Consider the following 57,671-nt stretch of genomic DNA (forward strand, 5'->3'; position numbering starts at 1 on the left):
AAAGTATCTAAACTTGGTTCATCACGCTATTGAGTTCTCAAACAACCTACGCACACCGATCGTCTAAGTCAGAATCTTTGTCCTGCTCGCTCTCGGCGACTTGATTTAATGTACACCCGACCCAAAAAACACACAAATCCCCTGGTAGAAGCGCAAAAACGCAACTACCAAGGGATCGCTTTAGCCGTTATAGGCCGTGTGGCGTGGCGTCACTATGAAGAAGCCCCAACACGCGCACCGGCGAAACGCTTCTTGCCCTTGCGAAGCACCAGCCACGAACCGTGCAGCAGGTCGTCGGCGGACGGCGACCATTCGATGTCCTCGATACGCTGGTTGTTCACATACGCGCCACCCTCCCCAACGGTGCGACGGGCAGCACCCTTCGACTTCTCCAGACCAGATTCGACGAGCAGATCCAGGATCGTCGCTTCCGCCCCTACCTCGGCGACCTCAGTCTCCTGCAATGCAGAGGACAAGGTAGCTTCATCCAGATCCTGCAGCTCAGCCTTGCCAAAGAGTGCCTGTGCAGCCAGCTCTACAGCCTCGGTTGCATCTGCGCCATGCACCAGCGTGGTCATCTCGCGAGCAAGCACGCGCTGAGCCTCACGCTTGTAAGGTTCCTCAGCGACCTTGCGCTCGAGTTCCGCGATCTCTTCCTGGGAAAGAAAGGTAAACCAACGCAGGTAGTCAATCACCACGGAATCACCAGCATTAATGAAGTACTGGTACCAGGAGTATGGGCTGGTCAACTGCGGATCGAGCCATAGCTTTCCGCCGCCAGTGGACTTACCGAACTTATTGCCCTCTGCATCCGTGACCAGCGGTACCGTCAGCCCGTGTACCTTCGCACCATTAATTCGACGGTTCAGATCCACACCGGAAACAATGTTGCCCCACTGGTCGCCGCCGCCGATCTGAAGCACGCAGTCGTACTCGTTGTGCAGGTGTACATAGTCGTTCGCCTGCAGCAGCATGTAGGAAAACTCGGTGTAGGAAATGCCGTCGGATTCGAGGCGTCGCTTCACCGTCTCGCGATCCAACATGGTGTTCAAAGAGAAGTTCTTGCCGACATCGCGCAGATACTCAATCACGTTCATCTGGCTAATCCAGTCCGCGTTATTCACCATGACTGCGGGGCTGGCTACATTATCTTCATTATCTTCGCCGGTGAAGTCCACAAAGGCCTCCAGCTGCTTCTTGATAGCCACCATGTTCTCTCCGATCTGATTCTCGGAGAGCATGGAGCGTTCGCCCACGTCGCGCGGGTCGCCGATCATGCCGGTAGCGCCGCCGGCCAGGGTGATCGGGCGGTGGCCGAACTGCTGGAAGCGCTTCAGCATAATCAGCGGCACCAAGTGGCCCGCGTGCAGGGAGCTACCGGTCGGGTCGAAACCGCAGTACAGCGTGATGGGGTTCTGCGTGGCCTCCTTCAGCGCCTCCAGGTCCGTCGACTGGTTAATCAGGCCGCGCCACTGCAGTTCGTCAATGATGTTGGCGTTCTCGCTCATGTGTATTTGTTCCTTTTATATAGGCGTTTATTTGACTGGCCAGTCTTGAGCTTCTTCGACCAGCAGCACCGGGATGTCGTCCTGCACCGGATAGGCCTTGTTCAGGCGGGGGTTCACCAAATAGTCACCGTGATCCTCCAGCGGCTGCTTATCGATGGGGCACGCGAGAATCTCTAGGAGCTTCTGGTCAATCATGTTGCCCAGTCTAGCTGGTGGCTTGGGCTACTCTCTTAGTGACGCCCCCTACGTAGCCCAATACTTACTGGCCCTGTCCAGGGCAGTGGCCAGGCCGCCCTCTTTGGTCTTAAAGACTTCACCGCCGGTCTCTTCAGCAAGACGCTGCATGTCCTCTGCGTTTTCATTGCCGTAATGGACGATGTATACGGGGAAAATTACCCCCTCCTTGCGCTCCCTGTCCCTCAGTTCGTGCGACCATTCCGCATAGTCCACACCTTTGGCAGGTGCTCCACTAGTCAGCAAGACTATTGACTGTCCTTGAATCAAGTTTCCTCTTCGCGGAATTCGCAGGTATTCCCTGTACAGCTGGTAATAGATATTGGCCTCTTGCCGGGGCGCCATACGGTCTACGTAATCCTTTAGAGCGCGTGCATGCTTTGGATCATCTGAGGAATAGTCCTTTTGGGTGAACGCTTTGCTCGAGGATGTACTGGATGTTGTGATATTTACCGCTCTGCCATCGACCCCCGCTTGTTCACCAAGCAAATCGAGTACGTCCTTCTTTACTTCCCTAAGGTTTTCCCCTTGCATGGAAGCGGAAACGTCGACTAGCAGGTTGATGTCTCTGGGGCGAAGCAGCTCCTCCCGATAAAAGCGCAATGTGTTATCGAACTCCTGCTTGGAGCTAGGGAGCTTATGAGTGGTTGTATCAGCACGGCGTTGCCCAGGTGAGTCGCCCAATTCAACTCGTATTTTATCCCGGAGTTCGTTGCCATGTTGAGTGATCCAATCAGCGAAGGCTTTCGTCTTAGCATGAGCAGAAGCCTCAGCTTCTTCGTCATCTGGATTCTTGATCACCGAAATCGGAAAGTCGTTAAACCCGATCCTGTCAGCGGGGATAACAAAGGTAATTTCTCCGTTATCCCTTAAAAGTTTCTCATCAGAAGAAAACGCGAAAACTGCTTGAGCAACATCATCTGTAGCAGAGAATCTGTCATACAATTCATCAGAAGTATCGCTTAAAAGCACCTGAGCGCCGAAAAAATTCTTCAATTGAGGATGAACTTTACCTGCAACCTCTTCTGCTAAGTCATCTGATTGCAAGCCCCCGATCTTGTATAGTATGCCGATCAGAGACTGCATCCCCAGGTTGGATTTGCCCGGATCTGCCATACCAAAAGTTAGGTCTCCCCTTGTGACCGCTTCCCGGACATCGTTCCACGTAACTTGCTTCTTCCGCCATCCCAAACGATCCAGGTCTTTGCTCCTTAATGCGAGCCCCAACGTATCCGAAGCCAACCCGTAGCTCTCTCCGAGCGCCTCATTGTTTTGCAGGTTCACATAGGAGTTAGTCGCCAACCAGACTGCATCGTACTCATCCCCTAGCTCCCCATTAGCAATCTTCCGGGAAAGCTCAACTGTGTCTCCCCCGCGGTCAATCTCGACTTGCATTCCGTAGTCACGCTTCGCTTCCACCCACAGGAACGGACTGAATGGAATGTCATTCGCCATCACTATCCGCAGCGGGCGCTCATCTTCTCCTCCATCACGTTTTTTGGCTACAGTCCCCACAGCCACAAAAAACACAACAAGGATAAATACGAGGAGAATACTGGCGGTCTTTTTGGAGAAAGCATTAGTCATTTCTTCAACTCTATTTGTGCGCTAACCGATGCATTATCTTGAAACCTAATTGATTTATACTCATTCCTCGGGCTTCCGTAGCACGCCGAATTCTAGTTCTAGGAATGTGCGATTGTCCTTCAGCTCTTGGAGGTTATCTTGCATGATCGCTTGGTGGACTTTGTCCATTTCCGATTGCAAAACTGCCAGCGAAGCACGGAAATCCTCAACGGCCTGGTTATGCGTTGCAGTCGGCATGTCATCAAGAATTCGGCAGGTCTCTGGGAAATAGACGTCCAAAATGCGGCGAACCTTGTTCTCTTGCGGCGGATCCGCAGCCAAGTGATCCCACTCGTGCACAACGTCCTTGCACGTGCTGTAGAAATGATCGAGATCCGCGTAGAACTCTTGGCGCTGCTGGCCGGAGACGCGCACGGATTCTTTGAGATGCTTAGAGTGGGTGCGGATGCCCTGTAGGGACTCGGTAGGAACCTCATAGAACGCGGGAGCTGGTTTACTAAAAGGTTCGTGCCGTTTCTTTTCCAGAGAGTGCTTCCCATCCTGGATTGGCTTCCCCTCTAGCGACTTTTGTTCCTGTCCTTCCGGCATGAGCATCCCAGCAGCACCGGCGAGGGCTCCCGCCACGACGATCCACAGAGATCCTAGATCCACCGCAGCATGCAAGCCCACGATCGCGACGAAAACGACAAGCCCAGCAACGATTTTCGGAAAGTACTTGGAGTTCATGGTTTCTTTCCTACCCTGTCTTACTGATTGCGGCCTACTGGTAACTGCGGATCTCTTCGAACGCCTTAGACAGATCACCGCTACGAGCGTTGAAAACCTTGCCACCGGTGAAGTCCGCCAGGAAGTTCATCTCCTCCTCGCTGGCCTCCCCATAGAGGATGACGAACACCGGGATCTTGCGGTCAGTCTCGGCCATCTTGCGCTTCATCTTGGTGATGAACTCCTGGCGATTCGTGCCGGAGTTCGACTCACCATCGGTCATCAGCACAATCGAATTCAGGGAACCGCCGCCTTCACCCACACGGTCGTAGGCGCGCAACACGGCGTCATAAATCGCAGTTTCACCACGGGGCTGCAGACCATTGACGTAATCCCGCAGGCCTCGACTCTGCTCCGCGCTGTCCGGGTCGTAGTGCTCCTGGGTGTATCCATCGGCAACCTTGCTACTGAAAGGCATAAGGGTGATCGTTTCGCGACGGCCGAATCCCTTCGGATTACCGTCTTCACCTGCGGTGCCGTCGATAAGCCTGTTCAGGATGCCCTTCAGATCTGCCAGCCGGTTGCCTCGCATCGAGCCGGACGTGTCGAGCAGGAAATTGCTGTCAGCGGGGCGGCGAAGGTCATCCCGATACAGGCTGACAAGAGAACGTATGTGATCCTTCGATGTCGGATACTCGTAGTAGTTTTGGGAGCCCTTGTTTTCCGCGTCCTTGCCCGAAACGATCAGGTGGGTTCGCTCTCCTACCTCTTCGCTGTGCTCTTTAAACCAATCGGCTAGGGCTTCGACCTTCGCTATGGTGTCCGCCTCAGGCTCCGTTTCGCCGGGCTTCGTGAGCGCCGAGAGGGGGTAATCGGCAGCGCCCGCGGCATCCCCGGGGACGATTACCTCAATATCCACCCCATCGTTTTCCTTCATTGATTGCAGAACGGATTGATAGTTAAAGATGCCATCCGCCTTGCCAGGGTTCTTTACGAAGGTATCGCGCAGCCAACCGGAGGATCCGGAAGTGATCGTCTGCCCGGAGAAGAAGTCCTTCATGCGTGGCTTGTCGAGAAATGCCGTCGAAAGATCGAACTTCTGCCCCTGCGGAGAGTTGCTTAGTGCCGCGGCGACCGAAAGAAGAGTAAGGAAACCGGAGTTGGATTCCTGCGGATCTGTCATGCCGAACGTCAGATCACCGCGCTTTACGGCCTCAGCGATATCCGACCACTTGACGTCTTTGTACCGCCACCCCAAGCGATTGACCGCGTCCTGTTTGAGCCCCAGAGCTACCGGCGAACGGGCAATGCTGTGATCTTCGGACTGCGGGGATGAGCCCTCCGCTCTGGCAAACGCGTTGGTTGCAAACCAGGTGGCGTCATACTTATCCCCATAATCACCATCCACCAGGTTACGAGTGTTGACGAGAGTGCCACTGTCGTACTCCATTTCAATCTCGAACCCCAAGTCCGAGGAAGCCTGTTCGATAAACGGTTCCATATCCGACAGCTCTGTAGCAGCGACAATCTTCAAAGGCTTGCTGGTGTCATAAGACTTCCCGCCAGATCCAGTAAGACCGCCGGGGAAATTCCCCGAGCCGACCGCATAAGCACCTACTGCTATCAGCAGCAACACAACCACAAGGAAAAACTTTGAACTGCTCTTTTTGCCGTCATTGGCGTTCAAGCTGCTGGGGAATGTGCTCGTCATAGGCCTGATCTTATTTCACACGCAGCTACTTTTCAGGCCAAACCGATCAAGCAGACAGGGCAAAACTACAAGCTTGTGAGAGGTGCGTTACAGTGGAGAGCACAACCGAACACGGGCGCTCGAGGTATCGAGCTGAGATCGCGCTGAAGCCCCGCGCGAGTACCGCTAGAACCTGTCTGGTTAGAACCAGCGAAGGAAGAGTCAGGAGAGTCTTAATGACGGATACGTCTACCCAGAACATCACCCCCACCGACGAGTACGGCGCGGAGATTCACCCGAAGCACAGCTTCTCCCCCATCGAGAAAACGGTGGAATCCTTCGGCAAGACCTTCACGCTGCAGGTGCCGGAGACTGAGATCCAATTGGACGACTCGCCGACCGGCCCAAATGAGCCGGTGAGGATCTACCGCACCCGCGGCCCGTGGGCGGAACCCACCGAGGGGCTGCAGGGACTGCGCAGCGAATGGATCGAAGCCCGCGACGATGTGGAGGCCTACGACGGTCGTCGTCGCAACCTACTGGATGACGGCAACCGTGCCGTCAAGCGCGGACAGGCCAGTGAAGAGTGGAAGGGTTCTACCCGCGCCACGCTGCGTGCAAAGGAGGGTAAGCGTGTTACCCAAATGCACTATGCCCGCCAGGGAATCATCACCCCGGAAATGGAGTTCGTAGCGCTCCGTGAGCACTGTGATGTAGAGAAGGTTCGCGAACAGGTGGCCTCCGGTAAGGCCATTATTCCGAACAACATCAACCACCCGGAGTCCGAGCCGATGATTATCGGCAACGCCTTCACCACCAAGATCAACGCCAACATCGGTAACTCCGCCGTCACCTCCTCTATTCGCGAGGAAGTGGATAAGCTGCGCTGGGCGACCCGCTGGGGCGCGGATACCGTAATGGATCTTTCCACCGGTAACGACATCCACACCACCCGCGAATGGATTCTGCGGAACTCCCCTGTACCGATCGGTACCGTGCCGATCTACCAGGCACTTGAGAAGGTCGACGGCGTAGCCGAGGACCTAACCTGGGAGATCTTCCGCGATACCGTCATTGAGCAGTGCGAACAAGGCGTGGACTACATGACGATCCACGCAGGCGTGCGCCTGCCGTTCGTGCCGCTGACCACGAAGCGCGTCACCGGCATCGTCTCCCGCGGTGGTTCCATCATGGCCGGCTGGTGCCTGGCGCACCACAAGGAGTCGTTCCTGTATGAGAACTTCGACGAGCTGTGTGAGATCTTCGCCAAGTACGACGTCGCATTCTCTTTGGGCGATGGCCTGCGCCCGGGCTCCATTGCGGACGCCAACGACGCCGCCCAGTTCGCCGAGCTGAAGACCATCGGTGAGCTCACCCACCGCGCTTGGGAGTACGACGTGCAGGTCATGGTCGAAGGCCCCGGTCACGTGCCGCTGAACATGGTGCAGGTCAACAACGAAAAGGAGCAGGAATGGTGCGGTGGTGCACCGTTCTACACTCTGGGACCACTGGTGACGGACATTGCTCCGGGCTATGACCACATCACCTCTGCCATCGGTGCGGCGAACATCGCCATGGGTGGCACTGCAATGCTGTGCTACGTGACCCCGAAGGAACACCTGGGTCTGCCGAACAAGGACGACGTAAAGACCGGCGTCATCACCTACAAGGTCTCCGCACACGCCGCCGATGTCGCCAAGGGACACCCGGGCGCCCACGAGTGGGACGATGCTATGAGTAAGGCTCGCTTCGAGTTCCGCTGGCACGACCAGTTCGCTCTTTCCCTGGACCCGGATACCGCTCAGGCTTACCACGATGAGACTCTGCCTGCGGAGCCAGCGAAGACGGCACACTTCTGCTCCATGTGTGGCCCTAAGTTCTGCTCCATGCGCATCAGCCAGGACATCCGCGATGCCTTCGGCGACGAGATCGACGAAGCGCTGGCCACCGACCAAAAGCAGTCCCTGGTCAAGGATCTGGGCCTGCCGGGCTTCGGTCGACAGAGCGTCGACGCAGCACAGAGTGCTGAGGGCGAAGAGGAAATGGCTGAGGAGTTCCGCCGCGCGGGCTCCCAGCTGTACCTGAACCGCGACGAAGCCAAGGAAGTTGCCGAGGATCTGCAGAAGGAGGCGGCAGCGCAAGGTGAGCGCTAAGCACTCGCGGGCAGATCAGCTAGATCTACGTTGCTATCTGGTGACGGGCACACCCCACGAGAAGGTGGTGGATGTCGCCGCAGCAGCAGCCTCCGGTGGCGCCGGTGTTGTGCAGGTGCGTAGCAAGCCCATTAGCGTGCGGGACCTCACCGCACTCGCGATTGAGGTCGCGGCCGCTGTCGTGGCTGTCAACCCAGCTACCAAGGTCTTGATCGACGATCGTGTGGATGTTGCTGCTGCTCTGATGGGGCATCACCATATCCACGGTGTTCATATCGGCCAGGACGATCTCGACCCGCGCCTGGCGCGCGCTGTGCTGGGAGACGACGCAATCATCGGGCTCACCACCGGCACCCTGCCACTCGTACAGCAGGCGAACGAATACGCCGACGTGATCGACTACATTGGTGCCGGACCTTTCCGGCCCACCCCCACCAAAAATTCCGGCCGGGAGCCGCTCGGGCTGGCGGGCTACCCTGCGCTGGTGGAAGCGTCGCGCGTCCCGGTAGTTGCCATTGGCGACGTGCGCGCTGAGGACGCACGCGACCTCGCCTCTACCGGAGTTGCTGGCGTGGCGATTGTGCGGGGCTTTATGAACTCCCCCGCCCCACGCAGCACCGCCCGCCAAGTGCTCACTGGTTTTTCTTCATGACGCCTCCGTTTGCAACCCGCCCTAAGAGAGAAGTGAAAACCCGTGACTAATCCCAGTCCCGTCAGTTCCCAGCGCTATGCCCATATCGTGGTAGGAGCTGGAATTGTCGGCCTATCCACCGCGTTCAAACTCGTGGAGTTCGGGGCAGATCCGGCGACTGTGGCAGTGATCGACCCGGCCCCTATCAGTGGGGCTTCTTTCGTCGCCGGAGGCATGCTGGCTCCAGTGGCCGAAGTGCAGTACAAACAGGAGCCGTTATACCCGCTGATGGTGGCGTCCAAAAACTTGTACGACGACCTGCTGCAACGGCTGAGCGAGAAAACTACATGCAGCACCGGACACAGAACAGAATCAACGTTCGTGGTGGGAGCAGATCGGGCGGACGCGCGACACCTCACCGACTTGACCGATCACCAGCACGGGCATGGAATGGAAGTGCAGCGGCTGCCGCTCCGCCAAGCGCGGAAGATAGAGAGAGGCCTCAGTCCACAGCTTTCCGGCGTGGTCGAAATCCCCGGCGACCATCAAGTGAACCCACGGATGTACTGCGCGGCACTGCTGGATGCTCTGCAAAACATGGGCGTAACCATTTTCGATGAGTGCGTGAACCGCGTGGACGGCCAAGCCGGAACCGTGACAACCGACCGGACAACATATACCGCAGGCATGGTGTACCTGTGCAACGGGTTAGGTGCCGGGCAGGTACATGGTTGGTACGAGGGCGAGCACTCTCCGCTGAAGCTGCGCCCGGTGCGTGGCGACATGCTGCGACTGCGGGTAGCCGAAGGAATGGACTCCCCAGTGGGGCGCGTTATCAGGGGGTTCGTGGAGGATCGACCGGTGTACATCATCCCCCGCACCGACGGAACCATTGCTGTGGGCGCAACCAGCCGGGAAGACGCGCGCCGAGGCCCGGCGGTAGACGGGGTTTACACGCTGCTGCGCGACGCAATCCGGATTGTGCCTGGACTGCAAGAGTGCGAGTTTATCGAGGCGATCACCGGCGAACGACCGGGCACCCCGGATGACCTGCCCTACCTGGGGAAGGTTGACGACAAGCTGGTGGTCTCCACCGGATACTTCCGCCACGGCATTCTGCTGTCCGCACTGGGGGCTACAGTGGGGGCAGCATTGGGAATGGGCCTGCCGGTTCCTACGTTGGAACCGGAGATTAACCTGACCGACTGCGCGCCACTGCGACATGCCTAGAGGCAAAAGCCGCAGGCGCTGTGAAAAAGATCTAAGGAGAATCCATGAACTACACGGTCAATGACGAACCGCGGTCGGCAGATACTGCACCGACCGTAGCCGAAGTCGTGGCTGCGGAAACCGGCCGCGAGGTTTCTGATGTCGAGGGTGCAAAGGGAGTTGCGGTAGCGGTCAATCGTTCCGTCGTACCGGCCAGTGACTGGGGGCGCGCACTTGTGGAAGGTGACGCCGTGGACATTCTGATCGCCGTACAGGGCGGCTAGAGAGAAGACAATGCTGAAGATCGCGGATAAGGAATTCGACTCACACCTCATCATGGGAACCGGTGGATCCAGCAGCCAAGCGCTGTTGGAAGAAGCGCTGGTGGCCAGCGGGACTCAGCTGACGACGGTGGCGATGCGCCGGCACAGTGCGCAGACTACGGGAGGCGGCGAGAGCGTATTCGAGCTGCTAAATCGCCTGAATATCGACGTTCTGCCGAATACCGCCGGGTGCCAGACTGCACGCGATGCGATGTTGACGGCCCAGTTGGCACGCGAAGCATTGGGAACCAGTTGGGTGAAGGTGGAGGTAATCGCAGACGACCACACACTGCTGCCGGACGTGGTGGAGCTGGTGGATGCCTGCGAAATGCTGGTGGCCGAGGGCTTTGTGGTGCTGGCCTACACCAGCGACGACCCGGTGGTTGCCAGGCGACTGGAGGACGTAGGCGTGGATGCCGTCATGCCGCTGGGCTCCCCGATCGGCACTGGACTAGGCATTTTGAACCCCCACAACATTGAACTGATCTGCTCCCGCGCACAGGTTCCGGTGCTGCTGGACGCAGGCGTGGGTACGGCCTCCGACGCAGCACTTGCGATGGAGCTGGGCTGCTCAGGGGTGCTACTGGCTAGCGCAGTCAATCGCTGCCAGGATCCGGTTGCGATGGCGCAGGCCATGAAAGCTGCTGTGGAAGCCGGACGGTTGGCACGCGAAGCGGGGCGTATCCCGCAGCGTACGCACGCGCAGGGCGCACTTGCTTCCTCCAGCTTCGATGGTCTGGCCAGCTGGGATGGCTGGGCTGACGAGGTTCTGTAATGCTCAGCGATTACACAACACTGCCCGCAGCGGAGTTAAAGCGCGTGGCACGGCAGACGATCCTTCCAGGCCACGGACTTCGGGAACAGGAGCGCCTGCACGAGGCGCATGTGCTGGTGATTGGAGCGGGTGGGCTCGGTTGCCCGCTGATGCAATCACTGGCAGCGGCGGGAGTCGGTCATATCTCCGTCATTGACGATGACACGGTGGATATCACCAATATTCACCGCCAGATCCTGTTCGGCGCCAGCGACGTCGGCCGGGCGAAGGTGGATGTCGCGGGTGAGCGGCTGCGGGAGCTGCAGCCCGGACTGCGTTTTAATGGTCTCCATGGGCGTTTTGGCGCTGACAATGCCGCTGAACTGCTAGAGGGCGTGGACGTGTTGATCGACGGCTCCGATACCTTTGCGACGAAGTTCCTCGCCGCAGATGCCGCCGAGGCCACCGGCACTCCCCTGGTATGGGGTTCCGTGCTGCGTTATCGCGGTGACGTGGCCGTCTGGTGGTCGGGTTCTACCGCTGAACCGGATGGTCGAGGTGTCGGCATGCGCGACCTCTACCCCAGCCAGCCGGATCCCGACAGTGTGCCGGACTGCGCGACCGCCGGAGTGCTAGGTGTGACGACCTCCGTTGTCGCCGGTCTCATGGCCACCGAAACCATCAAGTTTCTGCGCGATCCGTCCGCGCGTGTACAGCAGGTTGGGAAGCTGCATATTTATGACGCCCTTAGCGCCAGTATTCAGCATTTCAACGTCACCGCTGATCCTCAGCGGCAGCTGGTTACCAAGATCGTGGCTGCAGAAGCGTCAGACTGCGCGGTGGAGCCGTCGAACAGTGAGGTAAAAACGGCAGAGGCAACTTCACTGCTACACGATCTTGAAAATGGCGCGGCGGTCGCGATTGATGTGCGTGAACCGGGAGAGAAAGCCATCAAGGATCTGCCGAGTTTCGCCATCCACCCTGGCTATCACCTGCCCACCTCGGTGTGGAGCGAACAGTCGGAGCTGGCGGAACAGCTCCTTGACAGTATCGGGGCTGAAGAACCTAACGCCGACGTCGTGATCTACTGCGCATCGGGGAAGCGTTCTGCGAGCTTTGTCGAACGCTTTGAACAGCACGCCGCCGGGCAGGGTGTGCGCTTGCACAACCTGCCCGGCGGGGCGAATGAGCACGGGGTAGAGATCTAAACCAGTCGGGTCTTCTCGGCCCACTTGCGGTTTTCGTTCGCTGCCTCGCGCACGCGCTCCTTTTGCTCTGCCACGCGCACACCCGCGGTGCCGCCACGGGTGGAGCGGGAAGCTACTGCACCGTCGATAGTCAGCACTTCCCGCACCTCAGGGGTCAGTGCCTCGTGCACGCCCGCCAACTCTTCGTCAGTGAGATCCACCAGATCCACACCGCGAGATTCAGCGATGCGCACACAGGAACCAGAGGCCTCGTGAGCAACGCGGAACGGAACACCCTGACGCACCATCCACTCCGCCAGATCCGTAGCCAGGGTGAAGCCAGCGGGAGCGAGTGCACGCAGGCGCTCCGGGTGGAAAGTGAGGGTACCCACCAGACCAGCCATCGCCGGCAGCAGCAGGTTCAACTGAGCCACGGAATCCGCAATTGGCTCCTTATCCTCCTGCAGGTCGCGGTTATAAGCCAGTGGCATGGCCTTCAGCGTGGCCAGCAGCCCGGTGGCATTACCGATCAAGCGGCCGGTCTTGCCACGCATCAGCTCAGCGACATCCGGGTTCTTCTTCTGCGGCATGATGGACGAGCCAGTCGACCACTCATCGGCAAGCGTGACATAACCGAACTCCGGGGTGGACCAGGCGATGATTTCCTCGGCAAGACGGGAAAGATCCACTGCCACCTGGGCAAACACAAAGGCCGCCTCAGATGCGAAGTCGCGGGAACTGGTGGCGTCAATAGAGTTATCCGCAGCAGAGTCAAACCCGAGCTCCTGCGCGATGGCCTCCGGGTCGAGCGCCAGAGAAGAACCCGCCAGCGCGCCGGAACCATAAGGGGACACGGCGAGGCGCTTGTCGAGATCCTGGAAACGCTGAACATCGCGCAGCAGCGGCTGTGCATGCGCCAATAGCTGGTGAGACAGGAGTACCGGCTGGGCGGCCTGGAAGTGAGTCTTGCCCGGCATAATGACCTCCGGGTGGCGGTCTGCCTGGGCGACCAGCGCATCGACAACATCCAGGACACCAGCGGTAATGTCGCGGATCGCGTCGCGTAGCCACATGCGGAACAAGGTGGCCACCTGGTCATTGCGGGAGCGTCCCGCACGCAGTCGACCGCCGACCTCGGGGCCGACGCGATCGATCAGGCCGCGTTCCATGGCGCCGTGGACATCCTCGTCGCTGGGATCCGGTCCGAACGAACCGTCCGCGACATCGGCGCCCAACTTCTGTAGACCGGCGATGAGGGTATCGAAATCCTCGTCGTTCAGCAGGTTGGCCTTGTGCAGCACCCGTGCGTGAGCCTGCGAGGCCAGCACGTCATAAGGAGCCAAAACCCAATCGAAGTGAGTGGACTTCGACAGGGCGGCCATCGCCTCGGTCGGGCCGCCGGAGAAGCGGCCACCCCACAGGGCGCCTTCGTTCGTGCCGTGTGCCTCGGTGGTCATGGTTGGAAATGCTGCCTTTCTTTTCCTATTAGCCGTTGTTGAGCGGTTAGTTTGCCAGATCGCGCTTCGAGGCGATCTTGGAGGACAGGCCGTGCAGCTCCACGAAGCCGCGAGCCATGGACTGATCGAAGGAGTCGCCCTCGTCATAGGTGGCCAGGTTGAAGTCGTACAGGGACTTGCTGGAGCGGCGACCGTTGACGGTGATGGATCCTGCGTGCAGTACCAGGCGGATGTCGCCGGTGACGTGGCTCTGGGTGGACTCAATGAAAGCGTCCAGGGAGCGCTTCAGCGGGCTGAACCACAGGCCGTCGTACACCTGGTTCGACCACTCAGCATCGATGCCGCGCTTGTAACGGGCCAGCTCGCGCTCAATCGTGACGGCCTCCAGTGCCTCGTGAGCGCAGATCAGGGTCATGGCACCCGGTGCCTCGTAAATCTCGCGGGACTTGATGCCCACCAGGCGGTCCTCGACCATATCCAGACGGCCTACGCCCTGTGCACCAGCACGGCGGTTCAGTTCCTCAATGGCCTCCAGAACGGTGACCTTCTTGCCGTCAATGGCAACGGGCTTGCCGGCCTCGAAGGAGATGATGACCTCGTCCGGAGCCTGACCCAGACCTGGATCTTCGGTGTAGGCGTACACGTCCTTGGTCGGTGCGTTCCACAGGTCCTCCAGGAAGCCGGTCTCCACAGCGCGGCCCCAAACGTTCTGGTCGATGGAGAACGGGGACTTCTTGGACTGCTCGATCGGGATGCCGTTTTCCTCAGCGAAGGCGATGGCCTTTTCACGGGTCCAAGCGTAGTCACGAACCGGGGCGATGATGTCCAGGTCCGGCGCGGTGTTGGCGAAGCCGACCTCGAAACGAACCTGGTCATTGCCCTTGCCGGTGCAGCCGTGGGCAACAGCGGTGCCGCCGTGCTCGGCAGCAGCCTCGGACAGGTGCTTCACGATCAGCGGGCGGGAGATAGCGGAGACCAGCGGGTACTCCTTCATGTACATGCCGTTGGCCTTGATCGTCGGCAAGCAGTAGTCGTTGGCGAATTCATCGCGGGCATCCACGACGATGGACTCCACAGCGCCGGCGCCCAGTGCACGCTGGCGGACGGTCTCCATGTCCTCGCCGCCCTGGCCCAGGTCGATGGAGACACAGACGACCTCAGCGTTGCGCTCCTTGGCAATCCAGCTGATAGCAACGGTGGTATCGAGTCCGCCGGAGTATGCGAGTACTACGCGATCCTTCATTCTTCTCTACGCTTCCCTTCGAAAGATTCTCTTGTGTTCTTTTGTTATCCGTTATTTGATTTTAGCTTTGTGCCAGGTGGAAGAAATACTCCCCCAGCTCCTTGCCGTTGAGGGGCTCTCGCGCCAGGACAAACACAGTGTCGTCACCGGCAATGGTGGCCACCACCCGGTTAACATCCGAGCGGTCCAGAATGCTGGCCAGGTACTGTGCCGCACCTGGCGGAGTACGCAGCACCGCGATGTTTCCCGAGTGGTCATGGTCAACCAGCAATTCTGCCAGCACTCGTCGCAGCTTGTCCGGCCCGTCCACCCGTACATCGTCGGATAGGGAGTAGTAGACCTCTCCTCCTACGCGCACTTTCTTGGCACCCAAATCCACCAGGTCGCGAGACAGCGTTGCCTGCGTGACGTCGATGCCGCGGTTGACGAGGATGCCGAGCAGCTGGCGCTGGCTGGCTACTTTCTCGGCGCCGATGATGCGCCCGATCATGTCCTGCCGTGCTGTGCGGGTTAACGAAGAAGCCATACCATCAGCGCCTTTTGTGCATGCAGGCGGTTTTCCGCCTCGTCAAAGACCACAGACTGTGGTCCGTCGATCACCTCGGTGGTCACTTCGTTGCCGCGGTAGGCCGGCAGGCAGTGCAGGAAGATCGCATCGTCCTTGGCGGTGCCCATTAGTTTTTCGTCTACCTGGTACGGGCGCAGCGCACTGCGATCCTCGGAGGCATCCTGTCCCATTGACAGCCACGTATCGGTGATCACCACATCTGCGCCGGTGGCATCGACCTTATCCGTTACGGTAACGGTCGCACCGGTCAGCTCCGCCCGCTTCTGCGCTCGCTCAACGAACTCTGCATCAGGCTGGAAACCCTTCGGTGCGGCGATGGTGATGTTCACTCCCGCGGTGGCAAAGCCCAGCATGTAGCTGTTTGCCATGTTGTTCGCACCGTCGCCAAAGTAGACGGCATTCAGCCCTTGGAGCTTGCCCTTGTGTTCCTTGATGGTCACGAGATCTGCCAGGATTTGGCAGGGGTGGAAGTCATCGGACAGCGAGTTGATAATCGGCGCGCTTGCGGTCTGCGCCATCTGGTGCAGATTGTCATGGGCACCGGTGCGCCACACGATGGCGGTGGCGTAACGGGACAGTACCGCGCCGGTGTCCTGGTAGGTCTCGCCCTTGCCCATCTGGGAGCTGCCGCTGTCTACGACGATGGCATTGCCGCCCAGCTCGGTGATGCCGGCGTCAAAAGAAAAGCGCGTGCGCGTAGAGGTCTTGTCGAACAAGACTGCGACAGAGCGACGTTCCAGTAGGTTGCGATAGCCATTGCCGTAGCGATTGTCCTTCAGTTCCTCGGCCAATGCCAGCACTTCGGCCTGCTCTTCCGGGGTGAGGTCATCGTCGGCCAGCATGTGGCGCAGCGGCCCATTGTTAAGGGAGTTCGTCATGTGGTGTTCCTTAGTTCTGTTTACTCGAGCTCTGTTTGCTCGAGCTCTGTTCGCTCTGTTCGCGGTTGTCGTCCAGCATCTGCCTTATCTTGGTGACGCCACCCTGCACCTCCTGAGCCGAGATGTTCAGCGGGGGAACAATGCGGATCACGTCGGGCTGGGGTTTGTTCACAATCAGCCCGTAATCAAGCGGGTCGAGTGTCAGCGGTTCATCCAGCACGATGCCCAGCATGAGCCCGCGCCCGCGGATCGTCTGCACGCTGGGGTGGTCGACCAGACCGTCGCGGAAAGCCTGCGACTGGGTGGCGACGTTGGACAATAGATCCTCGGCCTCAATCGTGTCGATCACTGCATTCGCGGCGGCACAGACCACGGGGTTGCCGCCGAAGGTGGTTCCGTGCATGCCCTTGGCCAGGAGTTGTGCCTTCGGTAGGGCCAGCGTTGCACCGATCGGCAGGCCACCGCCCAGTCCCTTTGCCATGGTGATGACGTCCGGGAACACATCGGGTTCGTGCTGAAAGCCGAACCACTGGCCGGTGCGCCCCATGCCCGCCTGCACCTCGTCGACGACCATCAGAATGCCGTGCTCGTCGCATAATTCGCGCACGGCGGCCAGGAATCCATCCGGCGCGGGGATCACGCCGGTCTCTCCTTGAATTGGCTCAAGGAAAATTGCGGCCGTGTCATCCTCCGCCAGCTCCCGGAGAGCCGCGATATCGCCGTAGGGGTAGTGCTCCACTCCGCCGGGCAACGGCTTAAAGGGTTCTTGCTTATCAGGCTGGCCGGTCAGGGCGAGCGCACCCATGGTGCGACCGTGGAAGCCACGCTCGGCAGCCAGGATTTTAGTTCTTCCCGTAGCACGGGCGATCTTGAAGGCCGCTTCGTTGGCCTCTGCTCCGGAATTGGAAAAGAAGACGCGCGCCTCCGCGGCCTGCTCCCCCACCAGTCCCTTTAGCCGCTCAGCGAGTTTGATCACCTGCGGGTGGGCGAAAAGGTTCGACGTGTGGCTGAGCGTGGCGATCTGATTCGACACGGCGTCGACAATGGCAGGGTGAGCGTGCCCCAGAGCATTGACGGCGATGCCGGAGAGCAGGTCGAGGTATTCGTTACCCTCTGCGTCGGTGACGACGGTTCCGCGACCGGACACGAGCTCGCGCGGCGGAGTGCCATACGTTTCGAACAGGGCGGCGTTCCAGTGGCTCTGCCAGTCGGTGGAGTTCATGTGCTGGCTCATGACTAGTCCTCCCGGTAGTTGATAGCGGCGGGAATCTCGGTTCCGTCTACATCCTCCCAATCTGCGGGGCAGATCATGGTGCCGATGCCGCCGGTGGTCATTAGCTCCAAGAGTACGGAGTGCGGGATTCGACCGTCGATGACGTGTGCGGCCTGCACCCCGGTACGCAGGGCGTCAAGGCAGGCTTCCATCTTCGGCACCATGCCGGAATCCAGGTTAGGCAGCAGGTCGGAAAGCTGCTCCGGGGTGAGGCTGGAAACGAGCGAATCTTTGTTCGGCCAGTCTGTGTATAGGCCTTTAACGTTCGTGAGCACGATCAGTCTCTCGGCTCCCAGGGCTCCAGCCAATGCACCGGCAGCCGTGTCTGCGTTGATGTTGTAGATGCGCCCTTGGTCATCGGGAGCGATCGTTGAGACGACGGGGATGCGACCTGCGTCAATGAGATCTAGCAAGCTTTCTGCATTGACGTGTTCGATCTGCCCCACACGCCCAAGATCCACATCTTCCCCGTCGATGGTGATGGTTCGTTTGGAGGCGGTGAATAGTCCCGCGTCCTCACCCGAGGTGCCTACGGCGTATGGGCCGTGCTCGTTAATCAGGCCAACGAGCTCGCGTCCGACCTTGCCGAAGAGCACCATGCGAACGTATTCCATGACCTCCGGGGTTGTTACACGGAAGCCGCCCTTGAACTCGCCTTCCAGGCCGACGGTCTTCAGCATTTCGTTGATCTGCGGGCCACCGCCGTGCACCACGACCGGGCGGGCACCAATAGCGCGTAGGAAGACCATGTCGGCGGCGAATGCTCGCTTGAGATCCTCGTCGATCATCGCGTTGCCGCCGTACTTCACCACCACGATTTTGTCGCGGTAATGCAGCAACCAGGGCAGCGCTTCGGCCAGCACGTGGCTGCGCATTTCGGGGGTCAGCCCGGTGGTATCGATGGGCGGGTGATTGGAAGTCATTGGTGCTTAGTCCCTAATCATTCGATTCTTGGTGCAGAGTGCTTTTGTAAGTCTTGGTGCATGCCAGATGAAGAGATAGGTGGAGTACTAGGTGGAGTACTCAGAGTTGATCTCTACATAGGAGTACGAAAGGTCGGTGGTCCATACCGTCGCGCGCCCTTCGCCTACGCCAAGATCCACCTCGACAGCGATGTCCGCACCGGATAGGTCGACCGCCCGCGCACCGGGTGCACCGGTGGAGTTGATGCACACTGGGTGACCGTTGAAGGACACGCTGATAGCCTCTGGGTTCATCTTCACCGGTGCCATTCCCACTGCGGCTAGCACGCGGCCCCAGTTCGGATCCGAGCCGAACATTGCACACTTAAAGAGGTTGTCGCGGCCAATGACGCGAGCTGCGGTCTGCGCGTCCGCGTCTGTTTCTGCGCCGCCGACGGTGATGGAGACTCTCTTTGTGACGCCCTCAGCATCCGCCTGCAGCTGCATCGCGATATTCAAGCACACCTGGTGGATCGCTGCGTTAAATTCCTCTGCTTCGGGGGTCACTCCGGACGCACCGGAGGCCATAAGCAGCACGGTGTCATTGGTGGAGGTTGCGCCGTCGATGTCAATGCAGTCGAAGGTCGTCGGGGTCGCACCCGCCAGTGCCTGTTGGGCCATCTCGGCACTGGGCAGGTGGGCGTCGGTAGTAATGAACACCAGCATCGTCGCCAGTGACGGAGCCATCATCCCCACGCCCTTGCCCATCGCACCGATGGACCAGCCGTCGCCGTGGTAGACGGCTTCCTTGGCCACGAGATCGGTGGTCATGATGGCACGGGCGGCGGCGTTTCCTGACGCAATGGACTGATCCAAATTTCCTGCGAGCTCATCAATGCCCGAGATGATCTTGTCCATCGGTAGCACATCGCCAATAAGTCCCGTGGAACACACGGCAACGTCGCTGGGGTGGCAGCCCAACTCCTCAGCGGCCTTATCCGCCGTGGCACGGGCATCCTTGTCGCCCTGGGCACCGTTGCAGGCATTGGCATTTCCGGAGTTGACGACCACTGCACGGAAGCTGCCATCGTTATGTGCCTTGGTGTAGCGCACGGGAGCTGCCGTGACCTGGTTACGGGTAAACATTGCTGCAGCAATAGTGTCCGGACCGTCATTGCGGATCAGAGCCATATCCGACTTACCGGAAGGCTTAATGCCTGCAGTCACCGCGGCAGCGCTGAAGCCCCGAGGAACAGTCACACCGAGCTCTGCAGAGGTACTCTGCGCCGTGCTGGTGTCTGGGTTTGCTTCTTGTGGGTTATTCATTGTCGGATCACAGTCCCGTCTGCGGAAGACCCGCGGTTTCTTCCCAACCGACCATCAGGTTGAGGCATTGGATAGCAGCACCGGCGGTGCCCTTGGTGAGGTTGTCAATGGCGCTGGTGGCGATGATCATGCCGTCGGCGACTTCCACTTGCAGGTGAACCATGTTGGAGCCCACGACGTTTTTTACCTCCGGCTGCTGGCCAGCGGGCAGCAAGTGCAGGAAGGGTTCATCGGCGCAGAAGTCCTCATAGGCACGGCGGATATCGCTCGCCTGGCCTCGTGCTGGAGCGGTGACTGTGGTGAGAATTCCGCGGGTCAGCGGCGCGAGTACTGGTGTGAAGGTGACATGCACGTCGTCCGAAGAGTGACCAGCAGGAAGGAGTTCCTCCACGCTCTGCTTGATCTCCGGGGCGTGACGGTGGGTTCCCACACCGTAGGCACGGAGGTTCCCCATAGTCTCGGAACCAAGGAGGTTCACTGCCGCCTTCTTGCCCGCACCCGTGGTTCCCGTGACGGAGACAACACTGACCTGCGGAGCCATAAGGCCACTGACAATAGCTGGCATGAGAGCCATCGTCGCGCCGGTCGGGAAACAACCCGGGGCGGCTACGTAATTCGTTGCCGCAATATCCTCTCGGTGCCCCGGCATCTCCGGAATGCCGTAGGTACGGGAGCCGGCGTGCGGCGTGCCGTAGAAGCGTGCCCAATGATTTGCGTTCTTTAACCGGTAGTCAGCTCCGCAGTCCACGATCTTCATAGATTCCGGCAGGTCGAGGGAGGCAGAAACGCCATGCGGAAGAGCCAGGATTGCAGCATCATGCTCGCGGAGAACATCCTCAGTGGTGGCCTCGAGCACGCGATCCGCCAGTACGGGAAGCCCTGGGTTGAGATCACCGAAGCGCGCGCCGGCATTAGAACCGCCGGTCAGCGCACCAATTTCGAAGTCCATGCCGTAGCCTGGGTGATTAAGGAGGAGGCGAAGCGCTTCGCCACCCGCGTACCCACTGGCGCCTGCTACTGCAATTTTCAACATAGGACGATTCTGCCCTACGTGACCCACAAATGCAAATTATTCAATATTGTGGGAATTATGCAACTATGCGCGGAGCGTGGCTCCCACACGCTCCGCCGCAGCCTGCAGAGCTGCTTCACGGGACTTGCTGGCCTCTTCCTCCGTCAAGGTGCGATCTGCAGCGCGGAAACGCAGGCTGAAAGTCAACGAACGCTTGCCTTCCCCCAAGGACTCGGAGCGATAAACGTCGAAAAGACGAATCTCTTCCAACAGCTCGCCCGCACCAGCCCGAAGAGCATCTTCGACCGCCTGTGCCGGAGTGGACTCATCTACGACAACCGCAATGTCCTGCAGAACGGCCGGGAATGCAGACAGCACCGGACGCGGGAAAGTCTCCTCCAAAGGCAGCGCATCCAGGTTGATCTCCATGGCCACGGTGCGCGGCGGAAGCTCGGCTCGCTCGCACACCTGCGGGTGCAGCTCACCAGCGTGCCCGACGACCGTCTCCCCTACCAGGATCTCAGCACAGCGACCCGGGTGCCACGGCAAGTACTCGGCGTTACGCAGAGTAATCTCCACACCGGCAGCGCGGGCGACTACACGGGCAGATTCAATGGCATCCGCAGCAGTGAAAGCTTCCGGCGCACCCCACGTGCCCTGCAGCTGGCGATTACCCGTCGCGACGACGGCAACATGAAGTGGTTGTGCGGGCAGCGAATCCAGCAGCTCGGACAGCTCGGCGTCACTCGGGCGCTGCTTAACAGAAGGCATTGGCGAAAACTGCTCGGCCGACTTCGGAACAGAAACCTGCTCCACGCCGTACAAAGCTGCATCTCGCTGACCACGAGTGACGTTGCGACGCAGCGATTCGATCATCGACGGCAATAGTGTGGTGCCGATCTGCGCATAATCGCTCTCTAACGGGTTTTGCACCTTGACCGTCACGCGACGCGGATCATCAGCGGGCAGATCCCATACGTCGAATACATCATTGGCAATGAACGGGCTCGGCAGAATCTCTGCATAACCGGCCCATGCCAAAGCCTTACCCACATTGCGACGCATCCGCTGGCGCGGAGTATAACCGCGACCTGCGGGAGCGGTCGGAACGACAGAAGGAATATCCTCCAGCCCTTCCAGACGCAGCACCTCCTCCACTAGGTCGGCGGGCATCGTCAGGTCAGGACGCCAACTCGGCGGGGTGACCTCGATCTCGCGAGCCCCATTGTCGTCCCGCGAACCGGTCTCACGCACCTCACAGCCCACCTCACGCAGGCGGGAAATAGTGGTGCCGTCGGGATAGATCATGCCCGCAGTCTTACCTGGGCGCGACGTGTGCATAGTGATCGTCGGCATCTCGGGCACTGCACCGAACAGGGTGCGCCCCTCCTCCACCTCGCCGCCGGCAATGTTCACCAGCAGTGCAACAGCGAAGTCCAGCGCGTCCTCGATAACCGCCGCATCCGTGCCACGCTCAAACCGACGCGACGCTTCGGAGGACAGCTTGTGGCGACGGCACGTGCGTGCCACCGTGATCTGATTCCAGTGAGCGGCTTCAAACAGCACGTTGGTGGTCTCATCGGAAATCTCGGAGGTCGATCCGCCCATCACGCCAGCCAGGGACTGAATGCCGGACTCATCGGCGATCACAACGTCTTCCGGATCCAGGGTGCGCTCCACATCGTCTAACGTGGTGAGCTTCTCCCCCTTCTTTGCCAGGCGAACGTGCAATTCGCCGTTGACCTTATCCGCATCGAAAGCGTGCATCGGCTGACCAAGTAGGAACATCACGTAGTTCGTCACGTCCGTCGCCGGGTTCACAGGACGCTGACCACAAAGCATCAGCTCTCGCTGCAGCCACAGCGGAGATTCCGCCTTCGGATCAATTCCCCGCACCTTACGCATGCCAAACTTCGAGCACTTCGTGTCCGCGTCAACCTTCAGCGCCTGAACCTCGCCGCCCGTGCCGGGCAGGCCGGCGAAAAGGTCGTTGCGCATCGCTGCTGCCGCCGGGTCCTGTGCCGGGTCGCGGTATTGCAGGTTGAAGCTCGACGCCAACTCGCGCGCAAGCCCCCTGGCCGAAAGTGCGTATCCGCGGTCTGGGGTGATATTCACATCAAAGATGGTGTCCTGCAAACCCAACAGCCCACGGGCATCGTCGCCTACCTGAAGGTTGGCGCTGGCCAAATCGGCGTCAGAAATAGTCATGATGCCTGCGTTTTGCTGGCTGGCCAGACCAACCTCCATCGCAGAACAGATCATGCCCTCAGAGATTTTGCCGTAAGTCTTACGCGCCGAGATCTCGAAAGGCCCGGGCAGTACTGTGCCGGGCAGGGCGATAACAACGTTGTCGCCCTCGGCGAAGTTCCGAGCGCCACAGATGATGTGCTGTAACTCGCCGGTGCCGTTGGCTTGGCCGACGTTCACATCGCAGTAGCGGATCGGCTTCTTAAACTCGGTGAGCTCCTCAATCTTTTCTACTCGACCGATCACCAGTGGGCCGGTGGTCTCAGGGATCGCCTCGTAGCCCTCGGTCTCAAAGCCGACGCGGACGAAGCCAGCGTCGAATTCCTCGGCGCTCACGCTCCACTGCGGGTTGGAAGTCTGCAGGATTCGGGTCAGCCACGACTGGGAAATAAGCATGATGTTCGAAAGATCCTTATTGGGGCTTTAAATGGGGTGCTCTGAAGAGTGAATATGGGTTAACCGCGGACGCCGAATGGCAGGGTGAAGCGGACGTCGCCCTCCACCATGTCACGCATGTCGGGCAGGCCGTTGCGGAACTGCAGGGTGCGCTCGATGCCCATGCCGAAGGCGAAGCCGGAGTACACTTCCGGGTCTACACCCGCAGCGATCAAGACGTTGGGGTTGACCATGCCGCAGCCACCCCACTCGATCCAGCCGGCGCCACCCTTCTTATCTGCAAACCACACATCGACCTCGGCGGAAGGCTCGGTGAATGGGAAGTAGTTTGGGCGGATGCGGGTCTTGGCTTCCTCTCCGAACAGAGTCTTAGCCAGGTGATCCAGCGTGCCCTTCAGGTGTGCCATCGTCAGACCCTTATCAACAGCCAGGCCTTCAACCTGGTGGAAGACTGGGGTGTGGGTGGCATCCAGCTCATCGGTACGGAATACGCGTCCCGGGCAAGCAATATAGATAGGAAGATCGCGGGACAGCATCGTACGCATCTGCACCGGAGAGGTATGAGTGCGCAAAACCTGGCCAGATCCCTCTGGGGCAATGTGGAAAGTATCCTGCAGCGTTCGCGCGGGGTGATCCGGAATGAAGTTCAGGGAGTCGAAGTTGAAGTACTCCGCCTCAACCTCCGGGCCATCCGCGATTTCCCAACCCATGCCGACGAAGATATCGGCGATTTGTTCGGACAGGATGGTGATTGGGTGCTGGGCGCCGCGCTGGCCACGTGTCGTCGGTTCGGTTACATCGATACGCTCGGCGCGCAGGACTTCCTCATTGCGCTTACGCTCGAGCTCTGCCTTAACTTGCCCGAAGCACTTTTCGACGCGACCACGTGCCATGTTGACCATGCGGCCAGCGTCCTTGCGCTGTTCCTTCGGCAGACTGCCCAGGCTTCGGCGGGCTGCGGGAATGGGGGCATCGTCGCCCAGGTGCTCGCGGCGAGCAGCCGCCAGCTCTTCCAGATTTGCAGCGTCGGTGAAAGCCTTCTCAGCTGCGTCGGCGGCAGCGTTAAGGCTCTGCTCCGAGAGCTCTACCTGGGGAGTGTCCGCGGAATCCGTCACTTGTGTGCGCTCCTCTGTCTACGTGCACGGCTTAACCTGGTCAATAATACCCGGCGAGGGCGACCTCGCACCTAGCCGGGGTTATTCGTCTTCCACCCAACCGCTGTACCGGACGCTGTGTCTAGTTAGGTCTAGATAGCTCTAGCTTGCTCTAGCTAGCTCGAGTTAGCTCGAGTTAACTTTGTGCTTGGGCTCGCGCCGACTCATACATGCAAATGGAAGCGGCGGTGGCCAGGTTCAAAGATTCCGCGCGTCCCCGGATGGGGATGGAAACCCGCAGGTCTGCTTCCGCCAGCAATTCCTCCCCGAGTCCGTGCGCTTCATTGCCGAACAGCCACGCAGTTGGTTTGGTGAGGATCTCCCCCGCTTCGTCCAGACTCACTTCCCCGTCGGCGGCAGTAGCAACGATCTGTAGCCCCTGTGCGCGCAACTGGCCAAGGACATCTTTCACATTCGTTGAACGCGCCACGGGGACATGAAACAGCGATCCCGCGGAGGCACGCGCAGCTTTGCACGACTGCGGATCAGCAGTCTCCCCGGCGAACACCACGGCATCCGCACCCATGGCATCGGCCACTCGGATGAGAGTTCCGGCATTGCCGGGGTCGTTCGTTTCCACGGGAACGCTCACCAACCTTGGCTGCGGCGTCAATGCCTTAGCGACAGACCACAAAACCGGCTTACACACGGCGAACAAACCCGTGGTCGTGGCGGTATCAGCCAAATGCTTGGCGGCCTTGTCGTTGATGTAGTGAACGTAGACATTGAGGTATCCGGCGGTACGAATGATCGGCTCGAAACGCTCGGCCGCCGCCATAGTCACAAACACATCCGTGGCGCTGCCGGTAGCAATGGCCGCCTCTACGCTATTTTCCCCTTCCACGAGGAAAACCCCCGCCTTCTTGCGCGCAGCCGCACGGTGAAGCTTGGCTGCGTTGACCACACGGGGGGTTCGTTCAGTAAAAATTTCCTGTGCATCCTGCGGGTTCATATCCCACAGCTTAGGGCACCTACTCCTCAAAGAGACGTTGGGTTGCCTCTTCCGTCGTGGTCACACCATTTTCTACATGGGTCTTGGTGACGGTTCCGCCTCGGCCCTCCTGACCCAACTCGATGAGATAGTGACCATCGACGCGGAGCTGACCGTCCTCAACGACCGCAGTCATGGGCTCCCCCTGGTTGCCCGGCACTCCGCCCATTTTCATGTCCAGGGATCCCAGCGGGAAGGTGGCCTTCGTGCGCCCCTCGTCAACCTCAGCCTTCTCGAGGTCTGCGGTGACCGACATACCACCCTTTCCAGCTGTAAAGCGCCATATTGCATCCAGCGTAAAGTTCAGCCCCGCCACGAATGCGCCACGGTCGTCCGTGTTCATTTCATCGACTCCCGCAAAGTAGTGACGCATGTTGTAGATCTTGTCGGCCGTTTCAAAGACCTGATCCTTTTCTTCATCACTCAATTCCGCGTAGTGCTCCACTGAATCGACTCGCTTCAGCAGGTTCTTCTCTTCGTCGGGCAGCTCGTCTATGGCCTGCACAAGGGAGGAATCCGTAGTGTTTTTCAGACAGTCATCGATAGCCTTCGCCGCTTGTTCGGCGAAGTCTTCCTTGGACATGTCCGCATAAGAAAGATCTTCGCCCGCGCCATTTTCGTTGGTAGCAGCTTCCCCTTCGTGCGCTTTCTCCGAGGCTTTCTCGACTGCCTGCTCGGCATCCTCGTTTGTGCTCATATTGCAGGCGGTAACGGATCCGGCGAGCGAAAGGGCCAGCAGTACTGCTGCAGATCGTCGTGTGTACGCATTCATTGTGGGGTTATCTCCTCAGGAAACACTGGCGAAACGAAGGGATAGCTTTTACCTCAATCTATCGGGAATCCGTCGGTCAAGAAGGCCCAAATGTGCAAAAGACCCCCACCCTGGAAAAACCAGGATGAGGGGTGAACTAAGCCTTCCGGCTAGCTTTTAGGATGCAGCCGGTGCGTTAACGTCCTCCGGCAGGGCAGCCTTAGCAGCCTCACACAGAGCGGTGAAAGCGTCGAAATCGTTGACGGCCAGCTCGGCCAGGTTCTTGCGGTCAACCTCGATCTCAGCCAGGCGCAGGCCCTGGATCAGACGGTTGTAGGTCATGCCGTTCTGGCGTGCGCCAGCGTTGATGCGCTGGATCCACAGCTTACGGAACTCGTTCTTGCGAGCCTTGCGGTCGCGGAACTCGTAAGTCTTGGAGTGGAGCATCTGCTCCTTTGCCTTGCGGTACAGACGAGAGCGCTGACCACGGTAGCCCTTAGCGGACTTCAGTACTTCGCGACGCTTCTTCTTGGCGTTCACTGAGCGCTTGACACGTGCCACGGTGATACTTCCTTTTCTTTAAATTGTGCACGCCTCACAAAAGCACTATCGGAAGTGCGGTTATTACTCGATGAGGCGGTGAGGTGAATAGGGGTGGAAAGGTGGGCTTTCGCTATGCCTTGCCCAGCAGACGCTTCATGCGCTTGACGTCAGCCGGAGCGACGTCCTCGGTACCCTTCAGGCGACGAGTGCGCTTGGAGGGCTTGCCCTCCAGCAGGTGGCGGCGGTTAGCCTGCTCGCGACGCAGCTTGCCAGAGCCGGTGATCTTGATGCGCTTTGCGGCGCCCTTGTGAGTCTTCTGCTTCATTGGTGAAAAACCTCTAACAACTAGTTCTGTTACTACTTCTTGCCCTTGCGGATCGGGCCCAGCACCATGGTCATGTTGCGACCATCCTGCTTCGCACGAGTCTCAACTACGCCGTACTCTTCGACGTCGTTGGCCAGGCGCTCCAGCAGGCGGAACCCGAGTTCCGGTCGAGACTGCTCACGCCCACGGAACATGATCGTGACCTTGACCTTCGAGCCCTTCTCCAGGAAACGAATAACGTTGCCCTTCTTGGTCTCGTAGTCGTGGTCGTCGATCTTCGGACGGAACTTCTGTTCCTTCACCACGGTCTGCTGCTGGTTCTTACGAGCTTCACGAGCCTTCTGGGCCTGCTCGTACTTGAACTTGCCGAAGTCCATGATCTTCGCCACGGGTGGCTTGGCGTTCGGTGCAACCTCTACAAGGTCGAGGTCAGCTTCATAGGCCAGCTTTCGCGCATCGTCTGTCTTGACGATACCGACCTGTTCGCCGCCTGGACCGACGAGTCGGACCTCAGGGACTCGAATACGGTCGTTGATGCGAGCTTCTGCGCTAATGTGAACTCCTCAGTAGCAGTTTGGTTAATGTCTTACCGACCCCTGCAGTACTGAAGATCCCCTGTGTTCCCCCACTATCACAACCACAGAAGCACCAGCGGGAACATATCCACGCTTCCATGCATTGCACTTCCGGATTTTCAGAACCCATCCGTGCCTGTGGCCACGACCCGAGCCCAACCTCTAAGGCGGTCTCTAGGTGGGAGAAGGAACCTCCACTTGCAGCCCGTTTCCAATTCCTTGGAGCAATGCGTTTCAAACAAACTGCCTGAAACAAAATGTCCCAAATGAACGGAACGAGACGGTAGTACCTGGAAGTATAACAAGTAACCAATAGAACACAAAACGCCCTGTCCGTTCCGATCTCTAGGAGCGGGAGCTGGCCAAAGAAAAGCGACCTTTAAGACATGAATGATTTTAAAAACAATCAGGATAGCAGGCACTCTAACGGGTCTAGTTCCGACAATAACCCATCCGATCTGGTGCAGCGCATCGAGGATGTTGCGCAAACGCATGCGAAGGTCCAGGCACAGCTGTTCGCTCTTCTGCGCGAGGTTGCTGTTAATCAGCAGAAGCTAGCGACGCCACAAGCCGCTGCCGCCCCACAACCCAAACATGCCACGCAAGTTCCCTCTCCGCAGGCACGGCTCTCCTCCCCGGTACAGCCTCAACGCACACAGCCACCACAGAACACGCAACCGCCACAACGGATCCAACCACCGCAGCGAACACAGCCACGCCAGCAGGTGCAGCCACCACGACCTATGCCGACGCAGCCGCCCCGCCCGACACGTCCGGTGGCGGCAACCCCATCAATGCAATCTCCCCGGCCACAGCAGGGACCTCCTCAGCAGAGCAAGCCGGAGCGTCAGCAACCTCAACGAGGGCAAGCTCAACCGCAGGGGCAACAACCGCAGAGACAACAACCGCACCCTCAACCACGTCCCGCTCCCCAACCGGTTGCTGTCAATAGGCTAAAGCAGTGGTGGGAAAAGGAGGATCTGGTTACTCGCCTGCTAGCGATTATCGGCGGTTCGATCACCGTCGTGGGTCTTACCTTCCTGGCTCTGCTGGCCTATGCTTCTGGCGTTCTAAGCCCAGAAGCCGCCGTCGTCCTCGCTGCTGTCCTCTGTGGAGGCCTGGCACTTGCTTCTACCATGATCCACCGGCGACAGCCGGACGGAGTCGGCGCATCGGCACTGCTTGTCGTTGCCACGCTGGGTGGCTTAGCTGATCTGTGGGTTTCGGTGTTCCAATTGAATTGGTTCGGTGAAGCGCTCGGCAGTGTCCTGACAGTGGTCATATGCGCAGCTGCCTTGGGGCTTGCGTATACGTGGAAGAAGGAGGTTCTGGCGGTCATCATCACCGCCTTTGCCCCACTTTTCATCGTTCCAATAGCCGCTGGCTTCCTTTCGATGTTCCCCGCCGACCAAATGACACAGCGGGAGATCCACAATGGCTACTTCGCGGGTAGCCTCTTGGCTGCCGCTATCTGCGGCTTTGCTGCTCGCTGGGGACGGCCATGGTTCAAGCTACAAATCACCGCGACGATCACATACATGGCCGCGCTGTTCATGAGTGCCCCATTCGTCCTCACAACGTTCCTGCTTGGCGTGGTTGGATTCACCCTGATTGCGATCATCAGCTTCGTACCACCGTGGGCTACGCGCCAGCTTCACATCAGTAGTGTCCTTGCCGTCGTAGTGGTTCCTGTCCTTATCCTTAGCAGCCACGATTCCTGGGGAAGCATTGCTTTTATCTCGGTGGTAACTCTTTTTGCCTACGTCATCGCGCACTTCAACGGAGCCATTTACAAAGTCGACTCCCATTACACGGCAAACGCTCCACTGCCTCCGACCGTGGCTACGTCCTTCCTGTTTTCGATCGCCGCGGGAACGCTGCCGATCGTCTTTCTCATCAGATTCTTCCGTTGGCAAAAACTCTCCGCGCTCAGCCGAGAAGACCTCGGTGGCGTCCAGATTATGAGCTACTCGACCGTAGCAATCGCCGTAGCCTTGCTGCTGTACTCCGCTGCAATTGTATGGGGACTGCCGCGGATACATAAGGCCGTGGCCTGGATCTCATTGGTCTGCTCGTTCTTGGTGGTGTTCACCTATGCCCCGCAAAGCTGGGTTGAGGCAGACAACATGCGCATCCCGGACTCCGCGATCGTGCTCGTCACCAGCCTGGCGCTTTCCGTGGCCTTGGCTTACCGGCATAAGTACCTCTTGGATTCGGGTCTACAGGGCATTGCCGGTCGGGAAGCCCCCGGTGCGACGGTCAATCCCGAATTGATTCTTATGTGTATCGGCGGAGTCACACTCATTTTGGCTTCGTCGGCGATTCCCGCGGTTGCAATGGCCATCTCGGCGACAAAGCTGTCGTTCATGATCGCCCATGTTTTCATCTCCGTCAGCTGGATGTTGGGTGCGGTATATCTGCTGTACCGCAACAACTCGAAGCTGGGATTAATCCTGGCAATCATCGCCACCGGGAAGCTCGTGTTCTATGACCTCTCCGTTCTGGGTGGATTGGTGCAGGCGCTGGCATTCCTGATCTGCGGCATGGTGCTGCTCATTGCGGCGGTTACGCGCGAAAAGCCGAACAAGAGCAATGGCATTACAAACATCCAAACGAATGCTCAGGTGCCCGCTACGCATATGGAGCCCGCGGCACCGACGGGTTCCCCTGTTCCGCCCCATGCTCAGCAGCCCCAACAGCCACAGCGTCCGGCACAGCCACAGCGTCCGGCACAGCCTCAGCAGCCAAGCCCTGGATCAGAGCATCGGCCGTAGATAACGGCCTGTATGGGAGGCCTCCACCGTTGCAACCTGCTCCGGGGTTCCCTCGGCAACCACCGTGCCGCCACCGGAGCCACCTTCCGGCCCCATGTCCACAATCCAGTCGGCTGCCTTAATTACATCAAGGTTGTGTTCAATGATGAGCACGCTGTTGCCCTTGTCCACCAGCCCCTGGATTACCAGCATGAGCTTTCGGATGTCCTCGAAATGCAGGCCGGTCGTCGGCTCGTCCAAGATGTACACAGTGCGCCCATTGGAACGCTTCTGCAGCTCCGCGGCCAGCTTCACGCGCTGTGCCTCACCGCCAGACAAGGTGGTTGCTGCCTGCCCCAGGCGCACATACCCCAGTCCAACATCCACCAGCGTGTTCAGGTAGCGCGAAATGGAAGTCACAGGTTCAAAGAACTCCGCAGCCTCAGAGATCGGCATGTCCAGAACTTCTGCAATGGACTTTCCCTTGTAGTGCACTTCTAGGGTTTCACGGTTGTAGCGCGCACCATTGCACACCTCGCAGGGGACATACACGTCGGGCAAGAAGTTCATCTCAATCTTCAACGTGCCATCGCCATGGCAGGCCTCACAGCGTCCACCCTTCACGTTGAAGGAGAATCGTCCCGGGCCATAACCGCGGACCTTTGCCTCAGTCGTCTCGGCGAACAATTTGCGTATCTTGTCGAAAACGCCCGTGTAGGTGGCCGGGTTGGATCGCGGAGTGCGGCCAATCGGACTCTGGTCCACCTGCACTAGCTTGTCCAAGTGCTCCGTGCCCGTGATCTTCTTATGGTGCCCGGGCACCTGGCGTGCCTTGTTCAGGGTATTGCTCAGCGACTTAGCCAAAATTCCATTAATCAGCGACGACTTACCCGACCCAGACACTCCCGTCACGACTGTCAGCACACCCAATGGCAGGGTGACATCCACGTTCTGCAGGTTGTTCTCCTGCGCCCCGTGTACCTGCAACACACGACCCTTATCTATCTCACGTCGCTTTTCCGGCACCGCGAGGATTCGCTCGCCGGAGAGGTACTGGCCGGTTAGAGACTTCTTTTCTTTAAGGATTCCCTCCGGCTCACCCTGGTAAACAATCTCGCCGCCGTACTCGCCAGCTCGCGGACCAATATCCACCAGCCAGTCGGCGGTGCGGATCGTATCCTCATCGTGCTCCACCACGATCAAGGTGTTCCCCAGATCCCGCAGATGCTGCAGAGTACGGATCAGACGTTCATTGTCGCGCTGGTGCAAGCCAATCGATGGCTCATCCAGCACGTACAGCACACCCGCCAAGCCCGAACCAATCTGTGTCGCCAAACGGATACGCTGCGCCTCGCCACCAGACAGTGTGCCCGCAGAGCGGGACATCGACAGGTAGTTCAATCCGACGTCCAAAAGAAACTTCAGGCGCGCCTGGATCTCCCGTAGAACCGCCCCGGCGATCATCTCCTCGCGCTTGGTGAGAGACAGGTTGTCCAGGAAACTACTGGCGTCGGCAATAGAAAGATCAGACACCTCGGCGATGGATAGTTCCCGATCCCCCGCAGCGATGGTTACGGCAAGGACCTCCGGCTTCAAGCGAGTGCCCTTACATGTCGGGCATGCGACCTCGCGCATGTAGCTGCGGTAGCGTTCCTTCGACCAGTCGGAATCGGTCTGGTCGAGCTTGCGCTTAAGGAAAGGCATCACGCCTTCGAAAGGTGCGTTGTAGTTGCGGGAGCGGCCGTAACGGTTGCGATAGCTCACCTTGATCTGAGTCTTGTGGCCATTCAGGAGGGCCTTGCGGTGGGCCGCCGAAAGCTCACTCCACGGTGACTTAGGATCAAAGCCCATCGCCTCGCCCAGCGCAGTCACAAGTTTGGTGAAGTACTTACTGTTCGGGCTCGAAGCCCACGGTGCAATCGCGTTAATGACCGGCGCATCCTCGTCCGGAATCACCAGCTTCTCGTCAACCTCCAGGCGCGTGCCCAAGCCGTCGCAGGCCGGGCAGGCACCGTAGGGAGAGTTGAACGAGAACGTGCGCGGTTCGAGCTCTTCCAGCTGCACCGCATGGCCGTTGGGGCACGCCATCTTCTCGGAAAAGCGTCGCACGCGGTTCGGGTCGTCCTCTGGCAGGCCGACGAACTCGAGTGCCACAATGCCGTCGGCCAGCTTCAGCGCAGTTTCGATCGAGTCGGTCAGACGCTGCTTCTGGGAATCCTTAACCTGCAGACGGTCAACCACCACGTCGATGTCGTGCTTTACCTGCTTCTCCAGAGTCGGGGGATCCGACAGCTGGTACACGGCGCCGTCGACGCGCACGCGGGAGTAGCCCTGTGCGGAAAGATTTTCGAAAAGGTCCACGAACTCGCCCTTGCGGGTACGCACCACGGGCGCAAGTACCTGGAATTTCAGCCCCTGTTCCATCGCGAGGATCTGATCCACGATCTCTTGGGGAGTTTGGCGCTGGATCACCTCGCCGCACTCCGGACAGTGCGGGGTACCAGTGCGGGCATAAAGCAGTCGCAGGTAGTCGAAGATTTCCGTCACCGTGCCCACTGTCGAACGCGGGTTGCGGTTTGTGGACTTTTGGTCGATGGACACTGCTGGAGACAGCCCCTCGATGAGTTCAACATCGGGCTTGTCCATCCGCCCCAGGAACATGCGCGCATAGGAGCTCAAAGATTCGACGTATCGGCGCTGGCCTTCTGCGAAGATCGTGTCGAAGGCCAGGGAGGATTTGCCCGATCCAGATAGCCCTGTGAACACGATCATCTTGTCGCGTGGCAGGTCGATATCCACGCCCTTGAGGTTGTGTTCGCTAGCACCACGGACAATCAGCTGATCGGCCACTATTCACTCCTTGCTTCTTTGTCCAACAACCCTGCTAGTCTACGCCATCGGCCAGACAACGTTAGTCTGGTGATATGCAGAAGGTCACTGAGTTTAGCCATCTTTCCGCACCGCGCGACGTGCAGGTTTTAAGTACTGACGCCCATACGTACGCAGTGACGACCGTGGGCTCTATGGACAACAATTGTTGGTTGCTGTGCCGGGACGGCGAGGCGCTGCTGGTGGATGCCGCCGATGATGCAGAACACCTGCTGGGCCTGGCCGAACGGCTGGGTGTGCGCATCACCGATGTGCTCACTACTCACCAGCATGCAGACCACACTCGCGCGCTGGCAGACATCCTAAAGGCGACAGGCGCCCGCCACCACGGGCCGCGCCTGGATGCCGAGGCGCTGCCCGTGGCGCCGGATCGGGTGTACGGAAACGACGAAGGTTCCCGGGAACCACTGGACCTGGCTGGTGCACAGCTGCCGGAGCTCGGCTTGCAGGTAGTCGAGCTCCGGGGCCACACCCCGGGCGGCTTGGCAGTGCTGGATTTGGCCGACGGGCGCGTGCCACGAGCGTGGGTGGGTGACAGTGTTTTCCCCGGTGGCGTCGGAAAAACAAACAATCCCGAGCAATTCCAGCAGCTCCTGGGCGACGTTCGCGACAGGATCTTCAGCCTCCCGGAGGACACTCGCATTCACCCTGGTCACGGCGACTCCACTACCGTCGGAGCAGAAAAGGGCAAACTTGCGGAATGGGCTGCACGGGGTTGGTAGCAAGCGGTGTACTTCCACTCGGGACGTGGTCACTTCCGGTAACCTGGATGAGTGATCGAGCACGACTAAAAATAGTCAAGGGTCGTGCCACCAACGATTGAGGAGTGTGTAGACCCAAATGTTCCGTACCCTTGCCCGCCCTTTGCTGGCATCCGCCTTTGCCGTCGACGGTGCTCAGATGCTGCTGAACAGCAACGAGTACGCCGAGGACGCAAAGGCCATTAACGGCACCCTGCGTTCCGTTCTGCCGCAGGATAAGGCCGGCCTGATTCCAGACGATGCAGAATCCACCGTTCGCATCGTTGGCACCACCAAGGTTGTAGCTTCTGCCCTGCTGGCAACGGGTAAGGCTCCGCGCCTGGCCGCCGCCACCCTGGCTGCGGTACAGATCCCGACGGCTCTGTCCCGCCACGCATTTTGGAACGCCACCAATGGTGCAGAGCGCAAGGAAGAGATCCGTGGCCTGGTTACCGACCTGGCTCTGCTGGGAGGCCTCGTCATCACTTCCGCAGACACCGCTGGAAAGCCGGGTCTGAAGTGGCGCGCACAGCAGGCAATGCCGGGTAAGTCCGAGCAGCAGAAGATGCTGGAGAACGCTCAGACCCAGTCCAAGGCTTTTGCCGCTAACGCTTCCGACCAGGCACAGGGCTTCTTTGCCAAGACGAAGGAGGTTGCCGGTCAGGTGCAGGAGAAGGTTGCCGACTATGTAGACGAGCACCAGGACGAGTGGAAGGAAACCGCCGAGAACCTGCGCGAGCGCGCAGCTGACTTCGGCGACCAGGCTTCCGATTACGCACAGACCGCAGCTGCCAAGGCGCAGGGCGCGTGGGATGACTTCGACTCTGAGGCCCTGAAGAAGGATCTTCAGAAGGCTACTAAGAAGTCGCGCAAGCGTGCGCAGAAGGCACAGAAGCAGGCTCAGAAGCGCGCCAAGAAGGCACAAAAGCGCCTGCAGAAGTAGCCCTTTTCTCCCCTCCTGCCGGTCTGGGTAGTGGGGAAAGAAAAAGAACCCCTGCCCAGGGGTTCTTTTTTTATGCTTGTTTCCCAGGATTCTGGCTGGGCTTCTGGCCGTGGCGCTTCTAGCGTGGACCGAAGTTCTGCATCAGGAAGTTGGCGATAATGCCGAGCGCTGCACGAGCTCCCATCACGAACAACAGGCAAAAGAGTATGATTGCTTGCTCTACCCCTTTAGACGCCTGCAACACACGCAGACTTCCGACTTAGACAGAAGGGAACCAGCAACCACCTTGGCGCCCAATAACGACATCGCCGCCGAGCAGAGCTACCTCGACGATCTCCTCTCCCGGGTAGATAACGCCCGCCAGAGATTGGAACAACGCCTCAAGGCCGTCCGCCTTGAAGCCGATATCGACGACCCGCAGGGACTCATGGTTCGCGACCGCGAGGCAAGGGACATTGCCCAACGCCTCGATTCCTATTCCGCTGCAGAAGTTGGTCTGATGTTCGGACGTATCGACGTCGAAGACCCGGAGGCGGAAAATCCCGCGCCTGGAAACGAAAAGCTGGATCGCCGCTATATCGGGCGCATCGGGTTGCACGATGACGACGAGCAGATGCGTACCCTCCTTATGGACTGGCGTGCTCCCCTAGCTCGCCCCTTCTACCTGGCCACCACCCTGCACCCCGACGGGGTACATACGCGACGACATATCACCACTCGTGGCCGCACAGTACGCAGCGTGGCAGACGAACAGCTTTCCAATACGCAAAACCCCGCTGATTCTGCGGGGGCGGGAGCGCGAGGTGGCGTCGCCAAAGAAGAGGCGCTGCTCGACGCAGTCAACAGAGCGCGCACCCCATATATGCAGGACATCGTCGAGACGATCGCGGCGGAGCAGGATAAGATCATCCGCGCAGAACACCGCGGAGTAACCGTCGTGCAAGGCGCACCGGGCACCGGAAAGACGGCCGTCGCACTGCACCGCGCGGCATACCTGCTGTACACATGGCGTGAGCAACTAAGCAACACTGGCGTGCTGATCATCGGGCCAAACGACCGCTTCCTTTCCTATATCTCGCAGGTGCTTCCGTCTTTGGGCGAAACCGGCGTGGTGCTCGCGACCCCTGGCACCCTTCTGCCGAACCTAAAAACCGTGCCAGAGACGAACCTGCAGGCGCGCGAAGTGAAAGGCTCGGGGGAAATGCTGACGATCCTTTCCGACGCCATCAAGGCGTATCAAACCGTGCCGGACACCGACATCGAGCTCAGCATCGACGGACTCAACGTGCAGCTGACACCAAAGATGGTGCGCTCAGCCCGCACTCGTGCTCGCCGCAGCCGGAAGCCACACAACCACGCGCGGGCGGCCTTCCTAGACCATGGGCTCAACACCCTGGCGGAGGCTTTGGGAGAAAACATTGGTGCCGACCCGCTTGGTGGCGCGAACCTGCTGGGTAAGGGGGACATTGCCACCCTGCGTGAGGAGCTCGGCGCAGACCCTGCGATCGTGGACGCGCTGGGGCAATTCTGGCCTGAACTGCACCCCACCGAGGTCTTAGAGCGGCTCTATGCAAACCCTGCCGCCATCGCCGTCGACTACGACGAGGACACTTGGCGCGGTCTTTCCGCCCATCCCAGCGGTGAATGGACTGACGCCGACGCGCCACTCATTGACGAACTCATCGACTTGCTTGGCTATGTCTCCGACGAGGAGTCCGCGGCCGAGGAACGTGAACAATGGCTGGAGAAGATCGCGGAGGCGCAGGAGGCTCTCGATATCCTTACCGGCTCGGCTAGCCAAGACCTCGACGATGGCTTCGCGCCCGAGGTGCTGATGGCCTACGACGTCATCGACGCGGAAACGCTCGCCGCCCGTCAGCGGGTACGCGATCAGCGCACTACTGCCGAACGTGCTGCAGCTGATAGTCGTTGGGCCTTCGGGCATGTGATCGTGGACGAAGCCCAGGAGCTAAGCCACATGGCCTGGAGGATGGTTTTCCGCCGCTCGCCGAACAAGTGGATGACGTTGGTCGGTGACCCAGCGCAGACGGGCAACCCCGGTGGGGTGGATAGCTGGTCGGAGGCGCTCTCGCCCTTCGTGGCTGACCGTTGGCAACTGCACCAGTTGACGGTGAACTATCGGACACCGAAAGACATTGCGGATCTTGCCGCACCTCTGTTGCAGCAGATCGATCCCGCTCAACCTGCGCCCGTAGCGCTGCGAGAGTCCGGCACGGGCGTGCGCTATGTAGTTCCCACGGATGAGATGCCACTGTCGGAAGGAGTGCGGGAGGCCATCGCGCAAGCCCGTGAACTGACAGGCGAAGAGGGACTGATCGGTGTCATTGCCGCGGCCCCGGACGCCTTGCGGTCGGCGATAGCCGAGCTGTTAGAGGCCACCGGCGCGGAAGTGGTGCTGGTCGATACGGCATCTGCGAAAGGGCTGGAATTCGACGAGGTTGTGCTGGTCGAGCCGGCAGACATTGTGGAGGCTTCCCCCCAAGGGCTCAACGATCTCTACGTAGCAATGACCCGTGCCACTCAGGGGCTTACAGTCGTGCACACGCGCCCGTTGCCGTGGTGCTAGATTAAAGTCCTAGTCTTTCATCCCTACGGTGTGAACGATCATCACGTCGCATTCCGCCTGGCGCGCAGCGTCGGCAGGCACACTTCCCAGTAGTCGGCCTGTCAGGGAATTGATCCCACGGTTTCCGACCACGAGCAGATCCGCTCCCTCGCTCTTCACGATGCTCATCAAAGCCTCGACGGGGTCGCCTTCCTTCAGCACCGCACGGATCTTTGCCGCCCCTGCGTCCTCAGCTTCTTTTCGTGCGGACGCCAACACCTCAGACGCAGACATTTCACCTTCCACAGCGGTGGTCTGCTTTGCCGCGGTATCCGCATGCTCCCCCACATACGCGCTGGCCAGAACAAGCTCTGCATTCATTGCTGCGGCCACGCCTGCGGCACGTCGCACTGCTAGAAAAGAAGATTCTGACCCATCGGTTCCGACCACGACTGTGTTGTACATAACCCCAATCTTACAACCCAGCGTCGATCATGCCCCGTAGTTCCTTTTTTAGGTCCGCGATTTCATCGCGGAGGCGGCCGGCGAGCTCGAACTTCAGCTCCTTGGCCGCCGATTTCATCTGTTCGGTCATCTCTTGGATGAGCTTTTCTAGCTGTGGACGTGCCATTGGCTCATCGGTGGAGCCGCGTACCAGCGCCCAATCTGCTTCGGGCGATTCGCCCTTGCCACCGGAGGTGGTATCGGCGTCATTTCCTGCTTCTGCCTCAAGCTCCGCAACCTGATCCAAGATATCGGCGATCTTCTTGCGCAAGGGCTGCGGGTCAATTCCGTGCTCCTTGTTGTAGGCGATCTGCTTGGCACGGCGGCGCTCCGTTTCGTCGATGGCGTACTGCATAGAGTCGGTGACCTTGTCCGCGTACATGATGACTTCGCCCGAGACGTTGCGGGCTGCACGACCGATGGTCTGGATCAGGGATCGTTCGGATCGCAAGAAGCCCTCCTTGTCCGCATCCAAAATAGCGACCAGCGATACTTCTGGCAGGTCAAGGCCCTCACGCAGCAGGTTGATACCGACCAGTACATCGAATTCGCCGAGGCGTAGTTGGCGCAGCAGCTCCACGCGCTTGAGCGTGTCGATATCTGAGTGCATGTAGCGCACCTTTACACCATGTTCCAACAGGTAGTCGGTGAGATCCTCTGCCATGCGCTTGGTCAGGGTGGTCACCAGCACGCGCTCGTTCTTCTCGGTTCGCTGACGGATCTGCTCAATCAGATCGTCGATCTGGCCTTCGGTTGGACGCACCTCTACCTTCGGATCCACGAGGCCAGTCGGGCGAATGACCTGCTCCACATATTCGCCTTGGGCGGCGGCAATCTCGTAATCGCCGGGGGTCGCGGACATATAGACGCACTGGCCTTTACGATCGTCGAACTCTTCCCATGTCAATGGCCTGTTATCCAGGGCACTAGGAAGGCGGAATCCGTGCTCCACCAGGTTGCGTTTGCGGGACATGTCGCCTTCGAACATGCCGCCGATCTGTGGGACGGTCACGTGTGACTCGTCGATAATCGTGAGGAAGTCCTCCGGGAAGTAGTCGATTAGCGTAGCGGGCGCAGACCCTGCCGCACGTCCGTCAATATGGCGGGAGTAGTTCTCGATGCCGCTGGTAAAGCCCACCTGTTGGATCATTTCCAGGTCGTACTCGGTGCGCATGCGGAGGCGCTGAGCCTCCAACAACTTGCCGCGGTTTTCCAATTCCTCCAGCCGCTGCGCCAGCTCCTCCTTAATCGCCTGCATAGCCTTTTCCATGCGTTCCGGACCCGCCACATAGTGGGTGGCTGGGAAGATGCGCAGTTCGTCAACCTGGCGAATCACGTCTCCCGTCAAGGGATGGATGTAGTACAGCGCATCAATGTCATCTCCGAAAAACTCCACACGAACTGCCAGTTCCTCGTAGGCGGGGATGATGTCTACCGTGTCGCCCTTGACGCGGAATGTGCCGCGGGTAAAGGCGACGTCGTTGCGGGAGTATTGGATATCCACCAGCAGGCGCAGGAACCGATCGCGTTCGACCTCCTCGTCGACCTTCAAGACCACCGAGCGGTCGAGGTACGACTGTGGGGTTCCCAGGCCGTAGATGCAGGAAACGGACGAGACCACCACCACATCCCGGCGCGATAGCAGCGCAGAGGTCGCGGAGTGACGGAGCCGCTCCACGTCTTCGTTAATGGAGGAATCCTTTTCGATGTACGTATCCGTCTGCGCGATATACGCCTCTGGTTGGTAGTAGTCGTAGTAGGAAACGAAGTATTCCACTGCATTGTTTGGCAAGAGGCTCCGCAGTTCGTTAGCCAACTGTGCCGCCAATGTCTTGTTTGGCGCCATCACTAGGGTGGGGCGCTGTTCCTTCTCAATCAGCCACGCCGCGGTCGCGGACTTACCGGTACCGGTGGCGCCCATCAGCACCACGTCGCGCTCGCCTCTGTTTAACCGCTGGTGCAGTTCCTCGATAGCCTTCGGCTGATCGCCAGCGGGTTGATAGTCGCTGATGACTTCGAACTCCGCATTCGATCGCTCGACCTCCCCTACGGGACGAAACTCGGAGTACGACAATTCGGGACGTTCTGCTGCAAAGGCCATGCGCACCAGTCTACTTACCGCCCCGGACACCGCCTGCCGTGCTGTTACCCAGCGCTTTTGCTATGGCCGTTCTAAGGTTAATCACATGAAGCTCTTCTCCCGCGGTCGTGCCGCTATCGCCCCTGTCATCGCCCTTTCGCTCTTGGTTACTCCCTCTGCCGTTGCCGCGCCAGCGCCGGCTATGCCCGCCGTTCCACCGATCGTTGCCGGTCCCGCGCCGATCGGCCCCAACACCGTGGTTATTCCCGGCGAACTGTTGCCGGTCGGCCCCAGCGGGGCTCGCACTGCCCGCACTGTTGATGACGCCTACTCCGCAGCTGCCATAGCCGCTCAGTACATGAACAAGGATCCTCGCCCGGCGCTTGCTAGACTCTCCCCAGCTCGACGTACCGAGATCAAGCACATCCTGAAGGTGTTGGAAGCTCCCGTCCAAAAGCCTGGAGAGTCCACCAGTCCGCGCGCAACCGTGGTTGTCCTCGGTAATGGTCTGAACCCGGACGGTTCTGTACACCCGAACCTACAGCGCCGCCTGGAGGTAGCCCGGGACTACGCCCTAAAGCACCCCGCTAGCCCTATCATCACCTCGGGTGGAAAGACCGAACATGGCCACGTAGAGGCCCAAGCGATGAAGAATTGGCTAGTCAAGGCTGGCATTTCCCCACAGCGCATTCATGTGGAAGGCAACTCCTGGTCCACCATCAGCAACGCATGGCACAGCGCGAAGGTGTTCGCTCGCATGAACAAGCATGCCACCAGCGCTCCCCGCAGTACGGCGTTGCCTCGCCAGCTGGTCATCGCGACCACCGATAGCCACCTGCACCGAGGTGTAAGTGACTACCGCATCGCCTTCGGCCCCCGTACCACCGTTTATGGCCTGGCTTCGAAGTCCGACCCGGTGCAGCAGCGGAACCTAGCCAAGGAACGCATGTCCCGCTACCGCGACGCGGTGGGATTGTATATCTTCCCGGAGACAGTCGTAGCCGACGGCCTTCCGCCGATCTTCGGAGCTGGTATCCCCCGCTTCTGGTAGGTTTTACAGCCCGTCCCAGAAGCCATCGACCTGAGTCAGCAGGTCTTCCAAACTGCCGGAGTTGTCCAACACCGTATCTGCAGCACTTAGGCGAGTCTCCCGATCGATCTGGGCGGCGATGCGGCGCCGGGCGTCGTCCTCATCCAGGCCGCGGTGCTGAACGAGGCGTTCGATGCGCAGCTCATCGGGAGCATCCACCACCAGTACATGATCGACCTTATTCACCTCGCCATTCTCAATGAGCAAGGGCATGTCGTAGACCAGTACTTCCGCACCCGATTCCCTGCCCTGTTTGAATAGCTCCTCCGTGCGCGCACGAATACGCGGATGGGTGATCGCGTTGAGCTTCTTTGTGGCTTCCGGGGTAGCAAAAGCCTGGCGAGCCAACTCAGCACGGTTCAGCGTTCCATCGGGGTTTAACACCCCATCAAAGGCCTCCGCCAGCTCAGCCAAAGCTGGCTGACCTGGTTCGACGATCTCGCGCGCCACCAGGTCGGCGTCAACAATAAAAGCACCGAGCTCCGCCAACCGCGACGAGACGGTTGACTTGCCCGATCCGATTCCACCAGTTAGCCCAATTGTGATCATGAGGCCATGCTAGCGGCTACAGGGAACCGGAAATGGTGTTCCCGGCCAAACGGCACTGGTAGTAGCTGGCGGCGAGGTTGCCGAAATCGACGCGCAAAGCATTGGCCTTGTAGATATCCTGCTCCGCGACGGCGGCATCCCACTTCTTACGCACCTCATCGATCTGCTGATTCAGGTTCTGGCATGCCTTCGGCACTCGCGAGGAGCTGCCGGAGCTGCCCGTCGCAGGCACCTCGACGGTGGGAAGCGGCTGGAGGGTCTCAGGTGCAGTGCCAGAGTCCGCAGCACCAGCGAGTCCCGCTGCAGTGGAAAGGGATAGGCAGGTAGCGGCGACAATGGAAGCGATGCGAGAGGTTTTTGCCATATGGGTGAATATAGCGAAGCTCCCCAGGCGGTGCAGCACAACATGTGTAAACATTAGCTTCATGAAGAACACATTCAGCGCCCGTCGCTCCCTCGCAGCTACCCTCTCCACCGGCACAATCCTCGCCACCGCATCCGTGGTGACCGCCCTTTCCACAGGTCACGCCGCCGCAGACCCGTGCTGGACCTACACCCCCACCATGAGCGATGGCCTGGCAACTAGCAGCACCGGTTCCCTGGCAGGCAGCCTGGGTCAACCGCAATGGCTCACCGGTAAGCCTGAAGGAATGCCCACGGTCACCGGCAACACCGAGGCACTGCATATGCTCACGGGGCGCTTTGGGCCAGATCGCACCGACAAGACCGGGCTTAGCTCCACCGACCTGGGCATCATGTGGGATTCCGGAGACGGGCGCGTGCTCGCCGCCTTCGGCGACTCCTTCCGCTGCGGGCCTGGTAACAATGGCTGGCACTCCAATGCGCTGTACGAAACGGACGACATGGACCCCTCTAACGGGATCTACCTGACCGGCCCTGCCACTGGAAGTCACTCCGAGGAGTTCCTCCCCGCATCGCTGAAGATCGACGGGGTGGAGAAAACCATTATTCCTACCGCCGGCATTGAGGTTAATGGTGCACAGTATGTGGACTTCATGTCCGTCCGCGACTGGGGTCGCCCAGGACAGTGGCGCACCAACTACGCTGCGACCGCGAAGTCCACTGATGGCGGCAAGACTTTCTCTGTAGTCCGCGATTCCTACCGCAGTAGTTCCGTGGCCTCTGGGGATAGCCGCTTGCCAGACTTCCCCGCTCACTCCCCCGGCGCCGATAACTTCCAGATGACGGCCTTTGCTAAGCCTCCTCAAGGCACGGCTGCCGAGGGCGGCTATGTCTACGTCTATGGAACGCCTTCGGGACGCTCCGGCCAGGCTCGGTTGGCGCGCATCAGCGAAGCGGACTTCCCCAACTTCAGCTCTGCAGAATTCTGGGATGGCCAAGGATGGACCACGCGAATGGACGCGGCGAAAACTGTGCTGGACGGGCGAGTTTCCGAACTATCGGTGCAGTACAACAAGCACCTCGGCAAGTGGTTGGCCCTGTACGAAACCACCCAGGGCATGGTACTGCGGCAGGCCGATAAACCAGAAGGACCCTGGAGCAGCGAGAAAACACTGATCTCCAGGGCCCAGGTGCCGGATATCTATGGCGGTTTCATGTACCCGCACCAGACTGACGGGAACCTGTACTGGGTAGCCACGTCGTGGAATAGCTACAACGCGGTGGTGTACAAGACCGATCTGGCGAAGGTCTTCTAGCGCCGCGAGAGCGCTAGGGCACTAGCGCTCGATGATGGCGACGATGCCCTGACCACCTGCAGCGCAGATGGAGACCAGGGTGCGGCCACCGCCGTTTTGCTCCAGCACCTTCGCAGCGGTAGCGATGATGCGGCCGCCGGTAGCGGCGAACGGGTGGCCAGCTGCCAGGGAGGAGCCCTTGACGTTCAGCTTCTCGCGGTCGATAGCGCCCAGAGCGCCGTCCAGCCCCAGACGCTCGCGGCAGTACTCGTCGGACTCCCATGCCTTCAGGGTGGCGCAGGTCTGGGAAGCGAAAGCCTCGTGGATCTCGTAGAAATCGAAGTCCTGCAGGGTGAGGTTGTTGCGCTTCAGCAGGCGAGCCACCGCGTAGGTCGGGGACATCAGCAGGCCATCCGGGGTCATGCCATCGCGACCGTTGATGAAGTCAACGGAAGCGATCTCGGAATCGACCAGGTAAGCCTTGACCGGGAGGTTGTGCTCTGCAGCCCATTCCTCGGAGGAGATCAGGACTGCGGAAGCGCCGTCGGTCAGCGGGGTGGAGTTACCGGCGGTCATGGTGGCCTTGGTGCCGTGCTGCTCGGCGTCCTTCTTGCCGAAGACCGGCTTCAGCTTAGCCAGCTTCTCGACGTTGGAGTCCGGGCGCAGGTTGGTATCGCGCTGCACGCCCAGGAACGGGGTGATGAGATCCTCGAAGAAGCCCTCCTCGTATGCCTTAGCCAACTTCTGGTGGGATTCTGCCGCCAGCTGATCCTGCTCCTCGCGGGTCAGGCCGAATTCGCGGGCGGTGATGGCCGCGTGGTCACCCATGGACAGTCCGGTGCGGGGCTCGCCGTTGTTCGGCTGCTCCGGGGCCAGCTGGGAGGGGCGGATCTGGCCGACCAGCTTCAGGCGGTCGGTGGTGGTCTTCGCGTTGTTCAGCTTGATCAGGGTCTTGCGCAGCTGATCGTTAACAGCCAGAGGTGCGTCGGAGGTGGTGTCTACGCCGCCGCCGATGCCGGACTCAATTCGTCCCAGGGCGATAGCGTCGGCAACCTGCACCAGGGCAGCCAGGCCGGTGCCGCAGGCCATCTGCAGGTCGAAGGCCGGGGTGGTGGAGGACAGTGCGGAGCCGAGGACGGTCTCGCGGGTCAGGTTGAAGTCGCGGGAGTGCTTCAGCACGGCGCCGGCGACAACCTGGCCCAGTTCCTCGCCCTGCAGGCCATAGCGTGCGACCAGGCCATCGATGGCGGCGGTCAGCATGTCTTGGTTAGACGCGTTCGCGTACTCCTTGTTGGAACGTGCGAACGGGATGCGGTTGCCGCCCAGGATGGCGACCTTGCGGGGTGCTCCGTTAGTCATATTTTTGTGTCACTCCATCGAAGAATGTGAATTGAAAGAACGTTTTCCTACACGGTGTGCTCGATCACACCGTATGGTTATACATGAGAACATACATTGTCACGGCTATGCACGTGTGCGTATTGCCGACAAGACTTGTATATTTCGCGCTCACTTGCCGCACATTGCGATGAGGAAGCGTAAATCTCCACGTAGTCTTCAACCACATACTTCTATCGACATGAGGAGTTTAAGCTAGTGCCTGAAAACCAGGATGCATACCTGAAGTTCATCAACTCGGATCTCGGCAAGAAGGTCTCCAAGCAGGTTGGCCTGCCGGTACCGACGAAGCTGCGTCGTTACAAGGAGGGCGAGCCCGCCCTGGACGGTCGCGTACTGCTGGGTGGCTCCGGTCGCCTGATCGGCCGTATCGAGGAGCTGCTTGCCGACGATTACACCGTCTCCACTTCTGCTGGCGATAACAAATACGCCGGTCTGGTCTTCGACGCCACCGGCATCACCAAGCCAGAGGATCTGCGCCAGCTGTACGACTTCTTCCACCCGGTCATGCGCCAGCTACAGCCCTGCGCACGCCTGCTGGTTATCGGCACCACCCCGGAACTGATCAACGACGTTGACGAGCGCATCGCTCAGCGTGCCCTGGAGGGCTTCACCCGCTCCGTCGGTAAGGAGCTGCTGCGCGGCGCTACCATCCAGCTGGTCTACACCGCTCCGGATGCTGCCGCCGATCTGGCTGGCCTGGAGTCCACCCTGCGCTTCGTGCTGTCTGCTAAGTCTGCCTTCGTGGATGCACAGGTTATTCGTGTTGACGCCCAGTCCGCGACCGCCCCGGCTGATTGGAACAAGCCTTCCGAGGGCAAGATCGCTGTGGTTACCGGCGCTGCCCGTGGTATCGGTGCCACCATCGCAGAGGTGCTGGCTCGCGACGGCGCAAAGGTCATTTGCGTGGATATTCCGCAGGCTGGCGAGGGCCTCGCCGAGACCGCCAACAAGGTCGGCGGCACTGCCCTGCCGCTGGACGTTACTGCGGCAGACGCTGCGGACAAGCTGAAGGAGCACGCTGAGGCTCGCCACGGCGGCCCGGTTGACATCATCGTTCACAACGCTGGTATCACCCGCGATAAGCTGCTGGCCAACATGGACGAGGGTCGCTGGGATTCCGTTATCGCCGTGAACCTGGTTGCACCGGTTCGCATCACCGAGAAGCTGCTGGAGAACGGTGGCCTGGCCGACAACGGTCGCGTCATCGGTGTGGCCTCCATTGCCGGTATCGCCGGTAACCGTGGTCAGACCAACTACGGTGCTACCAAGGCCGGCGTGATCGGCTTTGTCGATTCCTTCTCCGACAAGCTGGCTGACCGTGGCATCACTGTCAACGCTGTTGCTCCGGGCTTCATTGAGACTCAGATGACCGCTGCTATCCCGTTCGGCACCCGCGTCGGTGGCCGTCTGCTCTCCTCCCTGCAGCAGGGTGGCGAGACCGTGGACGTTGCCGAGACCATTGCCTACTTCGCTTCCCCGGCTTCCCAGGCTGTCACCGGCAACGTTGTCCGCGTGTGTGGCCAGGCAATGCTGGGAGCCTAAGCCGAGCCTCTTCGAGCGAGCTGTAGAGAAAGGAGCCACGACTAGTGGTTGACTACAAGAAGCTGGACTCCATCCCGGTTCTGATGGAGGAATACCGCAATGCAGTCAAGGATGTTGTTCCGGGTGTGGGTAGCTCCCGCAGTGCCAAGGAGAACCCAACGACTGCGTTCAAGGTTGAGGGCGTCAAGATCAACGTGCCCGAGCTAGCGGCCTACAACGCGGCAACGGGTCTGCGTCTGCGCAACGAGCTGCCGCTGACGTACCCGTACGTGCTGAGCTTCCCTATCGTCATGAAGATCCTGACGGCCAAGGACTCCCCCGTCAACGCCGTGGGGCTGGTGCACCTGACCAACCGCATCGAGCAAACCCGCGACCTGACCGTGGATGACGTACTGGATATCCGCGTACACGCGGAGAACCTGCGCCCGCACACCAAGGGCGTGTTGCTGGATGTTGTCACCGTTGTCTCCGTAAACGGCGAGGACGTATGGAAGCAGACTAGTGGCTTCCTATCCAAGGGTGCGAAGCTGTCTAGCTCCTCCCCTTACAAGGATCAGCAGCCGACCGACGGCCGTATTCTGGAGCCGGCTGAGTTCGACGAGTACAACGCAACTCCTACCGCGAAGTACCGCGTGACCCCGGCGGATATTCAGGAGTACGCGCAGGCTTCGGGTGATAAGAATCCGATCCACGTCTCCGGCATTGGTGCGAAGGCGTTCGGCTTCCCGGCCGTCATCGCGCACGGAATGTGGTCCGCCGCCACGATGCTGCGTGGCTTGGAGGGTGTGCTGCCGTCCGCCGCACGTTTCAGCGTGGAATTCGCCAAGCCCGTTACGCTGCCGACCACCGTGGCATTCTTCGCCGAGGCTGCGGGCGACAAGGCCTACCCGCGCCCCAGCGAGTGGGATCTGCAGCTGCGCAAGGCTTCCAAGTTGAAGACTCTGCACGCAGTGGGCAAGATCGAGAGAATCTAGCCACCGTAAGTTGGGTGGACCGAACTGGCTGGACAGCTGCCGTTTAGATAAGTTTCGGTAGAATACGCTGGTTCTAAAAGAGCTCGTGGTGCGTACATCGCGCCACGAGCTTTCTTCTATCTATCGCCAGGGTCCTAGTAGAACGACGCCTAACTGTGGGACGACGCCTAACTGACCGCCCAGTAGTAGGTCAGCACACCTTGCCCGATCAGGACGATTGGGATGAAGGCAAGGGACGCCACCACGTCAATGAATGTGATGACTTTGGCCATGCGAGCCTCGGCTAGTTCGTCCGGCTGACGATTCGCGATAAAGGCTAGAACCATCATCGAGATGACGGTGACCAGGGCGGCTGCAGCCCATGGTTGCCAACTATCAGTAGCACCGTTGAAGACCCACGCATTCACACCAAACTTATCAGTGGAGTCCTTGCCAGTCTGCGTTTGGTCGCCTGAGAGCCAATGCACGAAGCTGCCAGCGCTCATGGCGAGGCCAGTGATTCCGGCGATGAGCAGAGGGCTAATGATGCGAGCATCCGAAAAGCCATTCGTACGCAGGATCAAGATGATCGCCAGCAGGGCTGCAATGAGCCCCTGTTGCCAGTAGCTGCTTGAGTTGAGAACAAGAACAATGAGGGCGCCCATGATTGTTGCGGCCCAGCTAATACCGCGACTAATTGCTTCAGTGCGCAGGGCGGCAGCGCGAATGGATTCGCGGCTAATGGATTCACCTGCGTCACTGCGACGCAGCATCGCGGCAAGCCCGGTGCTACTGATGGCAAGAGTCGACGTGGTCAGTAGCATCGCAATAGGCAGCCAGGCTGTCCACGCAGCCAGCGCAAAAGGACTTGCTCCAAGGAAGGTTGCCAGGCCGAAGACCGCCGCAGCAATGGCGACGATTCCGGCTGCAACCGCTGTAGCTGTCGCTTGCCTACTCAGCGCGATCCAAGCTGCGATGGCTGTACAGAGCGCAGTGATGCTAATTGTCCAGGCTAGCCCTGGCGCACTTTCCACGGGGCGTAACACGGCTGCAGAGACAATGAACCCAAAGATAGGCAGGGCCCACGCCAACTTCTGTGCCCACGGACGGGGCTTCCACAGGGCAATCCCGATTGCCAGGAGGGTCAGGATAGTAGCGGTCACGACGCTTGTGATTCGACCTGAGTTCCACGCCTCCACAACGTGTCCGCTGGCTGACGAGCTATGCCCAAAGCCAAGCCCTGCGAGACTACTACCCCACACACTCTTGAGTGCGACGAAGCCAACCAGCGTAATAGTGGCCAACATAGTTGCCAGCAGTCCATCTGTGCGGGTGGTTCCAGACCACGCAAACTGGGAGGCTCCAATGGTGCTGCGCATTTCGGCCATGATGTCATCGACAAATGGTGCGTGGGCGGCTTCAGCTCGCTGCGACAGGTAAAGCTTGTGCCCGTCCAGCACCTCATAGTCTTCGAGAGAGCGCTCAGCGTTGATAATCCCCGTTTCTGGGGAGGACAATACCCACAGGTGCGCGGTAGCTTCCACGTCTGCGGTAAATTTGGAATCTGCTACTCGTCCCCGGAACAGTTCCACCACGTCATCGAGGTAGTCGATAACGGGCCTGTGTGCTGGGAGGCTGACATCCAGTTGATGGTCTTGCCAAAACACACTTAATCTCACAAACATCGCAGACATAGTAGTAATGATTACATGGATTGTCGTGTGGCACGTGGCTGGGTGCCCTTGTATGCGCCTAGTGGCCGATTGTCCTGTTGATCCCCGATACGTGCGTAGAGAGTTTTTGCTGAAGTAATGTCCACCAAGATTATTCACCGTCCGGCCCGCGCGAATCGAGCCATAATGCCACAAGGGCCGTTGGAGTTGGCTCAGATTCCAACGATTCGTTCCAATGGCGCGGCGGCGAATGCGGTTACGTTCCTGCTACCAGTTATTGGTGGCATGGGCATGGTGCTCATGATGATGTCGTCCGGCAACCCTATCCGCATGGCCATTGGCTCGGTGATGTTCGTGATGGTGATTGTCAGCGCGCTGGTGATGTTCGCGCGTTCGCGCACGGGCAAGCGCAAGGAGGCCGAAACAGCCCGCGTTCGTTTCTTGGAGCACCTGAAGGAAATGGAGGCGAAGGCAAAAGACAAGGCAACTGAGCAACAAAAAGTCGCAGCAATGCGCAGCCCCGAGCCAGGCGCGCTGCAGGATGCCATTCGAAATCCCTTCCGTCTGTGGGAGCGGCGTCGTGGTGACGAAGATGTTTTGGTCACCCGCATCGGATCAGGAACGTGCAAGCTGGCGTGCGGCATCAAGGTGAAGGAGGCCACGGATCCGTTGGCCATTCCGGAGCCGATCTCCCAAGCGCACGCAGAACGCATGCTGAAGCGTACTCAAACCGTGGAGAATACTCCCATCGCCATTCCCGCCCGTGGTGTGGTCAGTTTGGTGGGATCTCCACAGCTGACAACGGAGGCCCTCCGCACGATTGTCACCCAGGCGGCGGTGTTTCATGCTCCTGACGATGTGCGTTTCCACTTTGCATTGCCGTTGGCTGATCATGCGGATACGGCAGATTGGGCGCTGTGGCTTCCTCACGTCTTGAGTGAGGACGAGTTTGATGGTCCTCTGGGTAAGCGCCAGGTGAGCCACGATGAAACTTCTGCCCAATCGTTGCTTCAGGAGGTGGAGCGCCGCAATGACGAGTTGAAGGAGCGCGCCCGGTACCAAATGAAGTCTCTGGAGGAGCCTTTCATTGTGGTGGTGCTGGACATGGATTCCGAACATGGGCGCTGGCTGGAGGGCCAATTGTCTCAGGTGTTGAGTCTGGAGAAAGCCCGTATTGCTGTGCTGGCCACGTCTCTGCGTCAGCAGGATGAGCCGAGCCACGTGGACGTTCGTGTAAGCATTGAGGATTCCCGCGAATTCCAGGTTCAGCTGATCGACCGGGGTGAGGTGCGCGAGCCCAAACCTGGCGAGGATGGCTTTGTAGAGCGCATGCTGTATGGAGGCTTCCGTGGCCGGTTGGATCAGGTCTCCCCTGCCTTAGCGGAATCCGTAGCGCGTTCGCTTTCACCTCTACGCTTGGTGGAGGATGCCACGCCCGACGCTCCGCTTGAACAGACCATCGGCTTGGATGCGATGCTGGGCATTGACGACTTTGCCACCTACGACATTGCCCACCAATGGAGTCCGGGCGGCGCGGATGAGTTCTTGAAGGTGCCTTTCGGAATCGACGCCGAAGCGCAACCGGTCTACCTAGATATCAAGGAATCGGCGAAATCCGGAATGGGTCCACACGGCCTATGTGTGGGCGCGACCGGTTCAGGTAAGTCTGAGGTGCTGCGCACCATCGTCTTGGCTCAGGTGATCAACCACCATCCCGATCAGCTGTCGCTGGTTCTGGTGGACTTTAAGGGTGGCGCGACGTTTGCCGGCTTGGAGCCACTCCCTCACACGGCTGCGGTGGTGGATAACTTGGCGGACGAGGCTGGCTTGGTGGATCGCCTGCATAATTCAATTTTGGGCGAGATTCAGCGTCGCCAGCATGTTCTGCAAAAGGCTGGCAACTTGGCCAATGTTGCAGAGTACAACGCCATTCGACAAAAGCAGATCGACCAGGATGGCTCGACCTCCATGGATCCTCTGCCTGTCCTGTTTGTGGTGATCGATGAGTTTGGTGAGCTTCTGGCAGCCAAGCCGGAGTTTATCGAATTGTTTGTGCAAATCGGGCGCATCGGCCGTTCCATTGGCGTGCACCTTCTCTTGGCTTCTCAGCGTTTGGAAGAGGGCCGCCTGCGCGGCTTGGAGTCTTACCTGTCCTATCGTATTGGCCTGCGTACGTTTTCCGCGTCCGAATCCCGCACGGCCATTGGTTCCACGGCAGCCCACGAGCTTCCCCCAATTCCTGGTTCGGGTTATTTGAAGGTGGATCCGGATATCTTTGACCGCTTCAAGGCCGCTTATGTGTCGGGACCGTACACATCCTCCGCAGCTCAGGAAGAGCGCGAGCTTCCACCTGTTCCGATGCCTCTGGAGCTAGAGAATACGACGGAAAGCTGGCTGCAGCAGCGTGTTGAGGCTCACCAGCTCTCGCTGGCTACGAATGCCAAGAAGTCGGCGAATATCCAACCAACGGAAGAACCAACTACGACGTTGGAGCTGGTTGTGTCCCGCTTGATCCCCGCTGCGGCTCCTACCCGTCAGATTTGGCTTCCTCCGGTTCCTGACAGGATCGATCTTGGCTCGGCGTTGGGCCAGGTAGAGCTCACATCTGACCGCGGCATGCGTGCTCAGCGCACCGGTCAACTGCAGATTCCTCTGGGGCTAAAGGATAAGCCTTTGGAGCAGTGGCAGGGCCCGCTTGTTGTCGATTTGGCGGGTTCGCAGGGCAATGTCGCTATCATGGGTGCTCCCCAATCGGGCAAGACGACAACGGTGAAGTCTCTGGTTCTGGCCACGGCTCTGACGCACACTCCTGCGGAAGTGTCCATGTACATCGCGGACCTGAATGGTTCGGCGTTCACCGCATTTGCAGAGCTTCCTCATGTTGGTGATGTGGCAACTCGTTTTGATGAGGACAAGCTGCGCCGCATGTTTTCTGAAATGCTGCAGTTCCTCGCCGATCGCGAGCGTATTTTCGCTGAGCATCACTTGTCCAGCGTGGAAGATTTGCGGGTTGCACACGCGGCGGGTCGTCTTCCGGAGCTGCCCAGCGCCGATGTCTTCCTCATTATCGATGGCTGGGCCACTCTTCGTCATGACTTTGAGGATCTGGCAGAGCAGGCTCAGAACTTGGCTGCCCGTGGCCTGGGCTATGGCGTACACGTGGTGTTTGCAACGGGACGCTGGGCAGATTTCCGACTGCAACTGCAGGCTGTAATTGGCACAAAGCTGGAACATCGCCTGAATGATCCTCTGGATTCTTCAATCGGGAAGAAGCCACAAGAACAGTTGGCGGGTCAGCCGACGGGTCGCATTTTGTCGGCGGACAAGCTGTTCTCCCATGTGGCAAGCCCTGTGCTGAACCAGCCAGATGTGGTTCGGGAGCAGTCCATGCAGGCGTTGATTTCCGCGATTGCTCAAGCAAGCCCATTTAAGAATGCGCCTGCGGTACGCATGTTGCCGGAGAAGGTAATGCTGCAGGAGTTGATTGAGGCCAGCGGCGGTCAGCCTGCTGTGGTGGCGTTGGCGGAATCAACGTTGCAGCCGGTGCGCTTCGATTTGGATGGCGCTCAGCGTCATTTGTTCATTGTGGGTGAGCATGCGTCAGGCAAGACTACGGCGCTTCGCGCGTTGATGTCGGAGGCAATTCGTGGCAAGCAACCGGGCCAGGTGATGTTTGGTATTTTCGACGCCCGCCGCACCTTGCTTGGCGAGTGTCCTGAGGAGTTCCTGGGTGAGTACGCGGGCACAAAATCCGCGGCGGAGTTATTGGCAAAAGGTATCGCTAAGGAGCTGGAGAGGCGTTTGCCCCCTGCGGATGTAACGCAGGAACAATTGCGCAATCGGTCGTGGTGGCAAGGCCCCGAAATCTACATTGTGGTGGATGACTTCGAGCAGTTTGAGGGAACCAATAACCCGCTCCGGCCACTGGTGCCCTTCCTCTCCCATGGCACAGATATTGGTCTTCACGTGTGGATTGCACGCCGCGCGGCTGGTGTGTCGAGAGCCACGTATGACACTTTTGCACAAGGCATCCGGGACAACGGTGCAAATGGTTTGCTGCTCAGCGGCGAGAAGCAAGAAGGTGCTGTATGGCCAAAGGTCTATCTGCAGCAGCTCCCGGCTGGCCGCGCACAGTGGGTGCGTGGCTCGGGCCGTGTGGAGTTGGTCCAACTTGGTTTCTGCTCCCCCAATTAGAGGGCACCATAGGTAAACCTAAAGCGAACTGCACCTTATATAAACCTAATTTTCAAATAAGATTTCGTCCGGCGGTTAGTACAAAATATTATCTAAACATACCCAAACTGTGTCACCGCACCTGCAGATTTCCTAGTGCTCAGGATTCTCTAATAAGGGGCTCCGCCTTCCCCTTTAATTGAAGTTTGCAATGCAATCTGGGGGCTCAGCTGGCATCCTCGAAGAGGTATTCAAGATTGACGGTGCGATTGAGTGAATTAAAGAGGAGAAGGCTTTATGGCCAATTCGGTCACCTCGCCTGTGCGGTTCCACCCGGACGCCCCACGTCCACGGTTCCTTTGGCAAGCCTCCCTACCCACCAACTGGGTTCGTATTGACACCCATCCAGAGGCTTCACCACACCGTTTGTCCCAGATCGCGGAGAATTACATTCCTGGCCATCGCTTGAAGCGAGCCGAACAAAAGCTGGTGCTTCAGCAGCTCGAGCAGCTGGTTAAGGCTGCCCGCGATGGAAACATTCTACTAACGCTCATCCTCCCTGGCCTGTCGGAGGATGGGGAGGCAACGTCGGCCACACTGCTCTTGCGGTGGTACGACAGCTCCCCTGAGTTTGCTAGCCTGCGCACCGTGGAGCAGGCATTTTCTACGAAGGACGCGACCACACAACAGTGCACAACCCCTAAGGGAACGGCCTATCTGTATTCATCCAACACCACTCAGACAGGTCCAATATCTCAGCGGCGCAAGACATTTAACCACCAGGCGTTTCTTCCCATTCCCTCCACCACCTGGACGCTGGTCATTTCTGGAACGGCTCCAGATGAGGAGACTGGTGAATTGCTGGGCAACATCGTAAAGCGTGTGGCCAACAGTGTTCAGGCACATCCAGAGACGTTGGGTGAAACGTTTGAAGGTCTGGATCTACTCGATTCGAATTTCTTCGCTGGTAGCCAGGAAGCTTTGCAGGAACAGGAGTAAGGCATGTCCGATTTCATTCAAGTCCCTTTGCAATCTCTGCGTGATATTGCAAACAATCTCGCCGGAATGAAGGCCGATCTAGAAGGCGATAAGACCGGTGCCGACCTTCTGTCCGGTGTGGACACCGTCCACGGCCACAAGATCCAGCAGGCAGTGGCCGAATACTTCGGCGAGTGGGATGGCCCACGCAAGCGCCTTCTAGAAAACGTCGGGAAGTTGGGCGATGTGTCGGGAAAGATCGCCGACGTCACTCAGCAATACGATGACGAATCTGCAAATGGTTTCAACCAGTTTGCCGCCAAGCTCAAGGGAAAGGAATAGCACATGTCTGGCGCTACGTTTTATGCGTTCCGCGATTCGGCGGCAGATTCCACAAAGGGCGATATCAATACGGTGATGGGCGAAATCGCGAATACCTTGGAAGACATCGACAACTCGATTGAAGATCTTCGTGGCGGTTGGGAGGCTACTGAGGCCGATGCGTACTACGAGATCATCACCAAGTGGAAAGAAGGCGCCAGCAATTTGAAGGACGTCCTCGCGGACGTTCAAGATGCCTTGCAAAACATGAAAGATGGCAATACACAGCTTCGCGAAGGAATTTCCAAAGTGCTTGATGAAACCAGTTAGCTCAGTTAGCTAATGTCACGCGCGGGGTGCATGCGGGTGAAGGTCGGAAATCTTCTCTCGCGTTTGTTATTCCAGCACCGAACTGACTGCGCACCAACCTGTACAAGTTTTTCACCACTATTGACGAGCCCGAGTTGTCGGACTCGCGCAAGGAGTAATCATGGGTAGCGAACACCTTTCTGTTGAACACAGTGCCGTTTCTGGTCACGTATCTTCTCTGCAGACCAACCACCAGAACCTAATGGATCAGTCTTCTAAGTTCTTGGAGGCTTTGGAGCCGTTGAAGGGATCCTGGAAAGGATCCTCTGTTGGCGCTTGGGACAATATGACTCAGGCATGGTCGGACAACATGGATCAAGTTAAGCAGGCTTTGGAAGAGCTGACAGGTCGCGTTGATGAAGCTGGCAAGTCCTACCAGTCGGGTGAGGAAGAGCAGACAAACGCGCTGCAGCAAAAATTCGCCGGCATGAATTTCCAGCAGGGCAACATTCTCTAACCAACCACTGTCACCACATCTTCATTCGTAGAAAGGTTAACGTCCACCATGGCTGTGTATGCATACAACAATTCCGATGCCGAGTCCACGTCTGGCGATCTCAATGGCGTAATGAACCAGATCGAGTCCACCCTGTCGGAGATGGATTCTGATATTCGCAAGCTAGCTTCCAGCTGGGAAGGCTCCGAGCAGGAGGAATACTCCCAGGTTCACGGTAAGTGGTCTTCCGCTGCACATAACCTGAAGGAAATTCTGGGCCAGATTCGCGGCGCGCTGGACGAAAACACCCAGTCTGTCGCTGAAACTCGTGGTCGCGCTTCCCAAGCCATCGCTGGTTCCTAAGAGGGCTAGACCTTCTAGCCTCTTCTTTCCATTTCCCCTTTTCTTTAGACCTGATTAAGACCAGAGGATTTTAGCCCGTCATGCCTGCACTGCCGCTGCTTCCTTTTGCTACGTACGCCGTTAAAAACTTCCACATTGGTGGAAACGTTGTCGCAGTCGGCGAGTCCGCGCGCCGGTATACCCATTTTGGTTCCCAAGCCTCGCTTGCCGCATCTGCCATGCGGACTATCAATGATGGCGGGTTCGAAGGCTCCGAAGGCGACCGTTTCAAGGAACTGCTAAATGCAGACTTCCCTAGCCACCTGGATGTCACCGGCGAGTCACATTCTGGTGTTGGGCGAGCCATCGGTCTTTATGAAGGTGCATTGCAGACTGCCCAAACTGAGATGGGCACGCTGGCTGGCACGGCAATGGGTACTCACGCTGAGCACCAGGCGGCAGTTGTGGCGTTTAATGCTGCTGAGGCCAATGCCGCGCGTGCTCGCGTAACGGCAACTGCTGCAGCCGCTACGGCAGTGGGCACCGCAATGGTTCCTGGTGTTGGCGCTGCCACAGCAGCAGCTGCGGCATCAGCTGAGACAGAGGCAAATGCCGCTCACACTGCGATGGAAGCCGCACGGCTCAAGTTGGATACCATACGCGCTGTGTGGGATGGTCATATTTCATCGTCCGATACCATTAAAGCCACTCTCGGCGGCGAAGTTGATTCTGCGGTAAGCATTATCGCAACGCAGGCCAGGGCAGACTTTGACGATAATCCGAACTGGCTGGAGCGCGCATGGCAGAAGACCAAGGATTGGGTGTCTGATCATGCTGACGTTCTCGCCGCGATTTCTGACATCATGCAGATTGTCGGATCCGTTTTGCTTCTTGTTCCTGGTCTTCAGGCAATCGGCGCTGGCCTGTTGATTGCTGGCATTGGGCTGAAGGCTTTGCTCGCTGCAACGGGCAATGCGTCGTGGGGTGAGGTACTTTTCGATGTCGTCACATCGCTACCGTTTGCGGGCATCGCCAAATTCGCTAAGGCTGGAAAACTTGGATCCACGATCGCCAACGCGACAAAGGGCATGGGCAAGGCAGCGTCCGCTGTAAAGGCGGCGGCGAAGTCCGGTGCCAACTCGGCTGCACTGAAGATGGCGAATGGAGCCAGCCGTGTCGCAGGCGAGGCTGGCGAAAAGTTCGCCAAGTCTGCCTATTCAAAGATCACCCGCGGTGGCCAGATTTGCTTCGCTGCTGAGCCTGTCGATATGGCGACGGGCAACATGGTCGATTTCACTCAAGACATCAACATCCCTGGCATCTTGCCGCTGATCATCGACCGAAACGCTAATTCTGCGCACGAGTTGGGACGAGCTTTGGGCTCCAAGTGGGTCTCGCGCATGGATGTACATATTGAGATCTTGGATGACGAAGTCCTCATGGTCTCCCCCGATGGTGCACTTTTGACGTTCCCTCCAGCCCCAACGGACGGATCCGAGGTCCGCGCGGACGGCCGCGCGTGGCTGCTTTCGTTTGCAGATGGTGCTTACCGCGTGCGCAATGTCGCGGAGGGAATCACCTACGTATTTTCTGTTTCTGGTGACGGGAGCTACGTCACTACATCGGGTGTGGAGGACCGCTCCCCTGCAGCTGGTGGACACTCGGCTGGCGCGGGGTTGCGCACCGGTTCTTTCGCCGCTGATCTTGGTCTGGGCTTCACCGTTGGTGTCACGGCATTGGTCCATCACACGGGCGCGGCCATCACGTACTCGTGGGATCAGGCCACTGGCCAGATGCGAGATATCACGCGCAGCGATGGAACTCATTTGTCTATGGTCTGGGATCACGCAACGAATCGTGTGGCTTCCATCTGGGTTGATAACCAGCAGACTCACCCTGACGAAGCACCTCAGCGGCTGATTTCTTATGAATACGACGCTGCCGGTCAGCTCATTCGCGTGGTGAATTCCCATGCTGGTGTGTTGAGCTACTTCTACGATGAGCAAGGCCGCACTGCTGGTTGGCGTGACCGGAATGGTGCTGCGTATCACTACCGCTACGATGACCACGGCCGAGTCACCGCCCAAGT

General features: G+C 59.1%; 48 protein-coding genes (1 of these 48 running past the window's edge). 21 read left to right on the plus strand and 27 right to left on the minus strand.

Annotated elements, in window-relative coordinates; translation table 11 throughout:
- Positions 1-212: 212 nt before the first annotated feature.
- From tyrS to ACWXWJ_RS06720, 5 genes are read right to left on the minus strand one after another with little or no spacing between them, the layout of a single operon-like run.
- Positions 213-1,508, minus strand: a complete 1,296-nt coding sequence (gene tyrS, locus ACWXWJ_RS06700; RefSeq protein WP_473963921.1) for a tyrosine--tRNA ligase — start codon at positions 1,506-1,508, stop codon at positions 213-215.
- 27 nt (positions 1,509-1,535) lie between these two features.
- Complete coding sequence (locus ACWXWJ_RS06705) at positions 1,536-1,703, minus strand: Trm112 family protein (protein WP_473963922.1); 168 nt, start codon at positions 1,701-1,703, stop codon at positions 1,536-1,538.
- A gap of 48 nt (positions 1,704-1,751) precedes the next feature.
- Positions 1,752-3,329, minus strand: a complete 1,578-nt coding sequence (locus ACWXWJ_RS06710) for a VWA domain-containing protein (protein WP_473963923.1) — start codon at positions 3,327-3,329, stop codon at positions 1,752-1,754.
- A gap of 60 nt (positions 3,330-3,389) precedes the next feature.
- Complete coding sequence (locus tag ACWXWJ_RS06715; RefSeq protein ID WP_035002562.1) at positions 3,390-4,055, minus strand: hypothetical protein; 666 nt, start codon at positions 4,053-4,055, stop codon at positions 3,390-3,392.
- Between the two features lie 34 nt (positions 4,056-4,089).
- Complete coding sequence (locus ACWXWJ_RS06720) at positions 4,090-5,745, minus strand: vWA domain-containing protein (protein ID WP_473963924.1); 1,656 nt, start codon at positions 5,743-5,745, stop codon at positions 4,090-4,092.
- A 215-nt stretch (positions 5,746-5,960) separates the two neighbouring features.
- On the opposite strand from ACWXWJ_RS06720, the gene thiC reads away from it, so the two are divergent.
- From thiC to ACWXWJ_RS06750, 6 genes are read left to right on the plus strand one after another with little or no spacing between them, the layout of a single operon-like run.
- Positions 5,961-7,877, plus strand: coding sequence for a phosphomethylpyrimidine synthase ThiC (thiC, locus tag ACWXWJ_RS06725; RefSeq protein ID WP_293791946.1), 1,917 nt, complete (start codon positions 5,961-5,963; stop codon positions 7,875-7,877).
- Positions 7,867-8,529, plus strand: a complete 663-nt coding sequence (locus tag ACWXWJ_RS06730; protein WP_473963925.1) for a thiamine phosphate synthase — start codon at positions 7,867-7,869, stop codon at positions 8,527-8,529. The genes thiC and ACWXWJ_RS06730 overlap by 11 nt, the downstream gene beginning before the upstream one ends.
- A 42-nt stretch (positions 8,530-8,571) precedes the next feature.
- Entirely contained in the window at positions 8,572-9,738 is a 1,167-nt protein-coding gene (gene thiO, locus ACWXWJ_RS06735) for a glycine oxidase ThiO (RefSeq protein ID WP_473963926.1), read from the plus strand.
- A gap of 44 nt (positions 9,739-9,782) precedes the next feature.
- Positions 9,783-10,001: a sulfur carrier protein ThiS gene (thiS, locus tag ACWXWJ_RS06740; RefSeq protein WP_473963927.1), complete on the plus strand. Its 219-nt coding sequence runs from the start codon at positions 9,783-9,785 to the stop codon at positions 9,999-10,001.
- 10 nt (positions 10,002-10,011) lie between these two features.
- Positions 10,012-10,815: a thiazole synthase gene (locus ACWXWJ_RS06745; RefSeq protein ID WP_473963928.1), complete on the plus strand. Its 804-nt coding sequence runs from the start codon at positions 10,012-10,014 to the stop codon at positions 10,813-10,815.
- Positions 10,815-12,002, plus strand: coding sequence for a ThiF family adenylyltransferase (locus tag ACWXWJ_RS06750; RefSeq protein ID WP_473963929.1), 1,188 nt, complete (start codon positions 10,815-10,817; stop codon positions 12,000-12,002). Before ACWXWJ_RS06745 ends, ACWXWJ_RS06750 begins: the two co-directional genes overlap by 1 nt.
- Here the strand turns inward: ACWXWJ_RS06750 and argH are convergent.
- The 15 genes from argH to infC form a co-directional block, all read right to left on the minus strand.
- Positions 11,999-13,438 carry an argininosuccinate lyase gene (gene argH / locus ACWXWJ_RS06755; protein ID WP_473963930.1) on the minus strand — a complete coding sequence of 480 codons (1,440 nt, stop codon included), beginning with the start codon at positions 13,436-13,438 and terminating at the stop codon, positions 11,999-12,001. The genes ACWXWJ_RS06750 and argH overlap by 4 nt on opposite strands.
- Positions 13,439-13,484: 46 nt before the next feature.
- Complete coding sequence (locus tag ACWXWJ_RS06760; RefSeq protein ID WP_473963931.1) at positions 13,485-14,681, minus strand: argininosuccinate synthase; 1,197 nt, start codon at positions 14,679-14,681, stop codon at positions 13,485-13,487.
- 61 nt (positions 14,682-14,742) lie between these two features.
- Positions 14,743-15,207, minus strand: coding sequence for an arginine repressor (argR, locus tag ACWXWJ_RS06765; protein ID WP_293791956.1), 465 nt, complete (start codon positions 15,205-15,207; stop codon positions 14,743-14,745).
- A complete protein-coding gene (gene argF / locus ACWXWJ_RS06770) occupies positions 15,192-16,127 on the minus strand; it encodes an ornithine carbamoyltransferase (protein ID WP_473963932.1) in 936 nt (311 codons plus the stop codon). The genes argR and argF overlap by 16 nt, the downstream gene beginning before the upstream one ends.
- A 10-nt stretch (positions 16,128-16,137) precedes the next feature.
- Positions 16,138-17,361 (minus strand): acetylornithine transaminase, encoded by a 1,224-nt coding sequence (locus ACWXWJ_RS06775; RefSeq protein WP_473963933.1) that lies wholly within the window; start codon positions 17,359-17,361, stop codon positions 16,138-16,140.
- Positions 17,362-17,363: 2 nt separating this feature from the next.
- On the minus strand, positions 17,364-18,323 hold the full coding sequence (gene argB, locus ACWXWJ_RS06780; RefSeq protein ID WP_473963934.1) for an acetylglutamate kinase: 960 nt from the start codon (positions 18,321-18,323) through the stop codon (positions 17,364-17,366).
- An 87-nt stretch (positions 18,324-18,410) separates the two neighbouring features.
- Positions 18,411-19,628 carry a bifunctional glutamate N-acetyltransferase/amino-acid acetyltransferase ArgJ gene (argJ, locus tag ACWXWJ_RS06785; protein WP_473963935.1) on the minus strand — a complete coding sequence of 406 codons (1,218 nt, stop codon included), beginning with the start codon at positions 19,626-19,628 and terminating at the stop codon, positions 18,411-18,413.
- Positions 19,629-19,635: 7 nt separating this feature from the next.
- Positions 19,636-20,661 (minus strand): N-acetyl-gamma-glutamyl-phosphate reductase, encoded by a 1,026-nt coding sequence (gene argC, locus ACWXWJ_RS06790; protein WP_473963936.1) that lies wholly within the window; start codon positions 20,659-20,661, stop codon positions 19,636-19,638.
- Between the two features lie 63 nt (positions 20,662-20,724).
- On the minus strand, positions 20,725-23,283 hold the full coding sequence (pheT, locus tag ACWXWJ_RS06795; RefSeq protein WP_293791965.1) for a phenylalanine--tRNA ligase subunit beta: 2,559 nt from the start codon (positions 23,281-23,283) through the stop codon (positions 20,725-20,727).
- Between the two features lie 59 nt (positions 23,284-23,342).
- Complete coding sequence (gene pheS, locus ACWXWJ_RS06800; RefSeq protein WP_293791966.1) at positions 23,343-24,398, minus strand: phenylalanine--tRNA ligase subunit alpha; 1,056 nt, start codon at positions 24,396-24,398, stop codon at positions 23,343-23,345.
- 175 nt (positions 24,399-24,573) lie between these two features.
- Positions 24,574-25,389, minus strand: coding sequence for a TrmH family RNA methyltransferase (locus tag ACWXWJ_RS06805; protein ID WP_473963937.1), 816 nt, complete (start codon positions 25,387-25,389; stop codon positions 24,574-24,576).
- 19 nt (positions 25,390-25,408) lie between these two features.
- Positions 25,409-26,200: a hypothetical protein gene (locus ACWXWJ_RS06810; RefSeq protein ID WP_473963938.1), complete on the minus strand. Its 792-nt coding sequence runs from the start codon at positions 26,198-26,200 to the stop codon at positions 25,409-25,411.
- Between the two features lie 156 nt (positions 26,201-26,356).
- Positions 26,357-26,740: a 50S ribosomal protein L20 gene (gene rplT, locus ACWXWJ_RS06815; protein ID WP_011273437.1), complete on the minus strand. Its 384-nt coding sequence runs from the start codon at positions 26,738-26,740 to the stop codon at positions 26,357-26,359.
- A gap of 112 nt (positions 26,741-26,852) precedes the next feature.
- Complete coding sequence (rpmI, locus tag ACWXWJ_RS06820) at positions 26,853-27,047, minus strand: 50S ribosomal protein L35 (protein ID WP_269955193.1); 195 nt, start codon at positions 27,045-27,047, stop codon at positions 26,853-26,855.
- A 32-nt stretch (positions 27,048-27,079) separates the two neighbouring features.
- On the minus strand, positions 27,080-27,601 hold the full coding sequence (gene infC, locus ACWXWJ_RS06825) for a translation initiation factor IF-3 (RefSeq protein WP_080716109.1): 522 nt from the start codon (positions 27,599-27,601) through the stop codon (positions 27,080-27,082).
- 407 nt (positions 27,602-28,008) lie between these two features.
- On the opposite strand from infC, the gene ACWXWJ_RS06830 reads away from it, so the two are divergent.
- Positions 28,009-30,396, plus strand: a complete 2,388-nt coding sequence (locus ACWXWJ_RS06830) for a DUF2339 domain-containing protein (RefSeq protein ID WP_473963939.1) — start codon at positions 28,009-28,011, stop codon at positions 30,394-30,396.
- On the opposite strand, the gene uvrA is transcribed toward ACWXWJ_RS06830, so the two are convergent.
- Positions 30,379-33,225: an excinuclease ABC subunit UvrA gene (gene uvrA, locus ACWXWJ_RS06835; protein ID WP_473963940.1), complete on the minus strand. Its 2,847-nt coding sequence runs from the start codon at positions 33,223-33,225 to the stop codon at positions 30,379-30,381. The genes ACWXWJ_RS06830 and uvrA overlap by 18 nt on opposite strands.
- 74 nt (positions 33,226-33,299) lie before the next feature.
- On the opposite strand from uvrA, the gene ACWXWJ_RS06840 reads away from it, so the two are divergent.
- From ACWXWJ_RS06840 to ACWXWJ_RS06850, 3 genes are all read left to right on the plus strand, one after another.
- Complete coding sequence (locus tag ACWXWJ_RS06840) at positions 33,300-33,986, plus strand: MBL fold metallo-hydrolase (protein WP_473963941.1); 687 nt, start codon at positions 33,300-33,302, stop codon at positions 33,984-33,986.
- Positions 33,987-34,104: 118 nt separating this feature from the next.
- The gene (locus ACWXWJ_RS06845; protein WP_293791977.1) at positions 34,105-34,947 is read left to right on the plus strand and encodes a DoxX family protein; all 843 of its coding nucleotides are present in this window, start codon (positions 34,105-34,107) and stop codon (positions 34,945-34,947) included.
- Between the two features lie 286 nt (positions 34,948-35,233).
- Complete coding sequence (locus ACWXWJ_RS06850) at positions 35,234-37,534, plus strand: HelD family protein (protein WP_473963942.1); 2,301 nt, start codon at positions 35,234-35,236, stop codon at positions 37,532-37,534.
- A 9-nt stretch (positions 37,535-37,543) separates the two neighbouring features.
- Here ACWXWJ_RS06850 and ACWXWJ_RS06855 read toward each other — a convergent pair whose 3' ends face one another.
- Positions 37,544-37,978 (minus strand): universal stress protein, encoded by a 435-nt coding sequence (locus ACWXWJ_RS06855; protein WP_293791982.1) that lies wholly within the window; start codon positions 37,976-37,978, stop codon positions 37,544-37,546.
- Between the two features lie 10 nt (positions 37,979-37,988).
- The gene (uvrB, locus tag ACWXWJ_RS06860) at positions 37,989-40,118 is read right to left on the minus strand and encodes an excinuclease ABC subunit UvrB (protein WP_473963943.1); all 2,130 of its coding nucleotides are present in this window, start codon (positions 40,116-40,118) and stop codon (positions 37,989-37,991) included.
- An 85-nt stretch (positions 40,119-40,203) separates the two neighbouring features.
- On the opposite strand from uvrB, the gene ACWXWJ_RS06865 reads away from it, so the two are divergent.
- Complete coding sequence (locus ACWXWJ_RS06865) at positions 40,204-41,148, plus strand: YdcF family protein (RefSeq protein WP_473963944.1); 945 nt, start codon at positions 40,204-40,206, stop codon at positions 41,146-41,148.
- 3 nt (positions 41,149-41,151) lie between these two features.
- Here the strand turns inward: ACWXWJ_RS06865 and coaE are convergent, their stop codons facing one another.
- Positions 41,152-41,736 (minus strand): dephospho-CoA kinase, encoded by a 585-nt coding sequence (coaE, locus tag ACWXWJ_RS06870; RefSeq protein WP_293791987.1) that lies wholly within the window; start codon positions 41,734-41,736, stop codon positions 41,152-41,154.
- A 16-nt stretch (positions 41,737-41,752) separates the two neighbouring features.
- The gene (locus ACWXWJ_RS06875; RefSeq protein ID WP_473963945.1) at positions 41,753-42,100 is read right to left on the minus strand and encodes a hypothetical protein; all 348 of its coding nucleotides are present in this window, start codon (positions 42,098-42,100) and stop codon (positions 41,753-41,755) included.
- Between the two features lie 61 nt (positions 42,101-42,161).
- Between ACWXWJ_RS06875 and ACWXWJ_RS06880 the strand changes: the two genes are divergently transcribed.
- Positions 42,162-43,415 carry a DUF4185 domain-containing protein gene (locus ACWXWJ_RS06880; protein ID WP_473963946.1) on the plus strand — a complete coding sequence of 418 codons (1,254 nt, stop codon included), beginning with the start codon at positions 42,162-42,164 and terminating at the stop codon, positions 43,413-43,415.
- A gap of 21 nt (positions 43,416-43,436) precedes the next feature.
- Here the strand turns inward: ACWXWJ_RS06880 and ACWXWJ_RS06885 are convergent, their stop codons facing one another.
- Positions 43,437-44,753: an acetyl-CoA C-acetyltransferase gene (locus tag ACWXWJ_RS06885; RefSeq protein ID WP_473963947.1), complete on the minus strand. Its 1,317-nt coding sequence runs from the start codon at positions 44,751-44,753 to the stop codon at positions 43,437-43,439.
- Positions 44,754-45,014: 261 nt separating this feature from the next.
- On the opposite strand from ACWXWJ_RS06885, the gene ACWXWJ_RS06890 reads away from it, so the two are divergent.
- Both ACWXWJ_RS06890 and ACWXWJ_RS06895 read left to right on the plus strand, forming a co-directional pair.
- Positions 45,015-46,337: a 3-oxoacyl-ACP reductase gene (locus ACWXWJ_RS06890; protein ID WP_473963963.1), complete on the plus strand. Its 1,323-nt coding sequence runs from the start codon at positions 45,015-45,017 to the stop codon at positions 46,335-46,337.
- A gap of 44 nt (positions 46,338-46,381) precedes the next feature.
- Positions 46,382-47,311: a MaoC family dehydratase gene (locus ACWXWJ_RS06895; RefSeq protein WP_473963948.1), complete on the plus strand. Its 930-nt coding sequence runs from the start codon at positions 46,382-46,384 to the stop codon at positions 47,309-47,311.
- 167 nt (positions 47,312-47,478) lie between these two features.
- Here ACWXWJ_RS06895 and ACWXWJ_RS06900 read toward each other — a convergent pair whose 3' ends face one another.
- Positions 47,479-48,984 carry an EsaB/YukD family protein gene (locus tag ACWXWJ_RS06900; protein ID WP_473963949.1) on the minus strand — a complete coding sequence of 502 codons (1,506 nt, stop codon included), beginning with the start codon at positions 48,982-48,984 and terminating at the stop codon, positions 47,479-47,481.
- 117 nt (positions 48,985-49,101) lie between these two features.
- Here ACWXWJ_RS06900 and eccCa point away from each other — a divergent pair, with 117 nt between their 5' ends.
- From eccCa to ACWXWJ_RS06935, 7 genes are all read left to right on the plus strand, one after another.
- On the plus strand, positions 49,102-53,157 hold the full coding sequence (gene eccCa, locus ACWXWJ_RS06905; protein ID WP_473963950.1) for a type VII secretion protein EccCa: 4,056 nt from the start codon (positions 49,102-49,104) through the stop codon (positions 53,155-53,157).
- A gap of 276 nt (positions 53,158-53,433) precedes the next feature.
- Positions 53,434-54,135 carry a hypothetical protein gene (locus ACWXWJ_RS06910; protein WP_473963951.1) on the plus strand — a complete coding sequence of 234 codons (702 nt, stop codon included), beginning with the start codon at positions 53,434-53,436 and terminating at the stop codon, positions 54,133-54,135.
- A 3-nt stretch (positions 54,136-54,138) separates the two neighbouring features.
- Positions 54,139-54,456, plus strand: a complete 318-nt coding sequence (locus ACWXWJ_RS06915) for a hypothetical protein (protein ID WP_448308356.1) — start codon at positions 54,139-54,141, stop codon at positions 54,454-54,456.
- A 3-nt stretch (positions 54,457-54,459) separates the two neighbouring features.
- On the plus strand, positions 54,460-54,765 hold the full coding sequence (locus tag ACWXWJ_RS06920; protein ID WP_473963952.1) for a WXG100 family type VII secretion target: 306 nt from the start codon (positions 54,460-54,462) through the stop codon (positions 54,763-54,765).
- A 160-nt stretch (positions 54,766-54,925) separates the two neighbouring features.
- The gene (locus ACWXWJ_RS06925) at positions 54,926-55,261 is read left to right on the plus strand and encodes a WXG100 family type VII secretion target (protein WP_434817235.1); all 336 of its coding nucleotides are present in this window, start codon (positions 54,926-54,928) and stop codon (positions 55,259-55,261) included.
- A 48-nt stretch (positions 55,262-55,309) separates the two neighbouring features.
- Positions 55,310-55,603 carry a WXG100 family type VII secretion target gene (locus tag ACWXWJ_RS06930; protein ID WP_034966005.1) on the plus strand — a complete coding sequence of 98 codons (294 nt, stop codon included), beginning with the start codon at positions 55,310-55,312 and terminating at the stop codon, positions 55,601-55,603.
- A gap of 80 nt (positions 55,604-55,683) precedes the next feature.
- Positions 55,684-57,671, plus strand: the 5' end (the start) of a protein-coding gene (locus ACWXWJ_RS06935; protein ID WP_473963953.1) for a DUF6531 domain-containing protein. 3,280 nt of this gene lie beyond the right edge of the window; the window shows 1,988 of its 5,268 coding nt (coding positions 1-1,988); the start codon lies at positions 55,684-55,686; its stop codon lies off the right edge, out of view.

The sequence above is a fragment of the Corynebacterium sp. p3-SID1761 genome (assembly GCF_055862885.1).

Coding starts and splice junctions, on each gene's coding strand:
- tyrS (WP_473963921.1), bottom strand. CDS start 1,508: ATGAGCGAGAACGCCAACATCATTGACGAACTGCAGTGGCGCGGCCTG.
- ACWXWJ_RS06705 (WP_473963922.1), bottom strand. CDS start 1,703: ATGATTGACCAGAAGCTCCTAGAGATTCTCGCGTGCCCCATCGATAAG.
- ACWXWJ_RS06710 (WP_473963923.1), bottom strand. CDS start 3,329: ATGACTAATGCTTTCTCCAAAAAGACCGCCAGTATTCTCCTCGTATTT.
- ACWXWJ_RS06715 (WP_035002562.1), bottom strand. CDS start 4,055: ATGAACTCCAAGTACTTTCCGAAAATCGTTGCTGGGCTTGTCGTTTTC.
- ACWXWJ_RS06720 (WP_473963924.1), bottom strand. CDS start 5,745: ATGACGAGCACATTCCCCAGCAGCTTGAACGCCAATGACGGCAAAAAG.
- thiC (WP_293791946.1), top strand. CDS start 5,961: ATGACGGATACGTCTACCCAGAACATCACCCCCACCGACGAGTACGGC.
- thiS (WP_473963927.1), top strand. CDS start 9,783: ATGAACTACACGGTCAATGACGAACCGCGGTCGGCAGATACTGCACCG.
- ACWXWJ_RS06745 (WP_473963928.1), top strand. CDS start 10,012: ATGCTGAAGATCGCGGATAAGGAATTCGACTCACACCTCATCATGGGA.
- ACWXWJ_RS06750 (WP_473963929.1), top strand. CDS start 10,815: ATGCTCAGCGATTACACAACACTGCCCGCAGCGGAGTTAAAGCGCGTG.
- argH (WP_473963930.1), bottom strand. CDS start 13,438: ATGACCACCGAGGCACACGGCACGAACGAAGGCGCCCTGTGGGGTGGC.
- ACWXWJ_RS06760 (WP_473963931.1), bottom strand. CDS start 14,681: ATGAAGGATCGCGTAGTACTCGCATACTCCGGCGGACTCGATACCACC.
- argR (WP_293791956.1), bottom strand. CDS start 15,207: ATGGCTTCTTCGTTAACCCGCACAGCACGGCAGGACATGATCGGGCGC.
- argF (WP_473963932.1), bottom strand. CDS start 16,127: ATGACGAACTCCCTTAACAATGGGCCGCTGCGCCACATGCTGGCCGAC.
- ACWXWJ_RS06775 (WP_473963933.1), bottom strand. CDS start 17,361: ATGAGCCAGCACATGAACTCCACCGACTGGCAGAGCCACTGGAACGCC.
- argB (WP_473963934.1), bottom strand. CDS start 18,323: ATGACTTCCAATCACCCGCCCATCGATACCACCGGGCTGACCCCCGAA.
- argJ (WP_473963935.1), bottom strand. CDS start 19,628: ATGAATAACCCACAAGAAGCAAACCCAGACACCAGCACGGCGCAGAGT.
- argC (WP_473963936.1), bottom strand. CDS start 20,661: ATGTTGAAAATTGCAGTAGCAGGCGCCAGTGGGTACGCGGGTGGCGAA.
- pheT (WP_293791965.1), bottom strand. CDS start 23,283: ATGCTTATTTCCCAGTCGTGGCTGACCCGAATCCTGCAGACTTCCAAC.
- ACWXWJ_RS06805 (WP_473963937.1), bottom strand. CDS start 25,389: ATGAACCCGCAGGATGCACAGGAAATTTTTACTGAACGAACCCCCCGT.
- ACWXWJ_RS06810 (WP_473963938.1), bottom strand. CDS start 26,200: ATGAATGCGTACACACGACGATCTGCAGCAGTACTGCTGGCCCTTTCG.
- rpmI (WP_269955193.1), bottom strand. CDS start 27,047: ATGAAGCAGAAGACTCACAAGGGCGCCGCAAAGCGCATCAAGATCACC.
- ACWXWJ_RS06830 (WP_473963939.1), top strand. CDS start 28,009: ATGAATGATTTTAAAAACAATCAGGATAGCAGGCACTCTAACGGGTCT.
- ACWXWJ_RS06840 (WP_473963941.1), top strand. CDS start 33,300: ATGCAGAAGGTCACTGAGTTTAGCCATCTTTCCGCACCGCGCGACGTG.
- ACWXWJ_RS06845 (WP_293791977.1), top strand. CDS start 34,105: ATGTTCCGTACCCTTGCCCGCCCTTTGCTGGCATCCGCCTTTGCCGTC.
- ACWXWJ_RS06855 (WP_293791982.1), bottom strand. CDS start 37,978: ATGTACAACACAGTCGTGGTCGGAACCGATGGGTCAGAATCTTCTTTT.
- uvrB (WP_473963943.1), bottom strand. CDS start 40,118: ATGGCCTTTGCAGCAGAACGTCCCGAATTGTCGTACTCCGAGTTTCGT.
- ACWXWJ_RS06865 (WP_473963944.1), top strand. CDS start 40,204: ATGAAGCTCTTCTCCCGCGGTCGTGCCGCTATCGCCCCTGTCATCGCC.
- coaE (WP_293791987.1), bottom strand. CDS start 41,736: ATGATCACAATTGGGCTAACTGGTGGAATCGGATCGGGCAAGTCAACC.
- ACWXWJ_RS06875 (WP_473963945.1), bottom strand. CDS start 42,100: ATGGCAAAAACCTCTCGCATCGCTTCCATTGTCGCCGCTACCTGCCTA.
- ACWXWJ_RS06880 (WP_473963946.1), top strand. CDS start 42,162: ATGAAGAACACATTCAGCGCCCGTCGCTCCCTCGCAGCTACCCTCTCC.
- ACWXWJ_RS06885 (WP_473963947.1), bottom strand. CDS start 44,753: ATGACTAACGGAGCACCCCGCAAGGTCGCCATCCTGGGCGGCAACCGC.
- ACWXWJ_RS06900 (WP_473963949.1), bottom strand. CDS start 48,984: ATGTCTGCGATGTTTGTGAGATTAAGTGTGTTTTGGCAAGACCATCAA.
- eccCa (WP_473963950.1), top strand. CDS start 49,102: ATGTCCACCAAGATTATTCACCGTCCGGCCCGCGCGAATCGAGCCATA.
- ACWXWJ_RS06910 (WP_473963951.1), top strand. CDS start 53,434: ATGGCCAATTCGGTCACCTCGCCTGTGCGGTTCCACCCGGACGCCCCA.
- ACWXWJ_RS06915 (WP_448308356.1), top strand. CDS start 54,139: ATGTCCGATTTCATTCAAGTCCCTTTGCAATCTCTGCGTGATATTGCA.
- ACWXWJ_RS06920 (WP_473963952.1), top strand. CDS start 54,460: ATGTCTGGCGCTACGTTTTATGCGTTCCGCGATTCGGCGGCAGATTCC.
- ACWXWJ_RS06925 (WP_434817235.1), top strand. CDS start 54,926: ATGGGTAGCGAACACCTTTCTGTTGAACACAGTGCCGTTTCTGGTCAC.
- ACWXWJ_RS06930 (WP_034966005.1), top strand. CDS start 55,310: ATGGCTGTGTATGCATACAACAATTCCGATGCCGAGTCCACGTCTGGC.